At 44.4% G+C, this 57,671-nt stretch carries 51 protein-coding genes and 1 tRNA gene (2 of these 52 running past the window's edge); 26 read left to right on the plus strand and 26 right to left on the minus strand.

Annotated elements, in window-relative coordinates; genetic code table 11:
- The 3 genes from CH367_RS08180 to CH367_RS08190 form a co-directional block, all read left to right on the plus strand.
- On the plus strand, positions 1 to 997 hold the 3' portion of the coding sequence (locus CH367_RS08180) for an acyl-CoA dehydrogenase family protein (protein ID WP_100761971.1). Its footprint begins 134 nt before the window's first position; the window shows 997 of its 1,131 coding nt (coding positions 135–1,131); its start codon lies beyond the left edge, outside the window; it ends in the stop codon at positions 995 to 997.
- Positions 998 to 1,039: 42 nt separating this feature from the next.
- Positions 1,040 to 2,218 (plus strand): Lsa36 family surface (lipo)protein, encoded by a 1,179-nt coding sequence (locus tag CH367_RS08185; RefSeq protein ID WP_100761972.1) that lies wholly within the window; start codon positions 1,040 to 1,042, stop codon positions 2,216 to 2,218.
- Positions 2,219 to 2,323: 105 nt separating this feature from the next.
- Positions 2,324 to 2,935 carry a hypothetical protein gene (locus CH367_RS08190; protein ID WP_100761973.1) on the plus strand — a complete coding sequence of 204 codons (612 nt, stop codon included), beginning with the start codon at positions 2,324 to 2,326 and terminating at the stop codon, positions 2,933 to 2,935.
- Here the strand turns inward: CH367_RS08190 and CH367_RS08195 are convergent.
- The 12 genes from CH367_RS08195 to CH367_RS08250 form a co-directional block, all read right to left on the minus strand.
- A complete protein-coding gene (locus CH367_RS08195) occupies positions 2,932 to 4,230 on the minus strand; it encodes an MFS transporter (RefSeq protein WP_100762099.1) in 1,299 nt (432 codons plus the stop codon). The genes CH367_RS08190 and CH367_RS08195 overlap by 4 nt on opposite strands.
- Before the next feature lie 73 nt (positions 4,231 to 4,303).
- The gene (locus CH367_RS08200; RefSeq protein ID WP_425268809.1) at positions 4,304 to 4,663 is read right to left on the minus strand and encodes a phasin-related domain-containing protein; all 360 of its coding nucleotides are present in this window, start codon (positions 4,661 to 4,663) and stop codon (positions 4,304 to 4,306) included.
- Positions 4,664 to 4,760: 97 nt separating this feature from the next.
- Complete coding sequence (locus CH367_RS08205; protein WP_010575028.1) at positions 4,761 to 5,333, minus strand: bifunctional nuclease family protein; 573 nt, start codon at positions 5,331 to 5,333, stop codon at positions 4,761 to 4,763.
- Between the two features lie 55 nt (positions 5,334 to 5,388).
- Entirely contained in the window at positions 5,389 to 7,260 is a 1,872-nt protein-coding gene (locus tag CH367_RS08210) for an alpha/beta hydrolase (RefSeq protein WP_100761974.1), read from the minus strand.
- A gap of 384 nt (positions 7,261 to 7,644) precedes the next feature.
- A complete protein-coding gene (locus tag CH367_RS08215; RefSeq protein ID WP_100761975.1) occupies positions 7,645 to 8,919 on the minus strand; it encodes an ankyrin repeat domain-containing protein in 1,275 nt (424 codons plus the stop codon).
- Between the two features lie 633 nt (positions 8,920 to 9,552).
- A tRNA-Ile gene (locus tag CH367_RS08220) sits at positions 9,553 to 9,626 on the minus strand.
- Positions 9,627 to 9,683: 57 nt separating this feature from the next.
- Positions 9,684 to 10,289, minus strand: a complete 606-nt coding sequence (locus CH367_RS08225) for an acyltransferase (protein ID WP_100761976.1) — start codon at positions 10,287 to 10,289, stop codon at positions 9,684 to 9,686.
- Positions 10,273 to 10,800: an LIC_11959 family protein gene (locus CH367_RS08230; protein ID WP_100761977.1), complete on the minus strand. Its 528-nt coding sequence runs from the start codon at positions 10,798 to 10,800 to the stop codon at positions 10,273 to 10,275. The genes CH367_RS08225 and CH367_RS08230 overlap by 17 nt, the downstream gene beginning before the upstream one ends.
- A 4-nt stretch (positions 10,801 to 10,804) precedes the next feature.
- Positions 10,805 to 12,133: a HEAT repeat domain-containing protein gene (locus tag CH367_RS08235; protein ID WP_100761978.1), complete on the minus strand. Its 1,329-nt coding sequence runs from the start codon at positions 12,131 to 12,133 to the stop codon at positions 10,805 to 10,807.
- On the minus strand, positions 12,069 to 12,557 hold the full coding sequence (locus CH367_RS08240) for a response regulator (protein WP_100761979.1): 489 nt from the start codon (positions 12,555 to 12,557) through the stop codon (positions 12,069 to 12,071). Before CH367_RS08240 ends, CH367_RS08235 begins: the two co-directional genes overlap by 65 nt.
- A 115-nt stretch (positions 12,558 to 12,672) precedes the next feature.
- Positions 12,673 to 13,917, minus strand: a complete 1,245-nt coding sequence (locus tag CH367_RS08245; RefSeq protein ID WP_100761980.1) for a 6-hydroxymethylpterin diphosphokinase MptE-like protein — start codon at positions 13,915 to 13,917, stop codon at positions 12,673 to 12,675.
- A gap of 165 nt (positions 13,918 to 14,082) precedes the next feature.
- A complete protein-coding gene (locus tag CH367_RS08250; RefSeq protein ID WP_100761981.1) occupies positions 14,083 to 14,673 on the minus strand; it encodes a DNA primase in 591 nt (196 codons plus the stop codon).
- Between the two features lie 229 nt (positions 14,674 to 14,902).
- Here CH367_RS08250 and CH367_RS08255 point away from each other — a divergent pair, with 229 nt between their 5' ends.
- The 10 genes from CH367_RS08255 to CH367_RS08300 all read left to right on the plus strand — a co-directional run bounded on the left by CH367_RS08255 (position 14,903) and on the right by CH367_RS08300 (position 30,492).
- Positions 14,903 to 15,541 (plus strand): TlpA family protein disulfide reductase, encoded by a 639-nt coding sequence (locus tag CH367_RS08255; RefSeq protein ID WP_100762101.1) that lies wholly within the window; start codon positions 14,903 to 14,905, stop codon positions 15,539 to 15,541.
- Positions 15,538 to 16,221 (plus strand): type 1 glutamine amidotransferase, encoded by a 684-nt coding sequence (locus tag CH367_RS08260; RefSeq protein WP_100761982.1) that lies wholly within the window; start codon positions 15,538 to 15,540, stop codon positions 16,219 to 16,221. The genes CH367_RS08255 and CH367_RS08260 overlap by 4 nt, the downstream gene beginning before the upstream one ends.
- 54 nt (positions 16,222 to 16,275) lie before the next feature.
- Positions 16,276 to 19,005: a preprotein translocase subunit SecA gene (secA, locus tag CH367_RS08265; protein WP_100761983.1), complete on the plus strand. Its 2,730-nt coding sequence runs from the start codon at positions 16,276 to 16,278 to the stop codon at positions 19,003 to 19,005.
- A gap of 56 nt (positions 19,006 to 19,061) precedes the next feature.
- On the plus strand, positions 19,062 to 19,511 hold the full coding sequence (locus CH367_RS08270; protein WP_208861983.1) for a hypothetical protein: 450 nt from the start codon (positions 19,062 to 19,064) through the stop codon (positions 19,509 to 19,511).
- A 101-nt stretch (positions 19,512 to 19,612) separates the two neighbouring features.
- A complete protein-coding gene (locus tag CH367_RS08275) occupies positions 19,613 to 19,990 on the plus strand; it encodes a hypothetical protein (protein ID WP_100761984.1) in 378 nt (125 codons plus the stop codon).
- A 150-nt stretch (positions 19,991 to 20,140) separates the two neighbouring features.
- Positions 20,141 to 21,508 (plus strand): TolC family protein, encoded by a 1,368-nt coding sequence (locus CH367_RS08280; protein WP_244284522.1) that lies wholly within the window; start codon positions 20,141 to 20,143, stop codon positions 21,506 to 21,508.
- Positions 21,505 to 22,503, plus strand: a complete 999-nt coding sequence (locus CH367_RS08285; RefSeq protein WP_100761985.1) for an efflux RND transporter periplasmic adaptor subunit — start codon at positions 21,505 to 21,507, stop codon at positions 22,501 to 22,503. The genes CH367_RS08280 and CH367_RS08285 overlap by 4 nt, the downstream gene beginning before the upstream one ends.
- Positions 22,503 to 23,240 carry a hypothetical protein gene (locus CH367_RS08290; protein ID WP_208861979.1) on the plus strand — a complete coding sequence of 246 codons (738 nt, stop codon included), beginning with the start codon at positions 22,503 to 22,505 and terminating at the stop codon, positions 23,238 to 23,240. The genes CH367_RS08285 and CH367_RS08290 overlap by 1 nt, the downstream gene beginning before the upstream one ends.
- A 5-nt stretch (positions 23,241 to 23,245) precedes the next feature.
- Positions 23,246 to 26,590, plus strand: a complete 3,345-nt coding sequence (locus CH367_RS08295; protein ID WP_100761986.1) for an efflux RND transporter permease subunit — start codon at positions 23,246 to 23,248, stop codon at positions 26,588 to 26,590.
- A gap of 548 nt (positions 26,591 to 27,138) precedes the next feature.
- Complete coding sequence (locus CH367_RS08300; protein WP_100761987.1) at positions 27,139 to 30,492, plus strand: efflux RND transporter permease subunit; 3,354 nt, start codon at positions 27,139 to 27,141, stop codon at positions 30,490 to 30,492.
- An 80-nt stretch (positions 30,493 to 30,572) separates the two neighbouring features.
- Here CH367_RS08300 and CH367_RS08305 read toward each other — a convergent pair whose 3' ends face one another.
- From CH367_RS08305 to CH367_RS08330, 6 genes are all read right to left on the minus strand, one after another.
- Positions 30,573 to 30,758 (minus strand): hypothetical protein, encoded by a 186-nt coding sequence (locus tag CH367_RS08305; protein WP_100761988.1) that lies wholly within the window; start codon positions 30,756 to 30,758, stop codon positions 30,573 to 30,575.
- A gap of 76 nt (positions 30,759 to 30,834) precedes the next feature.
- The gene (locus CH367_RS08310; protein ID WP_100762105.1) at positions 30,835 to 32,487 is read right to left on the minus strand and encodes an outer membrane beta-barrel protein; all 1,653 of its coding nucleotides are present in this window, start codon (positions 32,485 to 32,487) and stop codon (positions 30,835 to 30,837) included.
- Positions 32,488 to 32,683: 196 nt separating this feature from the next.
- On the minus strand, positions 32,684 to 33,979 hold the full coding sequence (locus CH367_RS08315; RefSeq protein ID WP_100761989.1) for a CCA tRNA nucleotidyltransferase: 1,296 nt from the start codon (positions 33,977 to 33,979) through the stop codon (positions 32,684 to 32,686).
- Positions 33,972 to 34,340, minus strand: a complete 369-nt coding sequence (locus CH367_RS08320; protein ID WP_425268817.1) for a hypothetical protein — start codon at positions 34,338 to 34,340, stop codon at positions 33,972 to 33,974. Before CH367_RS08320 ends, CH367_RS08315 begins: the two co-directional genes overlap by 8 nt.
- Before the next feature lie 46 nt (positions 34,341 to 34,386).
- Positions 34,387 to 34,776, minus strand: coding sequence for a ribonuclease HI family protein (locus CH367_RS08325; protein ID WP_100761990.1), 390 nt, complete (start codon positions 34,774 to 34,776; stop codon positions 34,387 to 34,389).
- Positions 34,773 to 35,090 (minus strand): hypothetical protein, encoded by a 318-nt coding sequence (locus CH367_RS08330; protein WP_100762107.1) that lies wholly within the window; start codon positions 35,088 to 35,090, stop codon positions 34,773 to 34,775. Before CH367_RS08330 ends, CH367_RS08325 begins: the two co-directional genes overlap by 4 nt.
- Before the next feature lie 123 nt (positions 35,091 to 35,213).
- Between CH367_RS08330 and CH367_RS08335 the strand changes: the two genes are divergently transcribed.
- The 5 genes from CH367_RS08335 to CH367_RS08355 are packed head-to-tail and all read left to right on the plus strand — an operon-like array spanning position 35,214 to position 40,972.
- The gene (locus tag CH367_RS08335; protein WP_100761991.1) at positions 35,214 to 35,981 is read left to right on the plus strand and encodes an arginyltransferase; all 768 of its coding nucleotides are present in this window, start codon (positions 35,214 to 35,216) and stop codon (positions 35,979 to 35,981) included.
- Positions 35,982 to 36,037: 56 nt separating this feature from the next.
- Complete coding sequence (locus CH367_RS08340; RefSeq protein WP_100761992.1) at positions 36,038 to 36,766, plus strand: SDR family NAD(P)-dependent oxidoreductase; 729 nt, start codon at positions 36,038 to 36,040, stop codon at positions 36,764 to 36,766.
- Positions 36,767 to 36,791: 25 nt separating this feature from the next.
- Positions 36,792 to 38,288, plus strand: coding sequence for an FAD-binding oxidoreductase (locus tag CH367_RS08345; protein WP_100761993.1), 1,497 nt, complete (start codon positions 36,792 to 36,794; stop codon positions 38,286 to 38,288).
- A gap of 3 nt (positions 38,289 to 38,291) precedes the next feature.
- Positions 38,292 to 39,821: a glycosyltransferase family 39 protein gene (locus tag CH367_RS08350; protein WP_100761994.1), complete on the plus strand. Its 1,530-nt coding sequence runs from the start codon at positions 38,292 to 38,294 to the stop codon at positions 39,819 to 39,821.
- 17 nt (positions 39,822 to 39,838) lie between these two features.
- Entirely contained in the window at positions 39,839 to 40,972 is a 1,134-nt protein-coding gene (locus CH367_RS08355; RefSeq protein ID WP_100761995.1) for a glycosyltransferase family 2 protein, read from the plus strand.
- A 218-nt stretch (positions 40,973 to 41,190) separates the two neighbouring features.
- On the opposite strand, the gene CH367_RS08360 is transcribed toward CH367_RS08355, so the two are convergent.
- The 3 genes from CH367_RS08360 to CH367_RS08370 all read right to left on the minus strand — a co-directional run bounded on the left by CH367_RS08360 (position 41,191) and on the right by CH367_RS08370 (position 46,640).
- Complete coding sequence (locus tag CH367_RS08360) at positions 41,191 to 42,819, minus strand: LA_3751/LA_3752 family putative glycosyltransferase (protein ID WP_100761996.1); 1,629 nt, start codon at positions 42,817 to 42,819, stop codon at positions 41,191 to 41,193.
- Positions 42,820 to 42,824: 5 nt separating this feature from the next.
- A complete protein-coding gene (locus CH367_RS08365) occupies positions 42,825 to 44,819 on the minus strand; it encodes an O-antigen ligase family protein (RefSeq protein ID WP_100761997.1) in 1,995 nt (664 codons plus the stop codon).
- Between the two features lie 111 nt (positions 44,820 to 44,930).
- Positions 44,931 to 46,640 (minus strand): hypothetical protein, encoded by a 1,710-nt coding sequence (locus CH367_RS08370; RefSeq protein WP_100762108.1) that lies wholly within the window; start codon positions 46,638 to 46,640, stop codon positions 44,931 to 44,933.
- Between the two features lie 105 nt (positions 46,641 to 46,745).
- Between CH367_RS08370 and CH367_RS08375 the strand changes: the two genes are divergently transcribed.
- Positions 46,746 to 48,029 carry an EAL domain-containing protein gene (locus CH367_RS08375; protein ID WP_100761998.1) on the plus strand — a complete coding sequence of 428 codons (1,284 nt, stop codon included), beginning with the start codon at positions 46,746 to 46,748 and terminating at the stop codon, positions 48,027 to 48,029.
- Between the two features lie 10 nt (positions 48,030 to 48,039).
- Here the strand turns inward: CH367_RS08375 and CH367_RS08380 are convergent, their stop codons facing one another.
- Entirely contained in the window at positions 48,040 to 49,203 is a 1,164-nt protein-coding gene (locus CH367_RS08380) for a DUF1577 domain-containing protein (RefSeq protein WP_100761999.1), read from the minus strand.
- Between the two features lie 80 nt (positions 49,204 to 49,283).
- On the opposite strand from CH367_RS08380, the gene guaB reads away from it, so the two are divergent.
- The 3 genes from guaB to CH367_RS08395 are packed head-to-tail and all read left to right on the plus strand — an operon-like array spanning position 49,284 to position 52,325.
- Entirely contained in the window at positions 49,284 to 50,810 is a 1,527-nt protein-coding gene (gene guaB, locus CH367_RS08385) for an IMP dehydrogenase (protein ID WP_100762000.1), read from the plus strand.
- A gap of 2 nt (positions 50,811 to 50,812) precedes the next feature.
- Positions 50,813 to 51,595 carry an outer membrane lipoprotein-sorting protein gene (locus CH367_RS08390; RefSeq protein WP_100762001.1) on the plus strand — a complete coding sequence of 261 codons (783 nt, stop codon included), beginning with the start codon at positions 50,813 to 50,815 and terminating at the stop codon, positions 51,593 to 51,595.
- Positions 51,596 to 51,608: 13 nt separating this feature from the next.
- Positions 51,609 to 52,325 (plus strand): 16S rRNA (uracil(1498)-N(3))-methyltransferase, encoded by a 717-nt coding sequence (locus CH367_RS08395; protein ID WP_100762109.1) that lies wholly within the window; start codon positions 51,609 to 51,611, stop codon positions 52,323 to 52,325.
- Here the strand turns inward: CH367_RS08395 and CH367_RS08400 are convergent.
- Entirely contained in the window at positions 52,315 to 52,599 is a 285-nt protein-coding gene (locus tag CH367_RS08400; protein ID WP_100762002.1) for a hypothetical protein, read from the minus strand. The two genes, CH367_RS08395 and CH367_RS08400, sit on opposite strands and share 11 nt — an antisense overlap.
- Positions 52,600 to 52,690: 91 nt before the next feature.
- Here CH367_RS08400 and thiS point away from each other — a divergent pair, with 91 nt between their 5' ends.
- The 4 genes from thiS (at position 52,691) to CH367_RS08420 (ending at position 55,147) form a co-directional block, all read left to right on the plus strand.
- Positions 52,691 to 52,891 (plus strand): sulfur carrier protein ThiS, encoded by a 201-nt coding sequence (thiS, locus tag CH367_RS08405; RefSeq protein ID WP_100762003.1) that lies wholly within the window; start codon positions 52,691 to 52,693, stop codon positions 52,889 to 52,891.
- Entirely contained in the window at positions 52,881 to 53,534 is a 654-nt protein-coding gene (locus CH367_RS08410; RefSeq protein ID WP_425268818.1) for a thiamine phosphate synthase, read from the plus strand. The genes thiS and CH367_RS08410 overlap by 11 nt, the downstream gene beginning before the upstream one ends.
- Before the next feature lie 44 nt (positions 53,535 to 53,578).
- Complete coding sequence (locus CH367_RS08415; protein WP_100762005.1) at positions 53,579 to 54,409, plus strand: WecB/TagA/CpsF family glycosyltransferase; 831 nt, start codon at positions 53,579 to 53,581, stop codon at positions 54,407 to 54,409.
- A gap of 267 nt (positions 54,410 to 54,676) precedes the next feature.
- Entirely contained in the window at positions 54,677 to 55,147 is a 471-nt protein-coding gene (locus CH367_RS08420; protein ID WP_100762110.1) for a hypothetical protein, read from the plus strand.
- Between the two features lie 147 nt (positions 55,148 to 55,294).
- Here the strand turns inward: CH367_RS08420 and lysS are convergent, their stop codons facing one another.
- The 3 genes in view from lysS to CH367_RS08435 are tightly spaced (at most 43 nt apart) and all read right to left on the minus strand, a layout consistent with a single transcriptional unit that may run on beyond the window.
- Positions 55,295 to 56,791, minus strand: coding sequence for a lysine--tRNA ligase (lysS, locus tag CH367_RS08425; RefSeq protein WP_100762006.1), 1,497 nt, complete (start codon positions 56,789 to 56,791; stop codon positions 55,295 to 55,297).
- 7 nt (positions 56,792 to 56,798) lie between these two features.
- Complete coding sequence (locus CH367_RS08430; RefSeq protein ID WP_100762007.1) at positions 56,799 to 57,449, minus strand: hypothetical protein; 651 nt, start codon at positions 57,447 to 57,449, stop codon at positions 56,799 to 56,801.
- A gap of 43 nt (positions 57,450 to 57,492) precedes the next feature.
- Positions 57,493 to 57,671 carry the 3' portion of a glycosyltransferase family 2 protein gene (locus tag CH367_RS08435; protein WP_100762111.1) on the minus strand. The gene runs 2,002 nt beyond the window's last position, so the window shows 179 of its 2,181 coding nt (coding positions 2,003–2,181); its start codon lies beyond the right edge, outside the window — the gene reads right to left on this strand; its stop codon occupies positions 57,493 to 57,495.

Raw genomic sequence — 57,671 nt, forward strand, 5'->3', positions numbered from 1 at the left:
AAAGGCAGGAGCGAGCGGTTTACTTTGTCCGAACATTCCTTCCGAATACGGCGGATCCGACGCTGATTTTCTATATAATGTAATCATAATAGAAGAATCCGCGAAAGTGGGAAACAGCGGATTTTTTATCTCCTTACACAACGACGTGATCGCGCCTTATATCTCGACCTATGCAGACGACGCTCAGAAAAAACGTTGGTTGCCCGGTTGTGCGAGTGGGGACAGTATTCTTGCGATCGCGATGACCGAGCCCGGTGCCGGTTCTGACCTCAAAGGAATCCGAACTACCGCGGTGGATAAAGGGGATCATTACGTTGTAAACGGTCAAAAAACCTTCATTTCCAACGGACAGTTGGCAAATTTAGTGATCACGGCTGTTAAACATGATAATGGCACGATGTCCCTCCTCATGGTGGAAGAGGGAATGAAGGGTTTTGAAAGAGGAAGAAGACTCGAAAAGCTCGGTTTGAAAGCTCAGGACACTTCGGAACTATACTACAATGACGTGGTCGTTCCGAAGGAAAACCTGATCGGTAAACAAGGACAGGGTTTTCGATATTTGATGCAGAAGTTGGCTACGGAACGTTTGGTCTTAGGACTTGCGGCCGTGGAAGCTACCGCTCTCGTTCAGAAGATGACCCTTCAATACATCAAAGAAAGACAGGCATTCGGTAAAAAAATCGGATCCTTTCAGCATATCAAGTTTAAGATGGCTGAGATGGCAACCGAACTTGAAATGTGCCGTACTTTCGCCGATAAGGTGACTCTGAATGCCTTGGCCGGAAAATCGGATACTGCGGAAGCCTCTATGGTGAAGTGGTATTCCACGGAGATGCAAAAACGTCATACGGATGAATGTTTGCAGTTCTTCGGCGGTTATGGTTATATGATGGAGTATCCGATTGCCAGAGCGTATCTGGACGCGAGAATCCAGACAATTTACGCGGGAACGACGGAAATCATGAAAGAGATCATAGGCAGAAGCCTGGGACTCTGAAATAAATTTCCAAGAGTTCCCGTCGAATGAAACGGGAAAACGATGAATACCTGCCGCAACTTGATTGTAGGAAGAATTCTTCCTATTTTAATACTTTCCATTGCCGGACTGACTGTTCCGGCGGGTTCTTTAACTGCACAAGTCACCTGTACGGGCCAGGCTTGTGCGATCATTCCTTCCAGCATTTCCACCCAGTTCAACGGGTTGGAAAACGAAATTCGAACTAAATACTTAAACGAAGTCGTAAAGTCCATGTCGGACGCGGCTTTGTTGACTACGATCAATTCTTCCATGATGGGTCCGGGAACGATCAATCGTTTCCAGATCGGAGCGGGAGCTTCCGCCGCCGGTGTTAAAAACCAGGACGTTCAAATCCAATACGCCGGCGTAACGCTTCCGAATCTTCCGAACGGAGGAGCTTCGATCACTCCGACTTTGATGGCCGGAGTCAATCTGGGTTGGTTGTTGATGCAAGGACCTGCGGATCAAAAAGAAAAGGAAGACGATAAGGATGCTCCGGGAAGAAGTTTCCTGCATAGAATCAATATCTATGTCCACGGGTTTCAAGGCAAACTCGATCAAGGAGATTTGAGAAGTCTCAATAATCAATCCGATCAGTATAAATTCTCGGGAGTTTATAATTCCTTCGGAGCTACGGTTCGTTTTCAACTGATCAAAGAACGTTATACGCGCTTAGACTTCTTCGGTTTTACCGGACTCAGTTTGGGAATCGGTTTTCATCGTAAGACCGAAGAGATGAACATGGGTTATTCTCCCACTTCGATTCCAAAGATCGCTTTCGGTCCTGCAAGCGGACGTTGGGACGCGGACTTCGCTTTAGGTTACAGATCCAAATCCGAATCCTTACCGATCGACATTCGCACCGGGGTTCGTTTGTTTTATTTTCTCACCGTGTTTGTCGGCGCGGGTATGAGTCAGAATTCCGGTAATTCGACTTTGAGTCTTGCAGTGAGCGGACCCTTCGCACTCACCCTGGACGCGGCCGCCGCAGGGTTGCCTTATGATTTCTTAAAAGGATATTCCGCAACTTCGACTGGAAATCTTGCAATACGCACACACGGTGACGCAAAAGCCAAGGATAGTATGAACTATCTGATCGGTGGGGTTGAGTTGAACCTTCTTACCTTCAAAGTTTTGGTGGAAGGAATGGTTTCCGAAAAGATTTATTCCGCCAACGTCGGCGTTAAGTTCGCGCTCTAAACAAGCGGCACACTTCTTGCATTCTTATAAAGAGCGCTCCCGTACCGGTTTATATTTACGGGAGAATGCTTTAGAAATAAACAGAATGTATTCGAGGGAACCGCTATGATCCAAACATCTACAGAATCTTCCGTACATATCTCTTGTATTCCAAGGGGCGGTTCCTATGCGTTGAAGGTCAACATTTCCAACAACGAAATCGGAATCATCTATAGAGTTACGGCCGCGCTTTTTGTAAGAGGTTGGACGATCGAAGAAGCGGTCGCGGAAACCTCTCAAGACGGTTATATCAGCGACATATTCATCATCAAAAACGTGGATCAACTTCCGATGACGGACGATATGCTTCAGACGATTCATTCGGATCTGAAGGAGATGTTTTTCCAAGGAGTTTCCGTTTTGAGTTATCTGGAACGATTTCCGGATAAGGCGGAATATCTGAAGAACAAGGAAAGACATCCGATCGAATTGTTCTTATTCAATTCTCACGGAAGCGATTGTACCGTGATGGATCTTAGAATGAAGGATAGGCCCGGAATCATATTCGAGGTTTCTCAGCTTTTGTTTTTATACGGGATCGATATTCTTTCGTTTAAGGCGGTCACCGATTCGGGTAGTGTTCGGGATATGTTCTTACTTCGTTTGGAAAACGGCAGTAAGCTGGAAGAATCGCTTCACTTCGAAAGATTGTCCACCGCACTCAAAACGATTCTTTAAGAATGTCCGTGGCCGGGTTGTTTTAGTTTCCAGATAAACAATAAAAACAAAAGACAGATACATCCAGACGTTAGGAACGAAATCGCCGGGCCTTTGCTGAAATAAATCAAACAGAACGCAAAAGGTGCAAGACCCCGTCCCAAAGACGCCAAACTGCGGAACATTCCGAGATTGGTTCCCTGTTCTTCCTTATTCGATACAAGAGAGACTAACGTGGAAAGGGAAGGGTGTAACAACGCACTTCCCGAGGCCAAGAAGGTCAACGCGATAAAAAGCTGATACGAATTCGATACGAAATACAGAAGGGAAAACCCTACGATCAAAAAAAGCGAACCGGCTCGAACCAGTCTTGTTTCCTTTACCTTTCCCGAAAGTCTTCGAAAAACTCCGCCTTGAATCAGAACGATGATCATCCCGATATAAACGAAGGTAAAACCAATTTCCGCGGGGCTGTACTTTAAGAATTGGCTCAGATAAAAATTGATCGAGAATTCGAAACCGGAAAACGCGAAAACAAAAACGAAATAGAGAAGGGAATACAAAACGACTTCTCTGTTTTGCGAAGTAAAAACTCCGATGATCGGATGAATCTTTTTCGTTTCGGAAGACGCGCGATCCTTTACGTTGAGAGTTTCCTTAAACCAGAAAACGATCATAAGAAGATTCAAAAGCGCGATCGTAGCCGCGGCAAGCGCCGACGCTGGAAACACGGTGAATGTAAGATCGGGAAATGCAAGTTCCAAAAAGCTCAAGTCCGCCTTTGCAAACAATCCGCCCGTGGGAGGACCCGCGATAAAACCCAAACCCACGCCTGCGCCGATGAGTCCCATTCCTTTGGCTCGATCCTTTTCGCTGGTGATATCCGCCATCGCCGCGGAGGCTACGGAAATATTTCCGCCCATCATCCCGGTGATCACTCTGGAAAAAACGAACAACGAAAAACTTCCCGAGAAAAGCCAAACAGCATAGCCGAAAAAACTTCCCAAGCTCGTAAAAACGAGGACCGGCTTTCTACCGACACGATCCGAAATTCTTCCCCAAATCGGAGCGAACGCAAACTGAAGCAAAGAATAAAGACTCGCTACGATTCCTCCGAAAAGAGCGACGAACAAGGACCAATCTCCGGAAGAAGCTTCCATGAGAATTCTCGTGAAGTCCGTAAACTTGTCGAGAACGGGATCGCCGGATTTTGCGAGAAAGATTTTAAGCGTTTCGGGGAAGATAGGGAAGATTACGGAGAACCCCATCATATCTATGAAGACGGTAAAGAATAGGACGAAGGATATTTTATTCATACGAGGTAGAATGACCTGAAGACAATAGTCTTTCAAGCCACCTGCCTTGTCTCAACATTTTCGAAAAAGAGAGTTATTGTTTTTTACTCAAGAGGTGTTTCAACTCGTCGAGAGTATTCTTCGCCGCGGCCTTGAATTGATCCGGAATGGAAGATTCTATCTCCGCGGAAAGACGAATGAAATTCTCCTGAAGTTTTGCAAGAGCTTGTTGTCTGCCTTCTCCGCCGTTGGAAAGAATTTCCGTGGCGTCTTGAACGGTCTTGTTGAGAAGTTCCCGAACCTGATTGGCTTTGTCGGTTTGGTTCGCTTCTCCCTTTTCCCGTAGCTCTTGGTAGATCTTATCTAATTCGGTTAGAGACTGTTTGATTTTCCCTTCACCGTTTTGAAATAGGGCGATTCCCGCGTTTAGAATATCCATCAATAACTTTTCCAATCTGATTCTCCTTTCGGTCTTCGAAATGATTTAGATCGATGATTGTAGAACCTAAGCCGGTTCTAAGTCGTCTCTTTTTTAAACTGTATCAGGAAAATTAGGAATTCTCGATCAACTTTTTGATCTGATCCCGGATTCTTGCGGCTGTTTCATAATCTTCCGTTTTGAGCGCGTTGTTCAGGGATTCCTGCAGAATTTCCAATTGGGTTTTCGGAAGTTGGGAAATTTTTTCCCGCGCGATCGATTCTCCCGGAATCTCTTCGTCTTTCATTTCGATCCCGGCTTCTTCGATCACTTTTTTTGCGAGATAGATCGGAGCGTTTGCACGAAGCGCCAAGGCGATGGAATCGCTCGGTCTTGCGTCGAGAATGATTACGTCCTCGTCCTTACGAAGGGTGATTTTCGCGTAAAAGGTGTTGTCTATGATTTCTTCGATCGAAATTTTAATGATGCTTACGTTTAAGGTGGTGAGAAGGACGGTCATCAAATCGTGAGTCATCGGTCTCGGTGGTTTGGTTCCGTCCAGAACCGAAGTGATGGAATGGGTTTCCAAGGGTCCGATAAAAATCGGAACCACTCTGGAATCGGAATCATCCTTGGTTTTTAGAAAAACGGCGAACCCAACGTTTGTCAGAGAAATGTCTGAAATTTTTGCTTCTACAAGATCCATTCCCTTTGGAGGCTATCTTTGCAAACCTTTGGTGTCAAATGCTTTACCGAGGAAATCAATCCAGTTTCTGAATCCATTCATGAAAACCGGCGCACATTTCCCGAACCGTTGGCATGTGAAATAAAATTCCCAAATGTCCTTGATCGAACTTTACGATTTGATTGTTCGTCGAAGGGAGCGCTTTCAATTCTTCTTCAACCGAATCCACGGGAACGATTTTATCCAAGGTACCTAAAACGGAATAAATCGGTAATTGGAAATTTTTTTGTAGCTCGGTGTAATTGATCGAACCGTCGAAAGAGAAAAACGCGTGATCCTTGCTCAGTTGAGAACGGATGAATTGCAAAATTACTTTTGTGGACTCTTCGCAGAAAATATCCTCGATTAGAAAATACCATTCCGGCGGAGAAATTTGTCTGTAACCTACGAAGTCTCTGAGGTTCACGACCTTCGTACTGAGTTCGAAAGAAACAGTTCTCAGGGAAGAATGTAAACCCAACAAAAACTTAAAGAATTTATTGAGGTCGACCGTTGGAAGAGTGGATTGAAGGGAGAATGTAGTCAGGTCGAATATAAAATCCGAAATGGATTTTGCGGGCAACAAACTGAGTCCGGTTTTGATAGCGTTCATTCCCGGAATGTTCGTTCCCACCGAGACGAAGTTCGGAGACGTTACGGATATGATTCCGGAGATCGCTTCTTTCGGATCGGGAAGAGGAACCTTACTTTGCGGATACTTTGCGATAAAGGTTTCGTATGCGGCGGTGTAATAACGGGGAATCATTCCGCCCATACTGTGCCCCATTACCACGATCTTTTCTTTTGGAAAACTTTCTCGGATCCAGTTGAGAACCGCAGGAAAGTCCTCTTGGATAAAATCGTCGATGGTCCAGCCTTCTTTGATTCCGTTATAAGGTAGGGTTTGTCTCGAGCGACCTCTCATATCCATGGAGAATACTCTGTATCCGTATTTCAGAGCCATCTCCCGGGCGACCTTGTCCATCACCGAACGGCGACAGAAAAATCCGGGGATCAAAAGAAGAATCTTTCCCGTATCGTTCGTTTTTTCCGGTTCGAATCGCTTCAAACTCACCGAAAAACCGTTGCTGGAAGGAATGATGTAACTCGCATCGAGTCTATAAGAACAGTTGTACGTATGACAATCGAAGATGATCGAGGTCACCGGATGTTGTTGGCCTCCGGTTCTCGTATAATAAAGATGTTTTGCGTAGGAATGAAGATCGGCCTTTTCTATATTCTTCTTTGCGATATAAGGATCGGCCTTGTTGTCCATCTCTCGAGCGACAACAAAATCGACTACGTCGTAGAGAGAACTCAACTGTTCCTTGACTTCTTCCCTTTGTTCGTCGGTCATCCTGTCTCTTCGGATTCCCCAGATCATTCCGATCGGATTTCCTTTTACGAAAAGAGGAATTCCCGCGGCATAGTTCATCGTTCCGGAAAGAAGATGTCTTAGGTTCGGGTGAATCTTTTCGTCCTTGAGACTGCTGAAAACGACTTCAGGACGTTTTTTGGTTTCCACCGCGATGATCGCTTCGCGGATAAAGTTCGCGGAAAGATTGTCCGCGTCTTGGATGGAAACGGGAAGGGTACGGTTGATGAATTCTTGAATGTCTTTGAGTCCGATCCGGGTCGCTACCTCTTTCATTTTAAAATGTGTGGAAGAGGTTACGATCTTTAGGTTCTTATCTTGGATCGCTTCGAAAACCGCATAGTTGAACATGGGTTGGTTGTTGGTAAAGGTTAATGCGACGATCTTGTTTACGAAGGAGGACCATACCTTTTCCAAAAACTTATACGTATAATCGGGAATCGGAAAAATAAAAATGTCGTCAGCCGCTACGTTAAGTCCGCTTTTGCCTCTTCTTTTACGAGTCGCAGGTTTTTTTTCCAGGAGTTCAGCCATACTACGGCCAGAATCGCCGGTAAAATCTCCTCTGCCAACCTGGATTTAAGAGATTTTGATTCTTTTTAAGCGAAATATTTTGAGAAAATGATTCAAATATTCGAAGTTCAATTGAAATTTGCGTCTTAGTCTCGACTGCGTTTCGAAGTCGTTTTAAATTCCGCTTGTTTCCGTATGATCGTGTTTGGCGGGAATTTGGATTTTACGAAAAAAATTTACGATACGTTTCTTTAGGGCCGAGTAACGAACGATTGTTAAGCGAAGTCATTCGTATCGAATTTGAATATTCAACTTTTTTGATTTGAACGAGAATCTTTTGTTCGGCGATTCCCGTTCCTAACTTGTGACGCGGTTTCAAATCGGATTTCATAAACGGACTGCATTTTACGATTCCGAACGAAACAACAGAAACGGATCTTGATCGTGTTCGCAACCGAAGAAAGACCAAAACCGCATCGGGTCCGCCGGAAAAATTTCGAAAAAGACTTCGTTTAACAAAACGGAAAGAAAGGAACCGTAGAGTTTTTTGACGATCGGATATTCGTTTCCATCGCAGGATTTCAGCAAAGCATCGATTCCCTCGAACGCATCCGAAAAGTCGATTTCGTCCTCTCCGTCTTCAAATTCGCAGTGTTCGCTTTCGAATCGAACCGATTCTTTTAAAACTTCGAACTGAGAATAACCGCGTGCGAAAGCGTAACCACCGTAGGGTATTTGCGTTTCTCCTCCCCATTCGAAAACAATCGCGGGCGTATCCGGAAAGTTCATTTCCAGATTCTTTTTTAAGATTTGAAGAGATTCTAAAACGGTTTGTTTTAGATTTTTATAGTCGATTGCAAGCCAAGTATCTTGGATCTTCTTTTGAATTTCGTTTCGAAGTATGGCTAAAAGATCTTTTTGATCGATCCAGATTCTCTGAACGTGTTTTTGAAGTTCAAGGTCTTGGATCGGAGCGTAATCGCCGACCAGGATTCGTTTCGTTTTTTCTTTTTCCGCAAGGTCCTTCGCTATTTTATCTCCACCATTCTTGATCGCAGGATCCGCGCCGTATTCGAAAAACAAGGAGATCAATTTATCGTAATCTCGTAATGCGGCTTCATGCAATACGGTATTTCCTTTTCCATTTTGAACGTTAATTTTTGCGTTTCGGCTTAATAGATATCGAGCGCTTTCCAAACAATGATAGTGTACGGTCCAATGTAAGGGAGTTTCTCCGTGATTGTTCTGACGATTCAAATCAAGTCCGTTTTCAAGAAGATATTCAAGAATCGGAATGTTATCCTGCAGGGCCGCGTAATGGATCAACGAAATTCCGGAATTGTTCACGGCGTTCAGATCGGCGCCCTTTGTATGCAAAAATTGTAATAGACAGAACCCTTCCTTTCGTTTCCAAGGAATTTTGTAAATCGGAGTATAACCTTCTCGGTTTTTTCCGTTGATGGCCGCCTTGTGTTCTAAAAGTAAATCCACGATATCGAGACGTTCCGTATCTACGGCAACGTGTAGGGGAGAATTGTCCCAATCGTCTCTGCCTCCGAATTCTCCGGTCTTGCAGTTTGCGTCCGCCCCTTGTTTTAAATAATCTTCTATCTTTTTAAGACTGCCTTTGTATTTTTTTATTTCTTTGAGTAAGCGGGAATTCAGTAAATTCGTTTCCATGAATATAGTATATCGATATGAATTTAGAAATCCGTGCGTTCGATAATTTGATCGTAATTGATTTCGTTTAGTGGAAAGTTTTACTCGTGTGGGCCCAGAAGATAAATTCCGACCATCGGAGGAATTTGCTGAGTTCTTCTGAACCTTTCGAGAGCGGACTTGCCGTTCCGCAGTCTCACATCCTGTGAGACTTTGCTCCACGGCGTATTTCTTGCGGGCTCATCCATCCATGGATTCACCTCGCATTTTTTCGCTTCTTACGGAAGCTCAAAATGCTCTCGCAAGAAATCTTCAAGTCCATCTGGGCGACTTGGTTTGTGTTGAATGATTGTGAATTTTCGAGAAAGAATTTTACTCTTAAGGGCCCAGAAGATAAATTCCGACCCATAGGGAGGAATTTGCTGAGTTCTTCTGAACCTTTCGAGAACGGACTTGCCGTTACGCAGTCTCACATCCTGTGAGACTTTGCTCCACGGCGTATTTCTTGCGGGCTCATCCATCCATGGATTCACCTCGCATTTTTTCGCTTCTTACGGAAGCTCAAAATGCTCTCGCAAGAAATCTTCAAGTCCATCTGGGCGACTTGGTTTGTGTTGAATGATTGTGAATTTTCGAGAAAGAATTTTACTCTTATGGGCCCAGAAGGACTTGAACCTTCGACCCGCAGATTATGAGTCTGCCGCTCTAACCAACTGAGCTATAGGCCCGGAGTGTCTCCAGTTTTTATAGGAAGTCCCGTTCTTCAAGTGAATTTCTCGGAAAGTTTAAAAAGAATCGGATGAAAGAGATTGAATGAAGTTTTTCGGATCTTGGAAAAAATCCGAGATCGTTTTGTTTTCGGAATCGAATCCGAGATAAATCGATACGATTTTTCCTCGTCTTTGTAAAAGGAAATAACGGACGGTCAGGGGATTTCCGGAAATGATTTCCTTTCTTTCGCCGCCGATCGTCTTCAGTCCCTTGAAGACGGGAAGAATCAGATTTTTGGAATTCGGAAAAAGTTCTTTGAGAAGATTTTCCAAAGGTTCTTCGGCGGAAGGATGACCTTCCCATTCTCTTAGAATCAACATCCAGGCTCTTCCTTGAGTCGGAATCGATTTCCAATGATTGCCGTTTCCAATTCTACGAACCTCCGCTTTTTCAGGAAAACGAATCTTCGCAAGGTCGCTTACAAAAGAAGTTTCCGGAGAATGAAACGAAAGATTCGGATCCAACGGATCGACCGCGCGCAGTTCATCGCAGGCATTTAGAAAAAAAAGAAATAACAATAAACAAAAGAACGCGGGTATGTAAGGAAGGTTCAGAATGTTCAAGATCGATTTCGAACGAAACCGATCTAAGAATAAAAAAGAATCAGTAGATGATTTCATCCAAAGCGAGTTCCCGAAATTCTACAAGATCAAAAACGGGAATGGAGAATCGTTCCTTTTTTTCTGCGAGGGTGATTTCGGAGGCCTTTTTAAAAAGAGGAATTGTGGAAACTTGAAACACGATCAATCCTTCCCATTTCCCGCGCACCTCGTAAGCGGCGCCTTCGGCGAGTTTGCGAACCTGTCTGGCTCTGGATTTATCGAACTTGTTGATTCTATATCTGTAATATACGGTCTCGCCGTTCCAATCGTAAAAGACCGCGTAGTTTCCTTTGAGTTCTTGGAAGAATAGTTTGAATGAATCCGGAAAGTTCGGAGAAGAGGCGGATAAGGATTCTTTAACGTCGGCTACTCTCGGCTCCGAATAGGAGATGGAACTTCGATACGTAGCCGCGGCTCTGTGGACTTCCTGAGCCAAAAGCGTTTTTCCGGAGACCGGAAAGTCGACGGTCATTCCCAAAAGAAGAACGAACATCCACAACACTTTTTGAATATTCAGGAAGTTGCACAAAAACTTAGTCCTCCAAGTCTTCGGACTCGGACTTTCCGCTTCCTCCGGAAGAAGGACCCGAACCGCCGCCTCCGCCGGAAGAGGGAGGAGAGGTTCCGCTATCGGGAGCGGAATTCGAGGTTCCGGGTAACGGAGAATCCGCGGAACGAATCGGTCGTTCCTTGTTGCCCGGTCTAAACTTAGGACCGTCGGATTCTTTCGAATCCACGTCGCCGCCCGATTCTCCCTTTTTCAATTTTTCGATCGCGGCCTTGGCGGCTTTTTTCACCTTTTCACTCGGATCTCTTTGAGCCTTGTATTCCAAAATTTCCAGAACGGACATATCACCCGTGTCCGTAAGATGTTTGATCGCACGAAGACGAACGACCGGATCGTCGTCTCTCGCATACGCATACAATTCTTCTAATATATCTTTGTCACCCATGGAAACGAGCGCGGTCACGGAATGAATCTTCAAAGGTTGATAGTCCTTCACCTCGTTTTTACTTTTGAGGTTGCGGATCTTTTCCAATTCTTCCTTGATCGTAGGCATGGATGAAATCGATTTCATTTTTCCTAATGAACTTACGGAAAAACTTCTGAGAGTGATCGGTTCCTTGGAATCCTTATAAATTTCGAGTAGGGAACCTTCGGCTTTTTTATCCTTACTTTTTCCGAAGAAGAGGGCGATCTGAGCTCTGATTTCCGGATCGTTGAAATTTTCGTTGAGACGAGCGAGTAAAAAAGTGGAAGCCTCGTCTCTGGGTGGAAATTCTCCCAAAGCGTCCAAAAGTCCAACGGTAAGATTCGAATTCTTCGTAAAGTCCTGAGTTTTTAAGATTTCGAAAAGAATCGGCGCGGCCTTTTCGATTTTCAGTTTTTTAGTCGCGTAGATCGATTCTCTTTGGATGTCGAGTTGTTCGCTTTTTAAAAGTTTAAGGATCGTGTCTTCGAACTGAGTCAGTTTTAACTCGGCAACGGTACGAATCCCGTAGACCTTCATCATCCAGTCCGGGTCCTTATCCAAAATCTTACCTAGCTGATCGATCAGAGCGCCGGAATGTTCGGGGGGAAAGTCTTCGAGTTCCCGAAGAGCCATCGCTCTTTCCTTCGTGGTTCCGAACTTAAGAACCTGAAGAAGAATTTCCTTCTTCTTGACCAGTTGTTCTTCGGAAAGTTTTACCGGTTTCGTCTGATGCGGCGCGGAGGTAACGGATGTAGCCGCAAATAAAAGGAGAATGGTATATGCAAAAAAGAGAATGTATTTCACAAAATTACGGTTCGTTTTTTCAGGATTCTTTCTGGAGTTTCTGATTTTCTTCTTCCAGTTCTTGGATTTTTCTATTGAGTTCATTGATTAAATGTTGGTTTTCTAAATTTTGGCGGAATTTCTCGATCAAAAAGCGGATGTCCCCGGTGAGTTCTTCGATGTTCCAGGGTTTTTCCACATAACGGCTTAGTCCTCCGTAGTTGATCGCGTGGATCGCGGAATCGAGACCGGCTTGACCGGTAAGCATGATCTTGATCGAGTCCGGAAGTCTTCTATGAACTTCCTCCAAAAACTGAGAACCTTTCATGCCGGGCATCACCTGATCGGCGATCACCACTTCGATAACGTAACCGGAACTTTGGATTTCTTCCATGAGAGCCAGACCGTCTTCCGCGCTACTCGCGGTTTCGATTTCGTGGCTTTCTCCGAATTCGTTCCTAAGTTGTTGCTGGATCGTTTCCAGCACCGATACTTCATCATCGACACAAATGATATAACCTTTATTCATAATCCCTGTTCCCAACTCGGAAAGTATCTTTAGAAAGAGAATTGCTTCGGCTTCCGTGGAAATGTCAAGAGGTTATAACGATTTCTGGAGAATAACTCCTTCCGACGAACCCGATTCAGTGCGAAGGAATCCCGAGAATCCGCGGAGAAAAGTAGTTCTTTAGATCTAATTCCGGATGTGCGACGCAAAATCGAATCCATTTTTCGATCTCGATTTTTTTCGGTTCTTCCGCGATCAAACCCTCCTCGATCTTTTTGGTTTCTGCGATTGAAATGTCAGACAACGGATCGGGTAGAAAAAGTTCCGGAGATTCTTTTTTTAGGACCTCTAAAATGGAGAATCTTCGATCCCAGGATTTGGATTTTTGAAATCGGAGTTTGGAAAAACTTTCCTTTCGGGAAAGAAAGGATCGATCGTATGTTTCGTAACCGCTTCCTCGACAATGCGTTTTGCCGCCGGATCTTTGAAAGTCCACACCTTTCAGAATCATTCTTCCGTATTGCAACTGTTTGGCGAAGGAAACCGCGAGTCCTGCCATATTCAAGGACGGATTTTCGAGGATCGGAGCGTTCGGAAAATAAAGCGACCTGAGAATCTGATCCAAAGGATGTGTGGAAAAGTAGATCCATTTCGGGTTGGGAAGATCGAACAGATACGCGGAGCCGCCGAGCCAGGTCAGAATGGGGACTTGTTTGGGAAGAATATTCCGAAAATGGAATAGAGTTCCTCTTGAAGAATCGATGCTCAAAACCGCGTTCGGAACGATTCCCGCGTTTAAGATCCAACCCAAAGAAGTGTCCGAAGCGAGAATATGAAAACGATTTCGGTTTTTCAAAATCCAATCGGTTTCCTCTTCGAGGGAAGGGCTCGCGCCCGTAAAAAGAAGGGTTTGGTCCCGAAAAAAATTCTCCTTTGCTCCAACGAGAATCGATGAAGAATTCGAATTTTCGAATATTCGAGAAAGATTGCGAACCTCGTTGCGAACCCAGATTTTCTGAAAGTAATTCTTTGCCGCTTGGTTTTGCGCGTTGCCGGAAGCGGAAGCCGTTTTGAGAGAATCCAAAAAACCGAGAGCGAGATCGCTGAACTTTCTGGAATAAACCGGATGGATAAACGGAGAAACCTTGTTCGTTCCATCGAAAAGCCAATGTGTTAAGGGTTTGGATAAGAATTCTTCCAAACCGAATACCATTTTGATTTTATGACCTTGTTCTATGTATGATTTTAAAATTCCGTCCGAGAATTTTCCCGCGATTTGTTTTAATGCGACAATGGGTTCGAGTATGAGAAGGTTTACGGGGCGAGGGGATCGTTTGAGATAGGATTCCACGTGATACCCCAAACCGAATCCGAAGATCAAAATGGTTTCCGTATCGGTTTGTTGGATCGGGATTTGTTCGGAGATTCGATCTCCTTCGGACGTAGGATTGAAGCGGGAATGAAAAAGGAAACCCGATTGGGTTTCCTCTAAGTTTAAAGTGCCGTTTGGATTGGAAATGAGCCGGTAGATGATCTTAGGAACCCCTCAGTCCTCTTCCTTTTTGGGTTCTTCTTCCTCTTCTTCGTCATCGTCTTCGAGTTCTTCGTCTTCATCCTCGTCGTCATCATCATCGTCCTCGTCGTCTTCATCCTCGTCATCTTCTTCGTCCTCATCGTCATCGCTGTCGAGAGAATCTTCGTCTTCATCCCCATCGAGGATAGGACGTGGTGCTTCTTCCGGAATGAAATCCTCTTCGGTATCTTCTTCCGCGATCGGAGCTTGAGGCGCTTCGAAAAGTCCGTTGAATTTTGAATAAGACGCGTTGCTGAGATTTGCTTCTTGATCGAGTTGAATTCTTTCTTCTCTTGTGAAGTATTGGTATTGAACTTCTTCGCTCGCGAGTGCGAACATCGCCTGAACGGCTAATTTTCTAGCTTTGATTTTTTTGGGCAGTTCGAGTCTTTCGATACGGTCCAATGTATGGAATCCGGCTACTGCTCTTTCATATTTATTGCGTTTCGCTAATTCGATAAGAGTGACGATGTCAAATTCTGAATTTTGGTTCATTCGGATTCCCTGGATAGATTGGAAAGAAGCTTCAAAATACCATGAAATCGGGAGAAAGAGGGATGTCAACCGTTAATCGGCTTGAATTTGGGGAAACTTCTTTTTCGAGATTCTAAAAAAAATCTTTGAAAAGTTGGAAATTATGTCTCATAAGAAGGGTGGGAGATCCTACAAATTCAAAGGATGGGAAGGTTCTCGAAAGTCGTTTCTTGCATCAGAGAATGAAGCCGTTGGCAAATCCGACATTCTTTTTTATTCCTTGAACTTAGCGACGGAAGGCTTTCCCCTGGTATTATCCATGAATTTGGAACTCATTTTCCGTCCGATTTTCTCCCTTTTTACCGGAAGTTATGTATCATTGATGAACCAATTTTTCCTTTTTTCCATTCTTATCGTTTTGGGACTTTTTTGTGCTCCTTCGGAACAGCCGAATCTGGGAGTTCAGGACTTTCAGGGGATTACCCTCGACGGTAAACCGATTAAACTTTCCGAAGTTTCCGCGCCTCGTTTGGTTCTGAATGTGTATGGACCGAATTGTGTTCCTTGCATCAAGGAAGTTCCCGCACTGAACTATATCTATCAAGAGATTCAGAAAGATCCGAAGATCCAATTCTATATGGCGGTGGACCCGGCGCTTTTTTTCGACGAACCGGAGACGATGTCGGAAGAAGAACTTTTGACCAAGGCAATTCCTCTCGTAAAAGAAGAGATTCATAAATACGGAATTCAAGTCCCGACGATTCTGATGAAAAAACCGTTTCGAGTAAGTCGAAACAATTCGATCGTTACGGGAACTCCGGAAACCCTTCTTTTCAAAACGAAACCGTTCGTTCTTTATTATAATTTTATCGGACCTATCAGCGAAGAGGCGAATCTTCAAAGGCTTAGCGTCGATCCAAAGGTGCTTTTTTTCAAAAGGATGGCCGGATCTTCATGAGAAGTTTAATCGTTCGTTTTAAGGACTGCGAGGGGCCCGGCATTCTTCTCGATTCTTTAAAAGAAAGAAATTACAGAATCACCTACCACAACGCATACGATCCGAGGGTTCAACCTTTACCGGACGCGCATCTTGTGTTCGACGTGATCGTTTTGTTAGGCGGTCCTCAATCCGTGGCCGATCCGGAACTCGCGCATTTTTTCGAACCTTGGTTCAATTTGGTGCGTTATGCGGCATCGATGCCGAACCGTAAGGTGATCGGGATCTGTCTCGGTTCGCAAATTATTTCCAAAGCTCTCGGAGGAGAGGTCAAACGAGGAGAGAAGGGACCGGAAGTCGGTTTCTATGACGTTCAGATTCAGGAATCTCATTCCGTTTTGAACGGAACAACTTCCTTTCCCGCGTTTCATCTTCACGAGGACGTTTTCTCGATTCCGAAAGGGGCAAAACATCTTTTGAAAAGCGAGATGTATTCCAATCAGATGTTTTCTTTTCAGGAAAGAATTTTCGGCATTCAATGTCATCTTGAGGTGACCGCGCCGATGCTCCACGTCTGGAAGGGAGTTCACGCGGATTTTATTCGTTCTGCGGGTTGGGTTCCCGGACCGGAAACGGAGAATCTGAGGTCTCAGATGGAAACGTCCGGACGTAAAATATTCGATGCGATTCTCGACCTATGATCCCGCATTTTTTTAATACGCCATTTTTAAATACGACTCAAACGGAAAACTGATATGATTCAAAGCATTCTCCGGATAATCCTCGGAAGCAAATTCGAAAGAGATTTAAAAAAACTTATCCCGATCGTCTCTCAGATCAATTCTTTGGAAGAAAGAATGAAAGGGATGGACGATGGAGAACTTTCCTCACAAACGATTCGGTTTCGGGAAAGAATTTCAAAGGGAGAATCCCTGGATTCCATTCTGCCCGAAGCGTTTGCTACGGTTCGAGAGGCTTCTCTTCGTACGATGGGAATGCGTCACTTCGACGTTCAGATGATGGGCGGGATCGCTCTTCACGGCGGTAACATCGCGGAGATGAAAACGGGCGAGGGTAAAACCTTAACTTCCACTCTTGCGGTTTATCTGAACGCGCTTGCGGGTAAGGGTGTTCACGTGGTTACCGTGAACGACTATCTCGCAAAGCGGGACGCGAACTGGATGAAACCGATCTATGATTTTCTTGGAATCAGCGTCGGTGTGATTCAACACGACATGGATCACGAACAAAGACAGGTCGCTTATTCAGCGGACATCACATACGGAACTAACAACGAATACGGTTTCGATTATCTGAGAGACAATATGGTTTCTCACAAGGATCACAAGGTTCAAAGAGCGCACTTCTTTGCGATCGTGGACGAGGTCGACTCGATTCTGATCGACGAAGCGAGAACTCCTTTGATCATTTCCGGTTCTTCGGACGAAACGACGGATAAATACGTTCGTATTAACAAAATCATTCCTAAGTTGATCGAAGGCGAAGACTTCGAAACGGACGAAAAGGCGCGTAACGTGCTTCTTTCCGAAAAGGGGGTTTCCCACGTCGAAGAAATTCTCGGAATCGAAAACTTATACGCTCCCGAAAACGTCGATCTGGTTCATCACGTTCATCAGGCTTTGAAGGCGCATCGTATCTTTCAAAAGGATGTGGATTACGTGGTTCAAGGCGGAGAGGTCATCATCGTGGACGAGTTCACCGGACGTTTGATGGCGGGTCGTCGTTATTCCGACGGTCTTCACCAGGCTCTGGAAGCAAAGGAAAACGTGACGATCGCGAAAGAATCCCAAACACTCGCGTCGATCACATTCCAAAATTATTTTAGAATGTATGACAAACTCGCCGGTATGACCGGAACCGCAGATACCGAAGCGGAAGAATTCAGAAAGATCTACAACCTAGACGTGATCGTGATTCCGCCTAACGTGATCGTTCAGAGAAAGGATTCTCCGGACCGAGTTTATAGAACGGAAAAGGAAAAGTTCGACGCGATCCTCGCCGAGATCCGCGAACTCCAATCCAAAAAACAACCCGTTCTTGTGGGAACGATTTCCATCGAGAAGTCCGAGGTTCTTTCCAGAATGCTCGCGGCCGCGGGAATTCAACACAACGTATTGAACGCAAAGTTTCACGAACGCGAGGCGGAGATCGTAGCGAACGCGGGTAAACCCGGTGCGGTTACGATCGCCACCAACATGGCGGGAAGGGGAACCGATATCGTTCTCGGTGGAGCGCAACTTTATAAGGAGAATCTCGAAACCTGGAAAGAAGACGACGATCTAGTACGTCAGTTTAAGGAATCGATTCTAAAACAGAATTTGGAAAACGCAGAAGTGTTGTCTCAACAGATGAATTCTTCCGCGAAACAAAAACGCGCGTCCGAAATTCTTTCGTCCGTAAAAATCTGGAAAAAAAATCACGAAGAAGTTTTGAACGCGGGCGGTCTGCACATTCTCGGAACGGAAAGACACGAAGCCAGAAGGATCGACAATCAGCTTCGCGGTCGTTCGGGTCGACAAGGAGATCCGGGTTCCAGCAGATTCTATCTTTCTTTGCAAGACGACTTGATGAGAATCTTCGGTTCCGATCGTATCTCCGGTTTGATGAAATGGGCCAACATGCCCGAAGGTCAAGAGATCGAAAGTAAGATGGTGAGCAACGCGATCGCAAGAGCTCAGAAAAGAGTGGAGGGTCATAACTTCGACATTCGTAAACATCTTCTCGAATACGACGACGTGATGAACCGTCAACGGATCGTGATCTACAAAATGAGAAACGAGGTTCTTGAAAACGAGGATATCTCCTCTCTCATCAACGGTTTTATCGAAGAAGCGGTGGAGAATCAAATCGTCACACATTGCGACGGCAACAATCCGTCCGCTTGGAACTTGGATTCCTTAAAAGAATGGCTCGAAGGGTTGGATCTGGATGTCTCCATCAACGAAGAAGACTTTAAGAAAACCAAAAATCCTCAACTTGCACTTTTCGAAAAGGTGAGCGCCGGGGCGAAACAAAGATACGAAGACCGAGCGATAAACATCGGAAAGGATATCTGGAAACTTCTCGAAAGAAATATTTTTCTGGATATTCTCGATCATCGTTGGAAGGAACATCTCTATTCCATGGATCATCTGCGCGAAGGAATTTGGACCGTCGGTTATAGCGAAAGAAATCCTCTCGTGGAATACAAACTTCAAGGTTTTAGAATGTTCGACGTTGCGATCGAAAATCTGAAAAACGAAGTGGTGAACTTTCTGTTCCGTGTGGAAGTTTCCGAAAATTCAAAACCTCCCGAAGAGAAAAGGGAATATAAGAAAATCGGCAAGGAAGTCACCAGCGGTTTTCAGGAACTTTCCGGCGAAATGGGGAACGGAGGAAATCGTTCGAACGGGGCGACCGTCAGCGTTACAACCAGTTCCGGCGGTGGAACCGAAAGAAAAACGAGCCGGAGAAGAAAACGGTGAAGTCTCGTTTTCAAGGATCCGCGTTTACGATCGGAACGCTTTTGTTGGTAGCGGGAATTGCAACTACCTGCGTAACCACTCCGCCTCCGAAAGGATCTGCAAAACAGATCTATGCGGATTGTATGGAAACGTTCGGGGATAAGGAAAAGTGCGAGAAGCTCGTTCTCAAACAACTCTTAGGTTCCGGAACCGCTCAAAGCGGCGATTCTTCCCAAAACAACGGAACGGAGAATGCGCAAAACAGCGAACCCACTTTGGATCCCGAAATCGAAAAGAATCTTCGACTTAGATCCGAAATCAAGGATACATTACAGGGCCAAAATCGCATTTTCGTAAAAGAATTTTTAGGAAACCCAGATGTGGTTCAATACCGAACCAACAGCATCGAAGCCTTTATTTACAATAGACCGATCAGCCGGTTCAAACCGGGCGCGAGACCGGATCAGGAAATTCGGGTTTTGCTACGCAATGGGACAGTAGTACGTGTGGAACACGTCGCACCGTAAGCTAGTTTAGACCTCAAAATTTTCAATCGGTGCCGTATTTTTAAGCATAAACTCTCGAAAAACGTTTGTAACCCTGGTAGTACCTAAGAATCGTGGACCTGATGAAGATCCAGTGGATCAATCGGTTTCTCATTTTAGTTCTAACCGCGGTTATCGTATTGCCGTGCGAGGAAGACGGAACCTTTGATCTTGCCTTTTTGGACGTTAAGAGCGGAGAATTGCATTCCACTCTTGCCAAAAAAATCCACGGACAAAATCAGCAGAAATCTCATTCCGAAATTCAATCGGGAATCGAGTCAAACGACCTCGCGATCTGTCACAGAGGACGTTACGACTTTTTAGATCTCGTCTTTTCCGGCTTTTTCGAACTTTCCAATACGGAAGATTTTTTCTTCGCGAGAAAGTTCAACGCTCATCAAAGACAATTCGGTTATCTTCTTTCTTCTCTCCTTCTGAACTTACCGCCTCCGATCGTTTAATATCCTTCTTCTAAATTGAAAATCCTATAGATAGTCTAACGGAGTCGCGCTCGTATACTTACGGTCGCGTTCTTCCACAAAAGATGGAGTACAAAGTTGCAGAATTTCATTCAAAAAATTGCCGACGTTAGGCGGATCGTTGCCTTAACGATTGTTTTTGGCGGTTTTTTCTTTTCCATTCAAGGTCAAGGCACCGAAGAATTGAGCGATAGCCCGATCGAAACCAGGGAAGTGAACGCCGCTCCTCCGGTTCGAGAATTGGAATTCGATCTCAAAACTGCCGAGACAATGCTCTGGAAGAATAACCTTCTTCTCATTGCGGCGAGATTCTCGGTCGACGTTAAAAAAGCCGGGATCGAACAAGCCGGTCTTTATGCGAACCCGAACATCTTTATCGATCAGAGTATTTTCGCAGAACCGACGCAAAGATACTTCGATACGACCCGTTCCGGACAAACCGTGGTTCAGATCCAACAGACTTTTCTTCTCGGAGGAAAGATCGGAAAGCGGGTTAAGGTCGCCGAGTTAAACACAAAGATCAGCGAACAAGAATTTTACGATCTTGCTCGCGCCTTGATTACGAAATTAAGAACCCAGTTCTACGCGATCCATTATTACAGACAAGCGATCAACTTCTATGATAAAAGTATAATATCATTGGAGAAGACTGTTTCTTCCGCGGAACTCGCCTATAAAAGAAGGGCGATTCTTCAGGCGGAACTTCTGCGTTTAAAGGCTCTTCTTTTCTTTTTGAAAAAGGAAAGAGAGGACTTAAAGATAAAGATCGTTGAACGCGAGGCGGATCTCAGGGTACTTTTGAACGACGACAAGATCAGAGATCAAAATCTTTCTCTGGTTCCGGTTCTGAACGAAGACACTCTTTTCGAGATCAATCCTTCTCGTATGAATTTGGACGAGCTCGTTTTAAAGGCGAAAGAATCCAGACCCGATCTGAAAAAGGCGATTCAATCCTTGAAATACGAGGAAGCGAACTTAGATCTTCAATACGCGAATGCGATTCCGGATCTTTCCTTCGGTCCGATGTACAACCGGGGAGGAACGGCGTTCCAGAACTATTGGGGGATCACTGCTCAGTTGACCGTTCCTCTTTTCGATAGAAATCAGGGGAATATCAAAGCCGCTCAGAAAGCGATTCTCGCCAAAAAGCAGGAACTCAAACAACAGATCTTGGAAGTGGAAAACGAGGTTGCGGTTTCTTTCGCTACGGCAAGGGCAAAAGACGGACTGTATCGTCGTTTTAGAAACACTTATACGAAGGATTACGCCGATCTTTCGCAGGATATGATCCTAAGTTACGAAAAACGTTATATTACAATATTGGAATTCGCCGATTTTTTTGAAACCTATCGTTCTAGCATCGTCGAGATGCTTCGTCTTCAGACGGATAGAATGGAAGCGATAGAAAACGTCAACTTCTCCGTCGGAACGGGTGTTCTTGTTCCGGGAGCTGGCAACGGTGCGGATACAAACGAGTCAAATTCAGGAGGTACGAAATGAAACTACCTATTAATAAACGTGTGCTAGTCCTAGGTCTGGTCGCGGGTGCAATCTTTATCGGAATTATCGCGATCATGGGCTTGGGGAACGGAGCGAAAAAAACAAAACTTCCTCCCAATAAACCGATCGTGGGCGAAAACGGAGAACGGATCGAGTTTAAAGATGGAAGTCCCGGTCTTCAAATCATCAAGGTTATGGAGATCGGCAAACAGGGAGATTTCGTGAGCGTGGAAGCTCCAGCTCGTTTGATCGCTTCTACTTCTCCTTCAAATAGCGGCGGGGAAAGAATCATTCTTTTCGAATCCGCAGATTTGAACGATCTTTACGTGGGTTATATTCACGCAAAAAACAGCCTGAACCGTTCGATCAAAAATCACAATCGTATCAAGGACATGTTCAAACATAGGGTCGCTACGGAAAAGGATCTAATCGAAGCAGAAACGGAAGAGAACAACGACACCGCGGAACTAGCGGAATTCGAAGGGAAACTGCGTGCGGTCGGTCTGAATCCCGCTCTTTTGAGAAGCGCCGGCGCCCAAAATGCATGGATCATCAGCGACGTTCCCGAATCCCAACTTTCCAAACTCAGAAAAGGAAAGAAGGTGAAGGTTCGTTTTTCCTCTTTTCCAAGCCAAGAATGGAGCGGAACAGCGGAAGCGCTCGGCGACAACGTGGACCCGATGACAAGAACCGTAAAAGTTCGTATCGTAATCAACAACGTCGATTATAAACTCAAACCCGGTATGTTCGCGAGCGTGAAGTTTCCGGAAGATACCAACAGCGATACGGTCGTGGTTCCTTTCAATTCCATCGTTACGGTGGAAGGTCAGAATTACGTTTTTGTCGAAGAATCTCCGCATGAGTTTACCAGACGGGAAGTAACCTTGGGTATTTCTTCTATGGATCGAGTCAATGTCATCGAAGGTTTGACCAGGGGCGATCGAGTGGTCGTTGAAGGTTCCATTCTTTTGAAAGGATTGAGTTTCGGCTTCTGATGAGGATACAACAACTGATCAGAATCGCTCTGATACTATTACTCAGTGTTTCCTTTTCCTCGGTCTTTGCGCAGACTCAGTACAAAGATCAGAAGAACGGAGAGGGAGAAGCCGCGCCGGAATGGACTCCAGATCCGGATCGTAAATCCAAATTCGGAAAGGAAGAAGACGATAAAAAACCTTACACAACGCCGAAGTCCACGGACTTTTTAGTGTATGGTGCGACCATCGGTTCTCCAGCCAGCATCAACTTTAATATCGGTTATTACTACAAGGACATAGTCGTTCGCGCTTCCGGCGGTAAATGGAATCCGCATTGGTGGGGCGGTCAGGTGGACATCGGCTATAGTTTTTGGAAAACACCGGTGATTGCGCATAGTATTTCTCTCGTATTCGGAAAATTCCAAGTAGATCCGTTCCAACCAGAGGTGGGTCGCGGGGGACAAAACCATTATCCTTCCGGTTCCTCCTTTCCCGGTTACACGAACAGGGACCCGACCTACGAGGATTTAATCATTCGTTCTTACGTTTCGGAGCAAAGTCCAGAATTGGCTTTGTATCTAGAACACGAAAGTCGTGACAGACAAAAAGTTCATTTGAACCAACAATACGTGGGTTTGACCTACGATTTCCTTCTTGGAAATTTCTTTCTTCAGTTGGGCGCAGGGATCGGTAAGGGGGATTATAAAAATCCTCAGATTCTCCTGCAGATGGGCTACTTATTCGACACGAGGTAAGACCGATGAAAATCATCAATAGCGTCGTAGAAACCGCACTTAGATATAGATTATTCACGATGATCGTGGCCGTTTTTTCCCTAATGGTGGGAATTTGGTCATGGATCGATATTAGAAAAGAAGCATATTCCGATATCGCAGATACGCAGGTTCGTATCGTCGCGAAGTTTCCCGGGAAAGCCACTCTCGAAGTGGAAGAGCGCGTAACGATGCCGATCGAACGCGTTCTTCATTCCACTCCAAACCTGATCGTTCGTAGATCGAGAACCATCAACGGTCTTGTCGTATTCCAATTCGTTTTCGAAGAAGGAACCGACGATTACTTTGCGCGTATGCGTTTGATGGAGAAGGTGAGGGACGCGGTCATTCCGGAAGAAGTCACTCCGACTCTCGCTCCGATGAGTTCTCCCGTGGGAGAGGTGTATCGTTACGTAGTGGAATCTACGTCAGGAAACCATACTCCGATGGATCTCAGAAGTATTCAGGATTGGATCGTGATTCCGAAGATGCTTCAGGTTTCGGGGATTGCGGACGTGGTTACGTTCGGCGGTCTTCCGAAACAATTTCACGTCGTAACTACTCCTGAAAAATTGATTCGATACAGCGTGACCGTTTCGGACGTAATCGAGGCAGTCAAAAGCAACAACTTGAATACGGGCGGGAACTTTCTCTTACAAGGGGAACAATCCCTTCCGATCCGTTCTTTGGGAGCCATCCGGACTCCGGAAGATATCGAAAACATCGTAGTTAAAACCGTGAACGGGGTTCCGGTTTACGTGAAAGACATTGGTTCTGTCGAAATTTCTCATCCGATTCCGAGCGGGGTTCTCGGCTACACCGTTCAAAACGACCAAGAAGGTTTGATCGACGTTGACTCCGCCGTTCAAGGTTTGGTTGCGATGAGAAGATGGGTGGAACCGAACGCTTTCGGGGAACGGGTTCGCGCCAAAGTCAAAGAAATCAACGAACGTTATATGCCCGAAGGTACTCGTATACGAAACACATACGATCGCGGGGATCTTGTAAAATATACTTTAAGAACGGTGGGAACCACTCTCCTCGAAGGGATCGCGGTCGTGAGTTTGGTCGTGATTTTCTTTATCGGAAGTTTAAAGGCTTCGGTCGTGGTCGTGATGACGATCCCGTTTGCGCTTCTCTTTTCGTTTACGATGATGAACTCCACGGGAATTTCAGCGAGTCTTCTTTCCCTGGGTGCGGTCGACTTCGGGATCGTCGTGGATAGCGCGGTCGTGATGGTCGAAAACATCATGAGGCGGTATAAGAACGCCACCACCGCCGAAAAACAAAAAGGAATTGTACGTTTTACTTACGATTGCGCCTCCGAGGTTGCGACCGAAATTCTTTTCGCGATTCTCATCATCATTCTTGCATACTTGCCGATCTTCTCGTTTGAAAGAATCGAAGGTAGACTCTTTAAACCGATGGCGTTTACACTTTCGTTCGCTATCTTCGGTGCGCTTCTGTTTACGATGACCGTGGTTCCTGTAATCATGTCCTACTTTTACAGAAACTACTTCGAGTCCAAAAATCCGGGACCGATCGAATGGCATAACCCGGTGTATCATTGGATCGAGGAAAAATATTCGATCATCGTTCACTATCTCGTGGAACGATCCAAACGAGTCGTTACGATCGCGTTCACCGGTGTGACCGGTCTTTTGATCATAGGAATGATGTCGCTTGGAACCGAATTCTTACCTTCTTTGGATGAAGGTGGGTTTACTCTAAGACTTTATTTCCCGGTCGGGATCTCTCTTCCCGAAGCGAAGAAGTTCGTTCCAAAGGTTCGCGCCTTGATCTACAAAAACGAACAGGTCAACATGATTCTTTCCCAATATGGGAGAAACGACGACGGAACCGATCCTCTACCTCCGAACCGTCTCGAAGTCTATGTCGGATTAAAAGATTATAAGGATTGGAAGGACAAGATCACAAAGGAACAACTTCTGATCCGAATGCGTAACGAGCTCGAAGAAGGATTGCCCGGGGTTCGAGTCAGCTTTTCGCAACCGATTATGGATAACCTTTCCGAAGCGATCATGGGAACGATCGCGGACTTGGCGGTTTTTGTCGGCGGACAAGACTTAAAAGTGATGCGGCATATATCCGAACAGATTCTACATATTGTAGCCAACATGAAAGGTTCCAGCGAATACGGGATCGAACAGGAAGGCCCCGCACCTCAGATGGTGATCCGAATCAAACGGGAAGTTGCGGCTCGTTACGGTATCAACGTTAAAGATATTCAAAACGTTATCGAAGCCGCGGTCGGTATGGAACCGATCAGCAATTTATACGAAGGGCCGATGGACAATCCTCCGAAGGAACGTGCGTTATTCGGAATCGCGGTTCGTTTCGCCAAGGATTATCGTCAATCGGCGAGAGAGATCGCCAACATTCCGATTATCTCGCCTAAGGGAGAAAGGATTCCTCTTTCCGAGTTGGCGGACATCACTCAGGAAGATTCGCCGACGATGATCTTTCGTCAGGACGGAAAAAGAACGATTACGGTTCGTTTGAACGTTCGCGGTCGGGATCAGGGCGGTTTCGTTTCCGAACTTCAACAAAGAGTGAAGAAGGAAGTGCAGATTCCGGACGGATACGAGATTCGTTACGGAGGTCAGTATGAGAACCTGGCCCGAGTCGGGAAACAGCTCGCGATCGTGATTCCATTGACGATCGGAATCATATTCGGACTTCTTTATATGCTCTATCGAGACTTAAAGTCCGTAATCGTCGCTCTTTCTTGTATCCCCTTATCGCTGTTAGGCGGTATTTATGCCCTCCTTGCAAGAGGATATTACTTCAACGTCTCCGCGGGGGTGGGATTTATTTCTCTCTTCGGTATTGCTACGATGGCCGGGATTTTGTTCGTCTCAAAAGCGAATCACATGCGTTACGACGATCTTACGATGTCGATTCGAGAGGCTTCGATCCAATCTGCGGTGACACAACTCCGACCTCGTTTGATGACGATGCTTCTTGCACTTCTTGGTTTGATTCCCGCGACGATGGCTTCCGGCGTCGGTTCGGACGTACAAAGACCTCTGGCGACCGTGATGGTGGGTGGACTTGCTTCCGCGTTGCTTCTTGTTTTGACGGTGATGCCGAGTCTTTACATTCTCGTGATGGAAGGTAAGGACGATGTAAAAAATACGACCGGTTCTAAAAAGAATTTAAGTGGAGATTACGTTTCCGTTTATCCGGAACCGGAAATTTATTCCACGATCGACTACGACGATGAGCCGGAAGAGCCTGTCGGTAACGGAAAGAACGGAAAAAAGACTAAGTCCACCAAATTGAAAAAAACGAAGAAGACTCGAACGTAGATCGTTCTACGAGTTGCCGCCGTGTTCGGATTGATTTTGAACTGTGCGGCAATTTTTTCGGATCGATTCAATTCTCACCTAACGTTCCCGTTTCGATTTTTCCGCAAATCGAAGTTTGCGGGTTCAAATCCCAAACCGACTTTTTTGTTCATTCTCTAAGAACATCCTTAATTTCGGATAAAAAGTACTTGCGGCCTCCGCAGAATCCACGATCTTCCTGAACCGTCAAATAGTTTGAATGAGCAACATCCGTTGAAGCCGAAATGGATTTCGGTTCGAGAATTTCTCTCAAAAGGTTAGTTTTGTTCGATTGTTCGGCAAATTAACCCTATTTGGGATTTGGTGACGGATATTGTTGAGCATTTTGTTTTTGGAATCGACAGGCTATCTTTCTAGTTCCTTCCATAAGTTCTTGTATACAATCCAATCGTTTCGGATTAACAAACCCCCATTGGAATGTTTTCGAATCTCATCCTCAAAAAATCGCCGGGTTTTTGTGACTTCCCAAAAGTTTTTTAACCGCTCTGTCGGAAGTAAGGAATAGAATTATGATACGTGGTCTGCTCGAAGGAGTTTTGCGTTTTCGATTAGCGACATTGATTGCGGCGGCCGCGACGGTGGCTTTCGGACTTTGGGCCTGGATCGATATTAGAAAAGAAGCATATTCGGACATCGCGGATACTCAGGTTCGATTGATCGCGAAGTTTCCGGGAAAGGCCGCAGTGGAAGTGGAGGAACGGGTAACGATTCCGATAGAACGCGTATTGAATGCGATTCCGAAAGTTTCGGTGAGAAGGTCGAGAACGATCAACGGTCTTGTCGTTTTTCAATTCGTATTCGAGGACGGAACGGACGATTACTTTGCAAGAACGCGGCTTTTGGAGCGGGTGCGCGACGCGGACATTCCCGCTGAAATTCAACCCGCGCTCGGACCGATGAGTTCTCCCGTGGGAGAAATTTTCCGCTACGTCGTCGAAACCAAAATGAGTCATACTCCGATGGAACTGCGGACCATTCAGGATTGGGTCATCATGCCTAAGATGCTGGGGATTCCGGGCATCGCGGACGTAGTTACGTTCGGAGGACTTCCGAAACAATATCATGTAGTGACGACGCCGGACAGACTTGTACGTTATAAGTTGACCGTCGGCGATGTGATCGCGGCGATTCAACGCAACAATCTCAACACCGGAGGAAATCTTCTCTTACAGGGAGAACAGGGCTTTCCGATCCGATCCTTGGGAGCGATCCGCGAACCGAGACATATCGAAAACATCGTTCTCAAAACGGAAAACGGAGTCCCTGTTTTTGTTCGGGATTTGGGGAGCGTGGAAGTTTCTCATCCGATTCCGAGCGGCGTTCTCGGTTATACGGTTCAGAACGACGAGGAAGGATTGATCGACGTCGATTCTTCCGTTCAAGGATTGGTCGCGATCCGTCGTTGGGGCGATCCGAACATCATGGGTGATCGGATCCGCGCAAAGGTAAAGGAGATCAACGAGAATTATCTGCCCGACGGGGTTCAGATGAGAACCACTTACGATCGAACCGATCTCGTCAATTATACGTTACGCACCATTGGTAAGACCCTCGTCGAAGGGGTTGTTGTCGTCAGTTTGGTCTTGATCTTTTTTATCGGAAGCGTGAAGGCTTCGATGGTTGTCGTCGCCACGATTCCGTTCGCAATGTTGTTCGCATTTTTACTGATGAATATCACCGGAATTCCGGCCAGCTTATTGTCGTTAGGCGCCATCGATTTCGGAATCATCGTAGACGGCGCCGTCGTGATGGTGGAAAATATCATGCGGCGTTATCGAGACGCTTCCCCCGTCGATAAGAAAAAGGGAATCATCCGTTTTACCGTGGATTCCTCGTCCGAAGTCGGAACGGAAATTATTTTCTCCATTCTAATTATCGTGCTTGCGTATCTTCCGATTTTCTCCTTTGAAAGAATCGAAGGAAGATTGTTCAAGCCGATGGCGTTCACGATTTCTTTTGCGATCATGGGAGCGTTGATCTTTTCGATGACCGCGATTCCCGTGATGATGTCCTATATCTATCGGAATTATTTCGAGTCACCGAATCCGGGTCCGATCGAATGGCACAATCCGTTTTACGAATGGCTCGAACGCAAATATGAAAGACTGATCGAATGGCTTGTGGAACGATCCAAGAGGGTCGTGACGATTTGTTTTTCCGTGGTGGGCACCTTGCTTGTGTTAGGCGGACTTTCCCTCGGAACCGAGTTTCTTCCCGAAATGGACGAGGGTGGATTTAATTTGAGAATTTTCTTTCCGGTCGGAATCTCTCTTCCCGAATCCAGAAAATTCATTCCTCGTATCCGACAGCTCATCTATAAAAACGAACAAGTCAACGTGGTTCTTTCGCAGTTGGGAAGAAACGACGACGGAACCGATCCACTTCCTCCGAACCGTTTGGAAGTTCTTGTAGGTTTGAAAGATTACAACGACTGGAAGGAAAAGATCACCAAAACGGAACTTCTTCTTAGAATGAGAAACGACTTGGAAGCCGGCCTTCCCGGAGCGAGGGTGAGTTTTTCCCAACCCATCATGGATAACCTTTCCGAAGCGATCATGGGAACGATCGCCGATCTAGCGGTTTTCGTTTCCGGAAACGATCTCAAGGTGATGCGAAAGATCGCGACCGAGATTCTGGATATCGTAAAAGAAATGAAGGGCGCCAGCGAATACGGGATCGAACAAGAGGCGGATAGTCCTCAGCTTACGATTCGAATCGATCGGGAAGCCGCGGCTCGTTACGGGATCAACGTAAGCGATATCCAACAGATGGTGGAAGCCGCGATCGGGATGCAAAGAATCGATACTCTGTATGAAGGTCCTTCGGATATTCCTCCGAAAACTCCGGCTCGATTCGGAATCGTGGTGCGCTTTTCGAAAGACTATCGCACCTCTCAAAGAGCGATCGAGAACATGCCGATCATTTCTCCCAAAGGAGAAAGAATTCCTTTGTCGGAGGTGGCAAAGGTTACTCTCGAAGACGGACCTACGATGATCTTTCGTCAGGAAGGAAGAAGAACCGTGACGGTTCGTACCAATATCCGCGGAAGGGATCAAGGCGGTTTTGTCGCGGAGCTTCGCAAACTCGTTCAAAAGAAGGTTAAACTTCCGGAAGGTTACGAGGTTCGTTACGGTGGGCAGTATGAAAATCTTTCCCGCGTGGGAACCCGTCTTGCGATGGTGATTCCTCTGACGATCGCGATCATCTTCGGTGTTTTGTATCTACTTTATAAAAATCTAAAGTATGTCTATGTAGCTCTCGCTTGTATTCCTCTTTCTCTCGTGGGAGGAATCTACGCACTTTTGATGAGAGGTTATTACTTCAACGTTTCGGGCGGGGTCGGTTTTATTTCGCTTTTCGGAATTGCGACGATGGCCGGAGTTCTTTTCGTATCGAGAACGAATCACCTGCTTCATGACGACGATGAGATCAGCGTGAAAGAAGCGGTGAAGAAGGCGGCGGTGATCCAACTCCGACCGATGCTTATGACGATGCTCCTCGCTTTGCTCGGATTGATTCCGGCGACCTTGGCTTCCGGGGTCGGTTCGGACGTTCAAAGGCCTCTTGCGACCGTGATCGTGGGCGGTTTGTTTTCCGCTTTGTTGCTCGTTTTGACGGTGCTTCCTTCTTTGTATCTGATTCTTGTGGGAGAAAGGGAATACAGTAAGCTCAAAAAAACGAAGGAACAACCTTTAGAACCTTTCTCTTATCTGGATCAGTTGTCCTTGGAAGAATACGAAGGAGAATTGGAAACTTCTCAAGATTTCGAATCTAAATCCGAAAGTAAAAGATCGTCTTCGGCCAAAGCGAAGAAAGGAAAATCTTCTGGAGGGGTTTCGGGGAAAAAACCGAAGAAAAAGTAATCTAACAGGATAAACGGAAAAAGGAGTCGGACGCGAACACGCGAACGACTCCTTTTTTTATTTTAATGTTTTTGAATCTATCAACGGGCGACGAGATAATACTCCGAGATAAAAAGAAGTTGTTGTTCCGTAAGACGGTTGTCCGCGGCTTTCGAACTTCTTTTTACGATTTCATCGGAATCATTCGAACCCTTCCATGTGATCGGAAACGCCGAAGAGGCGCTCGCCGAGTTTTTTGTTCTTTGTAAGAATTCTCTCAATCTCATGCTGATTTCTCTTTTAAAAAAAAGGCGCCCTTGGAAAAGAGCGCCCTTCGTTGATACAAAGTGTTCCCGCTTAGTCTTAGAACTTAGCGACAACTCCTAAAGTTACACCGTATTGGTGATCTTGTTTTTCACCTTTTTGGTCTACGAATTGTTTACCGGTCGCCCAGTCTCTCCGCATATCAAGTTTGATTAACAAGTTTTCGGTAAAGTTCCACACAGGAGTAACAGTGAACGTTTTATACTGTCCTGCGTTTCTCGTTCCACCATAGTTTTTGTAATCGTCGCTCATCGCTTCGAGAACTTGTTCTTTGGTGACCGCATATTGACCGAAAGTCGGGCTCGCCGCAAGAGCAGTAGCAACTGCATCAGCAACCGCTAAGTCCGTAGCTTTCTTGTATTCGCTGATGTAAGCGTTCGTTCCCATAAAAGGGTTGAACGTGGTCAACGCGCCGTTGTTGTGTTTGTCGTCGATGTATTCCACACGAACGTTCACACCCCAAGCTTCGTTAACTTTAAACTTAGCGAAGATACCGTAAGCTTTGTAAGTAGTCTTAGCGTCGCGTTTGTTGTTCAGACCCCAGAAAAGAGTGTCTTTGTTGAACTGCTCAGCACCGGTTGCGTCTACGTTGTAGCGTTTTTGATCCAAGCTGTTGTTTGCAAGAGCTCCGGATTTTTCACTCCAAGTATAGTCGAGGTCGATGGTGATTTTATCGGTCGGAGTGATCGATAAGATCGCGTGGTTCATGAACCAGTAGTCTTTGTTGTAATGCGCTCTGTTAGGATTCGAAACGTTGTATTTTGCGATGTTCGGATCGCCCAATGCGTTTCCTAACTCGGTGGCAAGAGCCGCTTTGGTAGGATCGACACGAGAAGCCGCACCGTCGCTGGAGTAGAGGGTGTTCCAAGTGATGGAAAGTTTGTCTTCGATCAATTGACCTTTCAACTGAGTTCCGATCGCTTTTCTTTCGGACTGACCTTCTACGAAGTAACTTTTGCTCGCCGCATTACCGCTGTAAGTCGGATCAGTGATGATCTGAGTTGGAGCAGTCGTCAAGTTCGCGGGAGAGTTATAACCGGTACCACCACCACTGTTGTAGATGTAGAAAGTTCCAGCCCATTTGTCTGTGAACTGAGTGGTTAAGCGAGCACCGGTGTGGATAAAGGGGATCGTATTTTGGAAGATCGCGCCTATCGAGTAGTTCGGGTTACTCATGGATTCGAGAACCTCGTACCCGATATGGGTTGCCATCTTACCGACGTCTAACGTCATTCCTTTTAACACAGGGAAATACATACTCACATATGCTTGTTTCAGCATGTTGTAGTTGTAGATACTATTGCTCTGAGAATACGGAGCTTCCTGAAACGCGTTGTTCTGACCGTTTTGGAAGTCGATTCTGAAACCCCAAGGTGAACTTTTCTCAGCGGCTTTTTGGATCGTAAGAGCGACCGCGTTTACCGCAAAGTTTTTGTTACTGGTTTCAAAAGCACGGGTAGCATCAATGTCGCTTCCTTGTTTCGGGTTGAGATTGTACATGTAGTACACGTCTGCGAATCCGGAAAATTCAACCTGATCATACCATTTCTTATCTTCTGGCTCCGCTTTGGGAGCGGGCGCGGGTGCAATCGCCGCTTCTGCCGTTGGCTTCTTACCGGTCTGGGCAAAGACCTGTGAAGAACCTACAAGGCAAAGGACGGAAGCAACGAGGCTCAGTGTTTTTGTTCTCATCATTCTCCTAAATCTCCTATGCCCTTTTTATGCAAAATGCGTGCCATCGCTTAAATTTTGGAAATTAGCTAAAAAAACAGCATTTTGGCATTAGATCTTAGGGGTTAGGGTGCCTATAGAATAGGATCAAGGTGAATAACGGTGTTTTTTATTGGGACAGATGCCTAAAAATTAGGCGTAAAAACATTGCAAGTTATCAAGGGAGAATGGAAAGAAGGGATTCTTTTTGGTTTTCTTCCGGGTTTTCGAGTACATGAGACAGAAGTTTTCCGAGTACGGTCCCGATTTCCTTGGGAGGTAGGTTCGGTCGGGCCTTGAGAATATCCTCTCCCCGAAGCGCCAATTCCGTCACCAGAAGGGCTTGTGGTTGTTCGAGGAGGCCGATGATTCTTTCAAAATTGAAAAAAGTCCGCAGATTAGGATCGTAAGTATATGCAAGATTTAGAATGTGTTCCACTACGGCTCTCAGATGTTCTCTTCCGGCGTGCAAACAGGAAGGGTGCAAAAGAATTCTTCTTACATCGGAATCTTTAAGTTCGTTTGCGTTCTTCCTGGAAAGCAAAGACGCGAGCATAGACGAAAAGAATAAAGAATCCTTTGTGTTCTGATTGGAATAACGCAGATCCTTCATAAACTGTTTTGCGGAATTTACGTCTTCAAAATTTCCGAACAACCAAGCGTGTAAGAAACTGAGCCGCAGGCTTTGTGGAAAAATCGGAAGTTCTCGAATCTTTTCCGCGACGTCTAAGTTTTCGTTCGGATATAGTTTTACGTTCGTGAACAATTCTAAGATGGAAAACTCACGAAACAAACACAATGCGGGGGCAGGGTTCGAAGTCTTTAAGGTTTTGTTCAACTCGTCGTGAACCCTTTCTTTGGAAACCTTTGCAGTTATGTTTCTGCATTGAAGAATCGCCTTTGCTGTGTTCGACTCCAACGTAAATCCCAAACTGCTTACAAAACGAATCGCTCGGATCGGTCTGAGTCCGTCTTCGGTGAATCTTTCGATCGGATTTCCGATCGTTCGAATGATCTTGTTTCGAATGTCTTCCAGACCGGAATGTTCATCGATGAGAACTTTCTTTTCCAGATCGAGAGCAAGAGCGTTCATCGTAAAGTCCCTGCGTTTTAGATCCTCGCTTAAGGAAACTCCGAACTCCACCGTTTCCGGTCTTCTTCCGTCTACATAATCCGCGTCCTTGCGAAACGTAGTGATTTCGTAGGCGCGATCTTGGATCAAAACTGTAACGGTTCCGTGTTTGATTCCGGTGGGAACGGTTCTTTTAAAAAGGGTAAGAATTTTTTCGGGCAACAACGAAGTAGTAAGATCGAATTCATCGGGAACCTTGGAAAGCACGAGATCGCGCACGGATCCGCCGATCAGATAACATTCTCCGCCTTCGTCACGGATGGTTCTTGTGATAGCGATCATGTCCTCCCGAAAAACATCGGGAATTTTTTCGATCAGGGAAGAAGGATCGACATCAATCATTTTGGATCATTTTTTTCCAAAGATTTCCGTATCGATTTTTGAGGGTTGGATTGTTTTCCAGAATCGTATCGATTTTCTTTTTCCATTCCGGGTCGACCGTGATCTGACTGAATGGAAGTTCCGTTTTTTCGGAAAGAATCTTATCGATCCCGGCCGAAGTTTTTTCAGTCGCCAAATCGCAGAGATCCTTGGAATCAGCCGCTTCCTTTTGAGAGGATTCGGAAAGACAGAGGAGCAACATCTCCTCGAATTTTTCTTCCTTTTGAAGGGAGATCAATTTGTCCTTGAGAGAACGTCCGCAGGAAGAAGTTGAGAATAAAAAAACAAAACTCAAAAAAGTAAGAAACAAAATTCTTCCCAAAGAAAGAATGGAAACGAAGGGGGGTTCGTTTTGAATCCGCAGATTCTTATTGTTTGAAGGCTTCGTTGGCGAGTTTGTCTGCGACGGAATTTTTTTCACGGGGAACATGGGTTATCTGGAAACTCTGTAAGGAAGAAACGAGTTTGTCCACTTCCTTTTTGTATTCCAAAAGATTGGGATGTTTGACCTTGTATCTTCCGGTAACCTGTCTGACCACGAGTTCGGAATCCATGTGCGCGTGAACGGCCAGAAAGTTTCTTCGAATACATTCTTCCAGACCTTTTTTGAGGGCGCTCCATTCGGCGACGTTGTTTGTGGTTTCTCCGATTTTTTCGGAGATCCTAAATTCTTCCTTATCTCCGTCGTATGCGACAACTCCGATCGAGGACGGTCCGGGGTTTCCCTTGGACGCTCCGTCGCAAAAGATCGAGATCAAGAATTTTTTTCCTTCCGAAAAAGATCGATCGCGAATTGAATCGGCTTCCATACGATCACGTATAACAAAAGCAGACCACCCTTTACGATTCCGCTTAAAAAGGTGAGAATGAATTCCAAGGTCCAATTCGTGAAGGAATAAAATGCTTCCGGTTGAACGAGAGTGAACACGAAAGAAACGAGTCCGAGACCGAGCAAGGTAAACTGCAGAATCGCATTTCCGATTAAAAAAGAAAGAAGACTGACTACCGTAAACAATAGGGCTAAGCGGAGACCGCGTTTTTTGACTTCGAAGTTCATAAAGAGGCTGTGCATCTGAAAGTTTTTTGATCCTGGCACGTGATTTGTATTTAAAGCCATACTGAAAACAACCGCCTCTTTCGTCGAGTTTTCCCTAAAAAACTTTACGAGTTCGATACGATCTGTCATGCTTCCTAGATGATCCGGCAAAAACTACAGGACCTAGTCGATTCCCTTCCGATCAGTCCGGAAAGAAGTTGTTCTTATTATCCGGATCGTATGAGTCAGATTCAGTATCTTCCGTTTCAAGGTGAGATCGCCAAGGAAGCGTTGCAGTTTTTTTTCGATTCCGGTTTTCGTAGAACCGGGAACATTCTTTATCGCGCGTCCTGCAACGGTTGCCGGGATTGTTTGAGTTATCGGATTCCTTTGGATCTTTTTTCGCCGAGTCGAAATCGAAAACGGCTTTTAAAAAAGAACGAGGATCTTTTGATCCATGTCGGCCCGCCGAGCCTTACGACCGAGAAAGAAATTCTTTACATTCGTTATCAAAGATCGCGTTACGAAAGTTTTGTAAGCGGAGAATCCGATCAGGAACTTTTGGAAGGAATGCGTTGGAATCTTTTCGGTTATCCCGAAAATTCTCTGGAGATGACCTTGTCTTTGGATGGGAAGATTCTCGGTTTTATGATTTTAGATTTCGCATCGGATTCTCTTTCGGCGGTTTATTCGGTGTATGATCCCGATTATGCGGATCGAAGTCTGGGAAGTTTTGCGATTCTCCGTTCCATTCTTTACGCAAAAGAATTGGGAATGAAATACTATCACCTAGGCTACTTCCTTCCCGGACATCCCGATATGGATTATAAGAAATACTGGACTCCTGCGGAGATTCGCGAATCGGAAGAGAACCATTGGACCTCGTTCGAGGAATTTCAAAAAAGCCACCCAGACTTTTCCTGGTGAGAATCTCCCCTAAATCATACTTGTCAGTTCCGTTTATTCCCGTAGAACGGATGAATATGGCAAAAAAAATCATCGTCGTAGGTGCATCTAGCGGTATCGGAAAAGAATTATCGGTTCTTCTTTTGGAACAAGGACATACGGTCACTCTGGTAGCCCGCCGTGACAAGGAATTGAAAACGATCGCGGCTCCTTTTAAATCAAACGCATTCATCATCAAACACGACGTCACCAATTTCGACCAAGCGGACTCGACGTTTCAAAAAGCGGTGAAGTCCATGAAAGGTCTCGACGAGATTTATTTCGCATCGGGAATTATGTACGATATCAAACCGGAAGAATTCGACACCGAAAAGGATATCGAGATGTTGAACACGAATCTTTTAGGTTGTGTCGCTTGGTTGAATCCTGCGGCAAGTCTTTTTCAGAAACAAAAAAGCGGTAAGATCATCGGGATCTCTTCGATCGCGGGCGATCGTGGTAGAAGAGGGAATCCAGTTTACAATACTTCCAAGGCTGGAATGAACACGTATCTCGAAGCTCTGAGAAATCGTCTGAGCGTTTTGGGAGTTCAAGTTCTCACTGTAAAACCAGGTTTTATCGATACGGCGATGACACAGGGAATGAAAGGTCTTTTCTGGTTGATCACCGCTAAGGAAGCGGCGACCACCATTCTCAAAGCCGCGGATGCGGGTAAGGAAAATATTTACGTTCCGGCTCGTTGGGGACTCGTGGGTTTGATCATCCGTTCGATTCCTTCTTTTATCTTTAAACGTCTTTCTATCTAAACCTGAATTACGAAAGGGTAATATTATGGCAACGGCATCCAAGACTTCTTCAAAAAAGAAGGCCTCCGCAAAAACTTCGAAAGCGACTTCGGTAAAAAAATCGAACGTTGAACTTACTCTTCCCGAAGCTTCCAAGGTGGAAGCGTGGGGGATGAATCATTATTCCGTTTCTCCAGTCGTTTTTCCGGAGAAGGAAGAGGATTTTAAAAACATATTCTCTTACGCGGATAAAAAAGGTTTGAAGCTTACGTTTCGAGGCGGCGGTTGCAGTTACGGGGACGCGGCTACAAACACGAAAGGTGTTGTGATCAATATTTCCAAGTTCAATCGAATTTTGGAATTCAATTCCAAAACGGGAATCATCAAAGCCGAATCGGGAGTTACGATCAAACAACTCTGGGAATTCGGAATCGAAAAAGGATATTGGCCCCCCGTGGTGAGCGGCACTATGTTTCCTACGTTAGGCGGCGCTTTGTCGATGAACATTCACGGCAAGAATAACTTCGCCGTGGGCCCGATCGGGGATCACGTTCTCGAGTTTACGTTTATGACTCCGGACGGAAAGATTCATACCTGCACAAGAAAGAAGAATCAGGATCTTTTTTTTGCGGCGATTTCCGGCTTCGGAATGCTCGGAGCTTTTTTAACGGTAACGATCCAACTGAAACATATCTACGCGGGAAAGATGAAAGTATGGCCCGTGGTCAGCAAAAATCTTCAGGATATGTTCGACTATTTCGAAAGTGAATATAAGAATTCGGATTATCTCGTAGGTTGGGTGGATGCGTTCGCATCGGGGAGTTCTCTAGGCAGAGGACAGATTCACAAGGCGGTTCATCTCAAAAAAGGCGAGGACCCCGATTATCCGGAAAACTGTAAATTAGAAAAACAGAATCTACCAAGCACGTTTCTCGGGATCGTTCCGAAGGCTTGGATGTGGCTTTTTATGCTTCCATTCTCCAATAACCTGGGAATGAGACTCGTCAACTTTGCAAAATTCATTTCCGGTTATCTGACGAATAACAAACCGTATCTGCAAGGTCACGCGGAATACGCGTTTCTTTTGGATTACGTTCCGAATTGGAAGTTCATGTATAAACCGGGTTCCATGATTCAATATCAGAGTTTTATTCCGAAGGAGAATGCGGTGGATGCGTTTTCCGAAATTCTGAGAATCTGTCAGAAACGAGGAATCATCACCTGGCTCGCAGTATTCAAAAAACATAAACCGGATCCGTTTCTTCTGACGCACGCGTTAGACGGTTATTCCATGGCTATGGATTTTCCGGTGACTTCCAGAAACCGGAAAAAACTTTGGGAGCTCGCCGGAGAATTGGACGAAACCGTGCTTAAGTTCGGTGGAAAGTTTTATTTCGCGAAGGACAGCACTCTCAGGCCGGAAATCGTTCAGCGTGCGTTTCCGAAAAAGACTCTGGAAACCTTTCATTCTTTAAAAAAGAAACTCGATCCGAAAGGAATTTTGGAAACCGATCTTTACAGAAGAATCATGGGTATTTGGTGATCTATGAGTCGGTTGAACGCGTTTTTATCGGAGATCAAAAAGAATAAGGATTTAAAAGTATTCTTAGCTCTTTTTGCGTTAGGCGCGTTCTTTCGTCTTTTTCGTTTGGATCTTCAGAGTCCCTGGGAGGACGAACTTTTTTCCATCCGTGCTTCTTCGGAAAGTTCCCTAAGTAATCTTTGGGGATGGATGAAGAACGATCCGCATCCTCCTCTGTATCAGACACTATTGTATTTTTGGTTTCAGGCTTTCGGTCCTACGATCTTTGTCGGAAGAATGTTGAGTGCGATCGCGGGGCTTTTGGTCCCTCTGGCCTTTTTTGTTTTTGCTCCGTCCGGTTTGAGCGGAAGAATCAAGGTTTCCGTTTCCGCGTTGCTCGCATTGTCCACGGGTTTGATTTACTATTCTCAAGAATTGCGTTCTTATAGCCTTTTGATTTTGTTTTGTACGATTCAGCTCGCGTGCGTTTTGAGACTTTCCTATCGATCGGACGTCGAAACGGGAGTGACTGGAAACGCAAAAGACGTTCCAAAAGAAGCGAATCAAAATCTTGGAACCTACTGGAGTATATTAGGAATTTCTTTATTAGCATCTTATACTCATTTTTTCGGTTTTATCTGGTCTGCATCCGTCTTTCTCGGAATTTTTATCGCGGACTGGATCTTTCAGAGAAAATTTCCGAAGATTTCTTTCTGTTTTGGAATTTTGTTCGCCGTCTTATTCTTACCCGCGTTGTATCTATTGTTCAATTCGAATAAAATCGGAATCGCGTCTTGGATTCCGGAAGCAGGATTCACCGCATTCGTTGTATTCTTTGATTTGGTCTTTCATTCCGGAATTCTCAAAAAATTCATTCCCGGAATTGTCGCGTCTTTGGCTTTGCTCGTAGGTTTTGCGTCCTTGTATTTCCAAAAAAAGGAAACCGATACGGAATCCGTAAACTTAGAACCGGCGGACAAAAGATCCGCGATTTCATTGATTGTGATTCTGATCGTATTTACGATCGTGCTCGGAATTCTTTCCGCGATTCAACCCTTGATCACCGCGAGAAATCTTTTGGTCACCGCACCCGCGTTGTATTTTTTGATTACGACCGGATTTTCTCTATTTCCGATCTACAAAGGGAGAAGATTGGAATCGATTTTGATTCTGATTTCTCTCGTGTCGCTTTATTATTTTACGCGTTATTACTATAAACCGTATAAGGAACAATGGAGAGAAAGCTCGGGATACATTCTTTCCAAGATCGCAGAGCGTCCGAAAGAGTTTACACTTCTTTGTTCTTCTCATACCTACAACATGGAATATTTTTTAAAGACTGCAAAAATCGAAGGTGTTACTCCGAAGATTTATTCGAAGGAAGAAGCCGATCTTTTTATCAAGGATCCTTCCAGAAAAGACTTAGTGATTCTGGAAACCTCTTGGAAATATTTAAACATGGAAGAGGTCGATACCTTGTTCAATCGGAATACATTCGATCGAACCGATCAGTTGTTCTACGGAATGAAAGTCATCGTTCTCCGTAAAAAATAATCCCGGAATCTTAAATTATGAAAAAAAGAAATATCACCTATGTAATCCCGTGTTTGAACGAGGAAAAAACTCTTCCTCTTGTTTTGGAAAAACTCGTTAAGCTCAAGAAAGAATTAAAACAATACAACGTTGAAATTCTGGTTTCGGACAACGGAAGCGAGGATAAGTCCGTATCGATCGCAAAAAAATACGGAGCGAAGGTCGTTCACTGTAAGGAAAGAGGGTACGGAGCCGCATTGAATTTCGGAATTACGAACGCGAGCGGGGAAGTTGTCCTTTTCGCGGACGCGGATGACACTTACGACTTTCTCGAATCTCCCGCTCTCCTTGCGGAAATTGAGAAAGGCGCTGAGTTTGTGATCGGTTCCCGTTTGGACGGAAAAATTCACAAGGGTGCGATGCCGTTTTTGCACCGTTATCTTGGAACTCCGGTCATCAACTGGATTATCAATCTATTATATTCAAAAAAAGGAAATCGCGTTAAGGACGCAAATTCCGGCTTTCGTTGTTTTTTGAAAAAGAAATATCTGGAATGGGAAATCGAAAGCACCGGAATGGAGTTCGCATCCGAAATGCTCGTAAAAGCGCTTCGAAGCGGTGTGAAACTTTCTCACGTTCCGATCAGTTTGCATCCAGACGTTGCGGGAAGAGTTCCTCATTTAAGAACTTGGAGAGACGGGATGAGACATCTTTTGCAGATTATGATCCATTCTCAACAGCTCTTTTATTATACGGGCTTTGCACTTTTCTTTTTCGGTTGGGCGGTTACAATCCTCGGATACTTTACCGGAATCGTTGCGATCGGTCCGTTTCATATATTCGGAATTCATTCTTTAACCGTTTCCTTGCTTGTTGCCACCTTGGGACAAACCGTTTGGGCGATCGGGCTTTTTCTTGCGGCTCGTAAGATTCCGGAGATGAGACTTTATTCTAAGTTGAATTTGTTGTCCGAGGATCTTCTCTTTTGGTATTCCGCGAGAATGATTTTTTTCGTCTTTTTGCTTTTCGCGTTTATCGTTTTCCGTTGGTGGAGAAATTCCTTTCAAGTTCTGGATCTGGAAAAGGAAATTTTGATGATTAGTTTTTTAAGCGTTCAGATTTTAAATCTGATCGGGCAGACGATCACGGCACATTTGTTAAAGCGAACGTAGTTTGGAAAAAGGGAGGAATTTGATACTGTCCCTACAAGCTGAGTCGTAATTTTTGCGGCCCCACCCTAACTTTGGGTGGGGGGCGAGGTGGTGGGAAGTTCGGACAAGTCCCTCACTACCACAAAATCCTCTTCTTCACAACGAAAAAATCACCGTCCTGTCGGAACACTTCCGAAATTATGGCTCAATCCATCCGGTTTATTGAATATTCCGAGCCCTTAATTCGTTTTTAAACGATACGTTCTCAACGTAAAATCCAAGATCTTTTTTGAATCTTGCATGTCGTAATAACGTTTTGGATCGTTAAAGCGAACTGCAATTTTTTCCTTATGTTGCTTTTCGGGAAGGTTCGGATCTCTTAGAGGCTCCATATCGTATTCTAAAATTGAATACGACGGAACTTCATTCTTTTTGAAAATTTCTTCTAACGTTAGAGCATCCTTTTCATTGATGACCGCAAAGTGAATCGCGGTTGTATAAGACGCTCCGATGAGATAATTCGTAAACTGACCTTTGTGGACGACGATCTTTCTGGACTGAAATTCGTTTTGAATTTCAGTATAAGGCGCGATCGCACCGAACAAAATCTTAAAACCTTCTCTCGTAAACTTGTAATTGTAGTATAAACTGAACAACGCAAGTAGAACCAAAACGCGTCCGGCATTCGGAAAGTCTACGGTTCGTTGGTATAAGAAGATAAAAATTCCCGCGGATAAAAAGATAAAACCGGATTCCAAGTAACGAAGACCAAAGTGATGTACTCCCGCAGTGTAAGGGCTTAAAAAGGAAATCGAAAAGACGGTTCCGATTCCGACTAAGCCGAGAATGGATTCTCCGGAAATTTCTTTTTTACGAAAAATATTGGATACGATGCCAAGAATCAAAATCGTATACGGAGCCGCTTTTAAAAAGCCGGTTTTTGTGGCGTCTCCCAAAAGATATCCTTGAAAGATTGAAATTTGTTTTCCAAGGGAGAATTGGCTCATCGCGTCTTCCGAACTTTGCAGAAAACGAATTCCCATCGGATGACCGGAATATACCGAATTTAAAATACCGATGAAAACAAAGGAAAGAATCGCACCCGGAACGGAAAAAAGCAAATACTGAGGAATCAGTTCTCTGGATTCTTTTGAGAAAAACCCCAAAAGGCCGAATAGAAAAATCGGAAACGCGGACTCCGTCCTTAAAAAGAATGCGGCAACCGCGAGAACTCCCGAAACGAATGAGAATATTCTAAAGTTCGAATTCGATTCTTCCCTGCTTATTTTGATCTTATCGGTAAAGAGGGATCTCATGAGTAAAAACGCGAAGGAAAGTAAAAGAAGATTGTTCAACGGAACTTCCGAGAATTCAACCGAGGACAAAACGGGAAAACTCAATGCGAACGGAATCAAGCTCGCGATCAAAATCACCCAGGTCTTATCGATAAAAAGGGAAAGGATTCGATCGAAAAAGAAAAGACATCCAAGCAAACAAAGAAGCGGCAATAGGGTGACGATCTTTATTCCTAAGAGATAAGCCGGTAATCCGTTCATAAGGGCAAAAATTGGAGGATATTGAAAGATACACTTTCTTCCTCCGTTCTCTTTCAAAAACGCCCAGGGATAATCAAACGGAAAATATTTGAACTCCGGGTCGTAAACTTTCCCCGGATACGCGCATTCAGAATTTGCGACGGCGGCAAATCCTTTTTCGGCAACCATTAAGGTTTGATAATATTTGATTTCCGAATCGCTCGACACAAAAGGCGTTTTGAGATCGAGTTTGGAACGGTTGAAGGCTAAGAAAACGACAACGAGCGCATATACGGCATAACGCACGTATGGAGAGGACAATCGGTTTAACATTTTGTTTATTCCGTAAATATAATATGAAACGGATCGGTCTTTTTACCTTCATCCAGAGAATGACTGATATCGGAGGTCGGATCTTTTTTTCTCTGAACTTCCGCTTTTTCTTTCCAACAAACGGAGGAATACGGATTTTTTTGGACACAACGATCCAACAAGGATTCTCCCAAAGTTCTTTGGTTTGTGTCCTTCCGAAGGATTAAGGAAGCAAGAACCAAACTTTCTTCGGAACGAATCCAGATCTGATTCTTTACGATTTCTTCCGTCGGATAGGAGAATCGGTTTTTTTTACCCGAAGCGGTTTTTTCTTTGTAAATCGAGAAGTTATCCGATTCGATTTCGTTCTGAACGGAGACCAAGATCAGGTTTCTCAATCTTTGATCCCAGGTAAGTTGAAAACATAAAAAGGCGATCGATATAAGCGCAATCACATAATCGATTTTGAATATGATCCCGCTTGGTTTAAAAGTTCCGAGCTTCGGACTCAAACGAATTCGGATCAAAGAGATACAAAGCACCGCTGGAATGAAAAAATGCTGCTCTCCCAGATTGAAATCAAAGAATTCATGAACGGAAACGAAGACTAAAATTCCGCTTAGAAAAATTCCTAAATTGAAAACTTCCGAACTTTTGGAGGCTAACATACGATAGGCGAGAATCGCTAAATAACAGGCGATCCAGAGAAACACGACGGATCCTAAAATTCCAAGACTCGTAAAGGTTTCCACATAGAGATTGTGCGCTTGCGGATACGATCGGAAAGAATGTAGAAACCGATAAAAATCATCATATCCCTTTCTTCCCGAATGAGTTCCCGGAAAATGAGCCAAAAGAGAATCTGCGTCCAATCCGATTCCAAAGATCGGAGAGTCCTGCAAAACGGATTGGAAATGAAAATTCCAAAGAGAGAAACGAATCCATAACGTTTCCGGGCTGAAATAACGGGTAGAGATTTCCTTTGGCACAAGAAAAACTGTGCCGATCAAAATCAAAAATATCACAACGGAAACTGAAATCAAAATTCTATAGAAATTTTGATTCTTACTCCAGCGAAATAGGAACAAACAAAAAGACGCAAGGGCAAAAGCCAATAAACTCGCTCGTGATTGGTTGAAAAATGCGAGATAGATTGCGATCAATCCGCCCGGAACCAAAATCCAAGAAAACCTGCGATATTGATATGCGGTATAAAAAACGATCAAAGCTGAAAAGCTTGAGATAACTGCGATCGCAGAAACGGGAAACCCTGCGTATGTCAAAAAGAGAGGAGGTCTTAAGAGATCAAAAGGCCAAATCGTATGAAGCGCGGAAATCAAATTGATCGAGTTTAAGAGCAGATTTATGGAAAGAATCAGCAATAATCCTTTCTTGAGGAACCGACTCGGGTAGGACGATAACAGAAAGAAAATCAAAATTCCCGAAAGAATCAGACAAAGTTGCAAAAGGGAGGATTGGGATTTGTAAGAAAGCAGGGAAGAAATCAAAACAAGAAAAAAGAAAACCGAAACGATCGCGTGTAATCTTTGAAAGCGGATTCTTTTCGGTGCAAGATAGAAGAACGATGCGATCACAAAAAGCAAAAGTGGAACCGACTTGATGCTTGAGAAAAGCGGAGGAGAACAAGAAAACGCAACTGTGTGAACGAATAAAAAAATCGGATGAACGTTTTTAAAAAACAGATAGATCGTAATACAAAGAGCGGCCACATAAAGAAGTTTTAAGTTCAGCTTTTGAGGGAAATATACAAGGGGAGCTCGATTGATTCCGTTGATCGTGGATAGTCCGATTAACAACAGACATGCTAAAAAGAAAAGAGGATGAATCTCCGACTTCTTTTTTTTATATGCGATTCCTACACAAACGGCCCAGACAAAAAAACCGAATACGACTGAATCTCTGGATAAGGCGGGGTTGGAAGGATCAAAAAAGAATAATAGAGCAAGGGCAAAAACGACAATCAGAAGCGGAATGCTTTTAAAATTGAGATACTGACTCATCTAAGTTTTGGTTCGATCTCTCTGAACAGGAATATTTGCAGAGTATCTTCGCTCCCCGATTTTAGCAATCAAGATTCTCCCGACAGGAAAAAGGTTCCGTCTTCCGAAAAATCACAGGTTTTTTCGATACCAATTTTCTCGAATTCTATCTTCCCCGGTTCGGAAATAATAGGACTCGAATTCGGAAAATTTTTCTTTCCGCGTTGGCGTATTTAGATTTTTGTATTCGTATTTATAAGAGTCCAAATAGGATTCGAAATTCACCGCATGAAACGAGGAGATCTTAAGTAACTCCTTCATCACGGAGGGAGAATAGGTTAAGATTCTCCAAGGCGTCGAAAAATCTCCGGTCAAAAATTCATCGTATTCTTTTTTGATCGGAAGTCCGTCCGAGTAAAGAAGCAGATGTACGTTTCTATCTTTTAGATATTGAAAAGGAGTCGGTTTGCCGTGGCCGACTCTCCCTCGTTCCTGGGACTGACTTCTGGCGATCACCGGATCTGTCAGACCCGCTTCGGTTTCGATCGCCAAAACCGGATTTAGATAATAGATCAAAATACATTCCGAACCTACAAACGCGACCCGGACCTTCGAAGATTCAAAGTGCTTTCTCCAAGGTAGAATTCGATTCCTAACCCTTTCCGTACTTTCTCTTTTATAAATTTGATTTTCGTCCGCGATTTCGTGTACAACGGGAATGGGTGTCCCCTTGTAAATATCCCAGCGCAATAGGATCAGAATCGGGATTCCGTAAAGAAACACGTTTGCGATTCTTTTCCACTGAGGATATTTTTTTTGAAAGGTAAGAATCTCACGTTCCGTCCAGACGAATAGCAGAGGAAGAATGGGGAGATAAAAACGGGAAAACATAAAGTCCCCGCCGATCCAAGTATAATACCCGGCGTATAAAATGGGGAATAAAACGAGAAGAATCCAGTCGGCCCTTTGGGTTTCATTCTTCCCTTGGAAAAAACCTTTTTGAATCGTTTTATAAAAGCTCCAAAGAACAAATCCGCCAAAAGGAATCAACGCGTAATACATTTTCAAGAAGGATGTTAAGTAAAGAAGGCCCTGGGAAAGATAAACACTTCCTCCGGATTTCGCGTAAAAAGTATTCGGTAGTAGGTTTCCATAATATTCCAATTTCCAAATATAGAAAAGCGCGGGGGAAGAATATTCTACAACGAGAATTCCAAAGGACGGGTTGAGGATGGCCGAACGAAACGATTGAAGTCGAATCGTTTGAAAAAAAGAAGCCGCGATGTAAAGACCTACCAACGCATGAAAGAGGGCTCCATCGGGACGGTTCAAACAACTCAAGCAAGAAAGAAATACGCCAGGTATTAATTTATAATAAGTTATTTCCTTTGTTTGTAATAAATGATAAGAAGCGGCTAAGAATAAAAATCCGTGTAAGGAGGTTTCCAGACCTCCCGTTGCAAAAACTCGGTTGTGATGCAGTAATACGAAACAGGAAAGCGCGAACGGAAACGAAAATTCTTCCCTGGAAAACTTTCTCCAAAATAAAAAAAGATAAATGCAGATTCCTAAAAAGGAAAGAATACCGAAAAAGTAAGTGGCATCTACCGGATCAATCTTCTCCGTTAGATGAAACGGAATCATAAGAACCGTCCAAAGAAAATTCGTATAACCTTCAACGAATTCTCCTTCGTTAAAAACCAAACCCTTTCCTTCGGCAAAATTCTTCGCATAACGCAGACTAATGAACGCGTCATCCGAAATCCAACGCATTTGATAAGAGGAAACGACGCCGAATAAAATCAGCAGAATGCTAAAAGTGAAATACAAAATGTGTTTCAAATTCGCATTCCTTTTTTCGTAAGTAATATGACTAAGACTCATTGTTTTTTTGCGGTTAGCGGAATTTCCTTGTAGGATTGAGACAGTCCAAAAACGTGTAACTGAATGATTAAGCCTTCCGGCACGTTTCCGAAAACGAAATTAGAATGGGATTTATGGTTCCAGGCTGGAGAGATCATTCCTTTTTTTCAACCGATCCTTTCCGTGGAAAGAGATTCTATTTTCGGTTATGAAACCCTGGGAAGGTTCAGGGATCAATCCGGAAATATTCATTCTCTTGGTCCTTTCTTTTTGGATGCGGAAGCGGGTGTCATCGATCCGAACGAAAGAAAAGAGATCTACAATCTCAAAAGAGAAGTGGATCGCGACCTTCGTAAGAAGGCGATTCTTCATCTTTTAAAAAATCAGGATCGTTTTCCGGACGCAAAATTATTCTTAAATATTTCTCCAGCGTATATGAGAGATCATATCGAAGATGAGGAGGTAGATCCTTATACGATTCGACTCGTTCAAGAGTTGGGTCTGGATCCTTCCAAGATCGTGATCGAAATCGTGGAGGAACATTTCGACGGAAGTATAGAAAGTTTAAGACCTCTGATTTCCAGATACAAACGGGAAGGTTTTCTGGTCGCGATCGACGATCTTGGTTCCCGTTCTTCGAACTTGGATCGTATCGGAATCTTTCATCCGGATATTTTAAAAGTGGATTTGCAGATGCTTCGGCATTCGGTCACTTCCAGAAACTTTCAGGAAATTCTTTTTACGATCTCGAGACTTTCGGAATCCTTAGGTTGTTCTCTTTTGTTTGAAGGAATCGAAAACGAAACCGAACTCTTTCAATCTTTGACGTACAGCGCGCGGTTTTTACAGGGATTCTATTTCGCGGAAGCGCTTCCGGATATGATCGGTCAGGAAGAATTGAAACTCAGGTTCTCCGAGTTACACGAACTTTTCTTTCATCATAAACGTTTTCAACTGATGAGGCAGATCAAACACGAAAAAGAATCGGAGGAGAAGCTGGATCTTTCGGGAATTCTCGTAAACAACGAAGGCGAGTTTTGTTCGATTCAAATCCAGAATCCGAGCGTTCTAAGCGACTTTGTGTTTCGAATTTACGTTACGAACCTTACGGGAAGTCAACTTTCTCCGAATTATATGAGGATCGGAGAGGTTTCAATGGACGTGGATTCTTCCTTTATCGGAAGGAACTGGAGTTGGAGACCGTATTTCCTCGAACAATTCTACAAATCCATGAAGGATACTCGTTCGGAATGGATCATCAGCAATCCTTACTACGATATCAGCTACGAGATTCTTTTGGTGACTTACAGCAAACGTCTTCCCGACGGAAACGTCCTTTTTGTGGACGTGCAAGTTCCTGAATATTGAAGAATTTGAATTAAGGTTGGGACTGATTGGCTTCCGCAAGAAGTCGATTGACGTTGTCTATATACTTCTTTCTTTCACCCGGTCTGGAAGAATTTCCCTCGATCGAAAGTCCCACGAATAGATTGCCGTCCGCGTCCTTGGTTACCGAGCGGATCACGCCGAATGCGGTGAGGGGAGCCTGCATCTTGAAAAAAATATCGAACGTAAATCCGGCTCTTTTGGTAAGATCGTGATTGAGATCCGGATGATTGATTTTAACCTTCAATCCCCCCGTTGAAATATTCGCGATCGGAAATCTTTCCTTTACGAGAACGGTATTGGATTCGCGAATTCGATCCACCATCTCGAACGTGAGGGTTTTGATCTCCATCACTTCCAAAATATCGATTTCTCGGGTGCGGTTTTGAGCGTGAACGTATCCGATCGGAATCGCTTGTTCTTCGTGGTTCAGATAGATTACGGGAACGATGAGTTCGGATTTGATCTTTTGATTCGCGTATTCGATGATACGTTTGCGAACGTCGTCCGAATCTCCGAGTTCGGAAGCGTAGTCGATAAAACCTTCCTGGTCAAAGGCCGCATAACTTTCTTCTTTCTGCGTGTTCGCGATAAAAAGAATCTTACGCGTTTTTTTAACGAGATCGAACTTATCTCCGATCGTTCTAAATACGTCAATTTTGAGTATATCGTACTTAGACTTTAATTTCGTTTCGTAATCCGCAAAATTTACCTTCACGGAAGTGGGAATGTTAAAAAGATTCGCATCGATCGTAGTCTTGCTCGTGCGAATATTTGTGATCCAGACGGTACCTTCGGGAGGCGCGATCCGGTTGAGACTTCGTTCCTTGCTTGCGATCGAAATATCCGAGACGGAAAGAATCAATTGATTGTTGGGCTTTTCGTCCAGAACCTCACAATCGAGTTCCACATACTTGGCGAGAAGTTTCGTAAGAGTTACGTGTGCGTTTAAAGGGAATGCGTTCGGAGTTTGAGTTTGAATGAGGATCTTAGTCGCGTCCTTGGAAACCTGCAAAATTTTTACGATCTGTTTTACGGAGCCCTGTGCTTGCGCGACGATATCGGTTTTAACGAGAAATTTCGAAATTATATGAAACTTTTTACCGGAATCCGAAATCGTTTCCTTATCTCTTTTTTTTCTCTGAATCGTTTCCATAGTTTTTCAAAGCGAAGGAGGGGAAATTCTCTTGATCTCAGCTCTCTGTTTACCTTTTATGTACTAGGTAAGGAATAAGAATGTCAAACCAAACTTACCGCGACTCCGAATATTTAGACGGACTATCCGGAGATGATCTTTTCAGTCTTCAGATTGGTCTAACCTACAGAGATTTTCTCGTCCTCCCTGGATTTATCGACTTCCATCCTTCCGAAGTTGAGCTTGAAACCAGACTGACTCGAAATATAAAACTAAAGAGACCTTTTATAAGTTCACCGATGGATACCGTGACGGAATCGCAGATGGCGATTGCACAAGCGCTCATGGGAGGAATCGGAATCATTCATTATAACAATACGATCGAAGAGCAGGTCGCTCTTGTGGAAAAGGTGAAACGTTTCGAAAACGGATTCATCACCGATCCTGTGATTCTCGGGCCGAAGAACGTAATCCGCGATTTGGATTGGATCAAGGATCACAAAGGGTTTACCGGAATCCCAGTAACCGAAGACGGAACCAGAAATTCTAAACTTGTTGGGATCGTAACGAACCGAGATATCGACTTCGAGAAAAATCGAGAGATCACTCTGGACAAAGTGATGACGACGAACGTGATCACGGGCAAGGCCGGAATCACTTTGCAAGAAGCGAACGACATCATCAAAAAATCAAAGATCGGAAAGTTACCGATTGTGGATTCTAATGGAAAGTTAGTGTCACTTGTAAGTCGTTCCGACTTAAAGAAGAATAAAGAATTTCCGGATGCCTCAAAGGACGAAAGTAAAAGACTTCGTTGTGGAGCGGCGGTTTCTACACTTCTCGAATCGAGAGATAGAGTCGCGGCGCTTTACGAAGCCGGAGTCGACGTAATCATTATCGATTCCGCGCAAGGAAACTCGAATTATCAAATCGAGATGATTCAGTTCATCAAAAAAGAATTTAAGAACTTGGAAGTCGTGGGCGGAAACGTAGTGACACGAGGACAAGCCGAGAACCTCATCCGTGCCGGAGCAGACGGTCTTCGGATCGGAATGGGACCCGGTTCTATTTGTATCACTCAGGATACGATGGCGGTGGGAAGAGCGCAAGCGACCGCGATTTTCCAAACCGCGAAACACGCCGCGAAATACGACGTTCCTGTGATCGCAGACGGGGGAATTTCGAATATCGGAGATATCGCGAACGCACTTGCGATCGGAGCTTCCACTTGTATGATGGGATTTATGTTCGCAGGAACCACCGAGGCGCCGGGCGAGTATTTTTATGAGAATGGAATTCGTCTCAAGAAATACAGAGGAATGGCGTCGATCGAAGCGATGAAAGCGGGTGGGGACAAACGATACTTCAACGAAGGCCAAAAAGTAAAAGTGGCTCAAGGAGTGAGCGGATCGGTTGTTGACAGAGGGTCGATCCTGAATTTTATTCCTTATCTATCGCAGGGTCTCAGACTTTCTTTCCAAGATATGGGTTATAAATCGATACCTGAAATTCATAAAGCGCTCAGAGACGGAAATCTCCGTTTCGAAAGAAGATCCGAATCGGCACAGGCACAGGGTTCCGTTCACGGATTGTATTCTTTCAGCGCTCCAACGATGAGGGCAGAGTAAATTTGATTCGGATTCTTGCGCTTACGGTCGGTTTTTTGGCTCTCACCATTCTGAGCCGAGAAACAAACCCGCAAGGATCCGCGATCCGAGTCGCCCAAGAATTGGTGGCAAGGCTCGATCAGGCTCTTATAAAATCCAACCAAGGATTGATCAAAGGAAATTTGATTCTCATCCGAAGAACCGGAGAAACTTGGAGTTGGGATGTGAGCATCTTTCGAAAGGAAGAAGATACTCTTTATCTATTTGAAAGCCGTGGCCGCGGACTCGAATATAAGATTTTGATCAAGGACGAGGGAGAACAGATCTATGCGTTCAACGTCCTTTCCAAAAAGATTTTTCGAAAGGTGGACGAGGAGAAATACGAATCCCATCTTGCGACCGGTTTTAGTTTTATAGATTTATCCGGAGTATCGTATCAGGCGAACTACAACCCGATCGTACAAAGCGATCTGAAAACCGCCGATCATTCCTTCAAACGGGTTTCACTCAAACCCATCATTCCTTATTTTTATTCCAAGCTGATTCTACTTTTGGATCTGGATTCTTTAAAACCGACCCGATTGGATTTTCACGACCGAGACGGGGTTTTGTTCAAAACGATGAACATCAAATACGGACCCGTAAAGGTAAAACAAAATCAGAAGATCACAAAAGAAGAACACGCAAACCGTCTTGAAATGTTGGATCTGAACACGGGTTCTATCAGTGTATTAGAATATACTGAAATAGACAAGGAAGTAAAACCGGATCCTTCCTTGTTTGATCTCGCAAACCTCAATCGATAAAAGGATTCACACCTTGGAAGAATCGATTCTTTTTAGAAGGGAATGGAATTCGGAGAGTCCATTCTCCCTCAACAAGGAGGAAGTTTCCCATCTCAAAGCCCTTAGAATTTTTACGGAAGATAAGATCCTGCGCGTATTCAACGGGATCGGATCGGAATGGGTTTACCACGTAAAAGCGAGCGCCTTACAAGGAACTCTGGAAGAAACGAAAAGTCATCCGAAACCGTCTTCCATTTCCGGAATTGCCACCGCGATTCCGAAAGGAAATCGACTCGAATGGCTTTTGCAAAAGGGAACCGAACTCGGGCTCACACATTTCTATTTTTTAAACTTCGAACAATCCGATCGAAAGGATTTCAATATCACAAGGGTTCAAAAGATCGTGGAAGAAGCGGCGATTCAGTCCAAAAGAATTTTTCTTCCCGAGGTCTACGCTCCGGTTACGCTAAAGGAATTCTTAGATTCTCGGGAGAATGAAATCTCGGAAACGCAACCAAAAGAAACAAAACCGTTCATCTATCAATTCGATCCGAAAGGAGAATCGAATCTTCAACCTGAATTTTTTCGGAATGCAATTTGGATCATCGGACCCGAAGGAGGATTTCGGGAAAAAGAGATGAATCTATTGAAGGAAAAGAAAGTTCTCGGAGTAAAGGCGGGTGATTCTATCTTAAAAATCGAGACCGCCGGAATCTTTGCGGCCTCGATGTTTCGTTTCTTTACTTGTTGAGAGCGCTGTATTGTAAGTAAAGAGTCAAGATATTGCAATTGGTCGAACACGCGGCAGTGCACGTATTGAGAGATTGCATGTTCGCCGCAGTTACGGTGGACCCGTAAGTAGCGGAGCAAGTTGCGTTACAAGAATCGATCGTTCCACCCGGACCGCAGGCAAGAATGTAATTGAAAAAAGCTTTATCACTGGTTTCGTCGTGTCTTGCATGACAACCCAAAACAACGGTGGAAAGTAAAAGAAAGAATAGAATGATTGAAGATAATTTCCTCATAAATGTATGATCCCTCATCTCGGAATTTCGCGTAAATCAAAAAAGATTGGACACTGTAAGATTCCACACCCAAACTTTCTAGTACCACTTTATGAAAGTTAACGGAAAACCGCTTCGCCTTTCCGAACTGGAATCTACGGAAATTCATTCCTTATTAGAATATTTGAAACTTAGACCGGAAATGGTTGCCATTCAGAGAAACGGAAACATTTTAAAACGAGAAATTTGGAGCCAAATCGAGTTGAAAGAAGAGGACCAAGTGGAAATTCTCAGGTTTGTCGGTGGGGGTTGAACCTATCTCCTGGCCCGAGCCGGGAATTTATCCCATTTTAGATTTTGATTTTTGCAAAAAGAAGAATCTCGATCTTTTCGATCTTCCGAAACTTTGGTTGGAATATCCGGATCTCGTTCCGTTTGCTCAGATTCGCGCCAAAAACGTTTCCATTTCTGAATTGGAACGTCTTGTAAAATCTCTTCAAGATGGTTATCCTAACGTTCCTTGGATTTTGAACGATCATTGGAAACAGGCGATGCTTTGGAACTGTTTCGGCGCTCATGTCGGGAAAGAAGACTACGAGGTTTTGACCGACGCGGAAAAAAAACATTTATCCGAATCGGAACTCTTTCTCGGAACCTCGTCTCATTCGTTGGAAGAGGTGAAGAATTTAGATTCTTCTCTTTGGGATTATACCGGGTTGGGACCGATTTTTCCGACGGAGAATAAGGACGACGCGAAGTCCGCGGTGGGCACCGATACTTTGGGACGAATACAAAGGGAATCTACTTTGCCCGTTACTTTGATCGGCGGGATTCAAGTATCGAATTTGGATTTGATTTTGAAGGAAGGGGCCTTTCTACTTTCGAGCATTTCCATGGCCTGTTTGGAAAAAGAATTTAGGGCCGCGGCGTTAAAAATACGGGAACAAAATCGGTAAGTTTCAATTGACTCTGAACTTATGTCGTATAGGATGTCTTTAGGATGAAAAAGCCGGGTGAAATCATACATCTTTCCGCAAAGGACGACCGAGATTATCTCTTAGACTATCAGGTCATTCAAACGGAAACATTAGGAAAAACCGATATAATCGGGGTTCCGTTCGACAATGTTACCCAGGACGAATCAGTCGCCAAGATCTATAGACTCTTAGAAGAGAAGGAAAAGTTTCATCACATTCTCTTTTTGGATCCGATCAAAATCATGTCGGTTCGCAAGGGGAAGAAGCTCCATAGAATCACCGAAAAAGCTACGATGATTCTCGCGGAAGGAGCGGGTCTTCAATGGGCCGCGGCTCGTCTCGGAAAAGTTCTCAAAGAGAGAATTTCTCCCATCGCTTTGATGATGGACTTGGTCCGTCTCTGCGAACTCAGAAATTATTCCATCTTTATGCTCGGCGGAAAAGAAGACGTCATCGAGAAAGTTTATTTTACCCTTTCCAGACATTTTCCCGGAGTGAGAATCGTTGGGCGTCACGCGGGTTATATGAACCCTCAACGCGAATTGATGGTGAAAGAATCGATTCGTAAGACGAGTCCGAATATTATATTTCTTGCAATGGATTTTCCCGAACAGGAAATCTGGATCGAAAACAACACCGCCTTTTTCGGTCACTCTGTGATCATCGGCGTCAGCGGTTCGTTGGATATTCTTTCCGGTAAAGTGAGAAAGGCTCCGAATTTTTTCAAACTCAGAGGGCTGATTTGGCTCTGGAGAATTTTGAGTAAACCCTGGAGGCTTTTCCGTCTTTTCAGAATGTTCCAATTCTTTACCGTTGTATTCTTCAAATCCCTTTTTAGAAAGAAAACTAAATAGGAATCGAATCATTTGAGTTCCTTGCGCTTTCTAATTTTAGCGCAGGTTTGCTGTTGTTCTGATTCATTGTATTCTTATCATTTTGCTTTTGTGGTGCGGTTGCATCGTTTTCTTGCCGTTAGGATCGCGAGAGCCTTCCTTCCGTTTCTCCAAACGGAACAAATTCTTCTCCTCGATTGTTTGTCGTTAGAATCGTAAATTATATTTTCTTTTTTGAATGTAAAAAAGAATTGAGTTCGTTTTTTGAAAGGCGATATTCTTTTCGATATGGATTTGCCTTATCTTACGTTGATCGTCACGACTCTGGTCGGTTTCGGTTCTCTTTTCGGATTTCTTCACAAAATTCGGAAAGAGCTTTCTTCCGAATTTAAGGAAGAAATTCAACTCTTCAAAGCGGAATTCCAAGAATCTAAAGCAGAAACAAAGTCCGAGTTTCAAAACTTAAAATCAGAAACTAAAACTGAATTTCAAATCTTTAGAGCAGAATTCCAAGAGTTCAAGACGGAAACGAAGTCCGACTTTCAAGAAATGAGATCAGAAACGGAAACGAAATTTCAAGAATTGAAAAGTGAAATTTCTAGTTTAAGATCGGAAGTTAAAGAGGATTTGATGCGTATTGAAACCCGCTTTGAAACTTCGAATTCCGCACTTAGAAATCGAATCGATGTTTTAGTCGATTCTCTCGCGATTCGTTTTCTATCCGAAACTCCTCATAAAAAAAGAAGACTTCAAAGTTAGTTGCCTTTGACCTTGAACAAGCCGTTGTCTAAAACGACTCGTAAAATAAAACCCTATCAGAACGTTGCGCGAAACAAAATTCTTATCGAAAAACGTTTAAAACGCTATAACTCTCTAACTTTAAGGCCAAAGACCAAGGCTGAATTTTTATTCCGGTCTCATCAATGGAAATAGAATGGTGTCTCGGATCGAGTGAGAATTCGTCAAAAGCATCACGAGACGATCGATTCCGATTCCAAGTCCGCCCGTCGGAGGCATTCCATACTCGAGCGCACGGATATAATCTTCGTCCATCATAAACGCTTCGTCGTCTCCGGCTTCTCTTTGTTTTACCTGATCTTCGAATCTTTCTTTTTGATCGAAAGGATCGTTTAACTCGGTAAACGCGTTTCCGATTTCTCTTCCCGCAACATAAGGTTCGAATCGTTCCACATAACCAGGTTTGTTCGGATTCGATTTTGCGAGAGGGGAAAGTTCTTTCGGATAATCCGTGATAAAGACCGGTTGGATCAGATTCGGTTCAGCTTTGTCGGAGAAAACTTCGTCCGCGACTTTCCAGATGGTCTGACATTTGGAAACGTCCACTTTCAGTTCGGACGCTTTTTTCTTCGCTTCTTCGAGGGTAGCGATCTCACTAAAATCGATTCCGCTGTATTCTTTGATGATGTCCACGTATGTAACCCTTCTCCATGGTGGAGAAAGATCGATCAGATCCTTTCCATATTGGATCTTTAAGGTTCCGCAAATCTTTTGAGCCAGATGAGTGATGAGTCTTTCGGTCAGATCCAACATCGTACTCATATCTCCGAAGGCCATATAAGCCTCCATCATCGTAAACTCCGGATTGTGTTTTGTGGAAATCCCTTCGTTTCTGAAGTTGCGATTCAATTCGAACACACGATCCATACCGCCTACGATCAATCGTTTGAGATAGAGTTCGGGAGCGATTCTTAAGAATAACTGCATATCCAGAGTGTTGTGATGTGTGACGAAAGGTCTGGCGGCGGCTCCACCCGCGATCGGTTGCATCATCGGAGTTTCCACTTCGAGAAAACCTTCGTTGGTTAGAAAACTTCTGATCTCGGAAACGATTCTACTTCTTGTGACGAAGGTTTCACGAACGTGATCGTTTACTACGAGATCCACGTAACGCATTCTATATCTTTGTTCCACGTCCGCGAACGCGTCGTAGACCACTCCGTCCTTTTCCTTAACGACCGGAAGAGGGCGAATACACTTTGCAAGAAGTTCCACCGAAGTGACGTGCAACGTGATTTCTCCCTTTTGAGTCGTGAAAAGATAACCTTCCAAACCGATGATATCGCCCAGGTCCAAGGACTTGAAGATGGAATAAGAGGATTCTCCCAAATCGTCTCGGGTTGCGTATAACTGAATGATTCCCGTACTGTCCTTGAGATGCGCAAAACTCGCTTTTCCCATAACCCTTTTGGAATGGAGTCTTCCGCCTAACTTGAATTTGGTTTCGGGTCCCGTAGGATTTTTTTCGAACTTTTCGACGAGGTCCTTAGCCTTGGAATCCGGAAAAAAACGAACCGGGTACGGATTGATTCCCTGTTTTTTTAATTCTTCGATTTTTTGAATTCTTTGCTGGATCAGCTCGTTTGATTCTTTTGCGTCTAACATTCCGATTTTATTTTCCTGGGAGTATTTGATAAAACGTTTTGGCCAAATTTAAGAATACGATTTCGAAACCTTCTTCGCTTAAGAACCAGTTTCCGAGTCCGATCTTATCCGACAAAGGGACCACGTGCACTTTCAATCCCGCCGGACCCAATACGGATTCGTAGAGTTTTTGATTGAGAGAGGATTCGAATCTTTTGGAAAGTATTAGAACATTCTTAAGTTGTCTGTCCAAGCAGATCTTTAAAAGGGATTTTGAAAAATTCTTTGCGCCTGCGGGATAGGGTTCGAGTTTATAAATTAGAATTTTGGATTCTTCCACGCCCAAGGCCACAAGCGAACTTTGAATCTCCGCGGTTTGATCCAAGGGAATTCCAAGATTCGAGTTTGTGGTCGCGGGAGAATAAAGAACGATTAAAATTCCCGCGTAACCTTTTTTAAAACCGTCCGCGGCGTTTTTGAGAATGTCTCTGGGAATCGTTTCCTTTGCTTCCAGGACAAGAGCGTCGCTTTTGGGAAACGGGCGATCCTGGATCAAGAATAGAGGGCTTAAGAATATAAATCCTAAGATCAGGATCAGGCTGAGAAAAAATCCGGAAAAGAATAACCGCGCTTTGTACAAAACTTCCTGTACGGATACCGGTCCTGGATTTGCAGACATATAGAACGAGAGTTTTTCCCAGGAACCAAATTACAAGAGGAAATTAGGAAGCGATCTGATCTTCTTCCCCGGTTTCGCTCGTATAAATCATCGCTCCTTCCAAATCGATCGTAACTCTCGGTTCAACGAGATGAGCCACGGTCTCCACGATTTCGACAGGAGGTTTGTTGAGGGAGAGCAGAATGTCTTCCCAACAAGATCTGAGTCCGATAAACTTAACGA

The sequence above is a fragment of the Leptospira barantonii genome (assembly GCF_002811925.1).
Taxonomy (GTDB): domain Bacteria; phylum Spirochaetota; class Leptospiria; order Leptospirales; family Leptospiraceae; genus Leptospira; species Leptospira barantonii.

Bases quoted from the DNA above. Each gene is read 5' to 3' on its own strand.
- CH367_RS08330 (WP_100762107.1), bottom strand. From the start codon at position 35,090: ATGCACAGCCTCTTTATGAACTTCGAAGTCAAAAAACGCGGTCTCCGC.
- CH367_RS08375 (WP_100761998.1), top strand. From the start codon at position 46,746: ATGATTAAGCCTTCCGGCACGTTTCCGAAAACGAAATTAGAATGGGAT.
- CH367_RS08260 (WP_100761982.1), top strand. From the start codon at position 15,538: ATGAGAAGTTTAATCGTTCGTTTTAAGGACTGCGAGGGGCCCGGCATT.
- lysS (WP_100762006.1), bottom strand. From the start codon at position 56,791: ATGTTAGACGCAAAAGAATCAAACGAGCTGATCCAGCAAAGAATTCAA.
- CH367_RS08300 (WP_100761987.1), top strand. From the start codon at position 27,139: ATGATACGTGGTCTGCTCGAAGGAGTTTTGCGTTTTCGATTAGCGACA.
- CH367_RS08205 (WP_010575028.1), bottom strand. From the start codon at position 5,333: ATGGATCTTGTAGAAGCAAAAATTTCAGACATTTCTCTGACAAACGTT.
- CH367_RS08360 (WP_100761996.1), bottom strand. From the start codon at position 42,819: ATGTTAAACCGATTGTCCTCTCCATACGTGCGTTATGCCGTATATGCG.
- CH367_RS08430 (WP_100762007.1), bottom strand. From the start codon at position 57,449: ATGTCTGCAAATCCAGGACCGGTATCCGTACAGGAAGTTTTGTACAAA.
- CH367_RS08190 (WP_100761973.1), top strand. From the start codon at position 2,324: ATGATCCAAACATCTACAGAATCTTCCGTACATATCTCTTGTATTCCA.
- CH367_RS08310 (WP_100762105.1), bottom strand. From the start codon at position 32,487: ATGAGAACAAAAACACTGAGCCTCGTTGCTTCCGTCCTTTGCCTTGTA.
- CH367_RS08210 (WP_100761974.1), bottom strand. From the start codon at position 7,260: ATGGCTGAACTCCTGGAAAAAAAACCTGCGACTCGTAAAAGAAGAGGC.
- CH367_RS08380 (WP_100761999.1), bottom strand. From the start codon at position 49,203: ATGGAAACGATTCAGAGAAAAAAAAGAGATAAGGAAACGATTTCGGAT.
- thiS (WP_100762003.1), top strand. From the start codon at position 52,691: ATGAAAGTTAACGGAAAACCGCTTCGCCTTTCCGAACTGGAATCTACG.
- CH367_RS08290 (WP_208861979.1), top strand. From the start codon at position 22,503: ATGAGGATACAACAACTGATCAGAATCGCTCTGATACTATTACTCAGT.
- secA (WP_100761983.1), top strand. From the start codon at position 16,276: ATGATTCAAAGCATTCTCCGGATAATCCTCGGAAGCAAATTCGAAAGA.
- CH367_RS08365 (WP_100761997.1), bottom strand. From the start codon at position 44,819: ATGAGTCAGTATCTCAATTTTAAAAGCATTCCGCTTCTGATTGTCGTT.
- CH367_RS08345 (WP_100761993.1), top strand. From the start codon at position 36,792: ATGGCAACGGCATCCAAGACTTCTTCAAAAAAGAAGGCCTCCGCAAAA.
- CH367_RS08420 (WP_100762110.1), top strand. From the start codon at position 54,677: ATGGATTTGCCTTATCTTACGTTGATCGTCACGACTCTGGTCGGTTTC.
- CH367_RS08295 (WP_100761986.1), top strand. From the start codon at position 23,246: ATGAAAATCATCAATAGCGTCGTAGAAACCGCACTTAGATATAGATTA.
- CH367_RS08195 (WP_100762099.1), bottom strand. From the start codon at position 4,230: ATGAATAAAATATCCTTCGTCCTATTCTTTACCGTCTTCATAGATATG.
- CH367_RS08315 (WP_100761989.1), bottom strand. From the start codon at position 33,979: ATGATTGATGTCGATCCTTCTTCCCTGATCGAAAAAATTCCCGATGTT.
- CH367_RS08350 (WP_100761994.1), top strand. From the start codon at position 38,292: ATGAGTCGGTTGAACGCGTTTTTATCGGAGATCAAAAAGAATAAGGAT.
- CH367_RS08355 (WP_100761995.1), top strand. From the start codon at position 39,839: ATGAAAAAAAGAAATATCACCTATGTAATCCCGTGTTTGAACGAGGAA.
- guaB (WP_100762000.1), top strand. From the start codon at position 49,284: ATGTCAAACCAAACTTACCGCGACTCCGAATATTTAGACGGACTATCC.
- CH367_RS08235 (WP_100761978.1), bottom strand. From the start codon at position 12,133: ATGAACTCAATAGAAAAATCCAAGAACTGGAAGAAGAAAATCAGAAAC.
- CH367_RS08225 (WP_100761976.1), bottom strand. From the start codon at position 10,289: ATGAAATCATCTACTGATTCTTTTTTATTCTTAGATCGGTTTCGTTCG.
- CH367_RS08335 (WP_100761991.1), top strand. From the start codon at position 35,214: ATGATCCGGCAAAAACTACAGGACCTAGTCGATTCCCTTCCGATCAGT.
- CH367_RS08255 (WP_100762101.1), top strand. From the start codon at position 14,903: ATGAATTTGGAACTCATTTTCCGTCCGATTTTCTCCCTTTTTACCGGA.
- CH367_RS08215 (WP_100761975.1), bottom strand. From the start codon at position 8,919: ATGGAAACGAATTTACTGAATTCCCGCTTACTCAAAGAAATAAAAAAA.
- CH367_RS08285 (WP_100761985.1), top strand. From the start codon at position 21,505: ATGAAACTACCTATTAATAAACGTGTGCTAGTCCTAGGTCTGGTCGCG.
- CH367_RS08275 (WP_100761984.1), top strand. From the start codon at position 19,613: ATGAAGATCCAGTGGATCAATCGGTTTCTCATTTTAGTTCTAACCGCG.
- CH367_RS08240 (WP_100761979.1), bottom strand. From the start codon at position 12,557: ATGAATAAAGGTTATATCATTTGTGTCGATGATGAAGTATCGGTGCTG.
- CH367_RS08185 (WP_100761972.1), top strand. From the start codon at position 1,040: ATGAATACCTGCCGCAACTTGATTGTAGGAAGAATTCTTCCTATTTTA.
- CH367_RS08415 (WP_100762005.1), top strand. From the start codon at position 53,579: ATGAAAAAGCCGGGTGAAATCATACATCTTTCCGCAAAGGACGACCGA.
- CH367_RS08340 (WP_100761992.1), top strand. From the start codon at position 36,038: ATGGCAAAAAAAATCATCGTCGTAGGTGCATCTAGCGGTATCGGAAAA.
- CH367_RS08400 (WP_100762002.1), bottom strand. From the start codon at position 52,599: ATGAGGAAATTATCTTCAATCATTCTATTCTTTCTTTTACTTTCCACC.
- CH367_RS08305 (WP_100761988.1), bottom strand. From the start codon at position 30,758: ATGAGATTGAGAGAATTCTTACAAAGAACAAAAAACTCGGCGAGCGCC.